This window comes from Rhodoblastus sphagnicola, from assembly GCF_002937075.1.
In the GTDB taxonomy this organism is placed as follows: Bacteria; Pseudomonadota; Alphaproteobacteria; order Rhizobiales; family Beijerinckiaceae; genus Rhodoblastus; species Rhodoblastus sphagnicola.
In genome coordinates this window covers 1-55,684 of the sequence record NZ_NHSJ01000096.1, presented here as the reverse complement: position 1 = coordinate 55,684, position 55,684 = coordinate 1, and the positions used below count along the sequence as shown (strand labels likewise).

At 62.4% G+C, this 55,684-nt stretch carries 56 protein-coding genes, 1 pseudogene and 1 other annotated feature (1 of these 58 cut by a window edge); of the genes and pseudogenes, 25 read left to right on the top strand and 32 right to left on the bottom strand.

Annotation, left to right across the window (positions count from 1 at the left end):
- Positions 1-9,665, top strand: the 3' portion of a protein-coding gene (locus CCR94_RS15880) for a filamentous haemagglutinin family protein (protein ID WP_104508826.1). 2,773 nt of this gene lie to the left of the window's left edge; 9,665 of the gene's 12,438 nt are visible here — the last part of the coding sequence; its start codon lies beyond the left edge, outside the window; its stop codon occupies positions 9,663-9,665.
- A gap of 90 nt (positions 9,666-9,755) precedes the next feature.
- On the opposite strand, the gene CCR94_RS15875 is transcribed toward CCR94_RS15880, so the two are convergent.
- Positions 9,756-10,984 (bottom strand): IS3 family transposase gene (locus CCR94_RS15875; protein ID WP_104508825.1). Its coding sequence is split into 2 segments (ribosomal slippage): positions 9,756-10,696 and positions 10,696-10,984, totalling 1,230 coding nucleotides; the frame shifts between segments, so codons are not numbered across the junction.
- Positions 10,587-10,703 (bottom strand) — a sequence feature (AL1L pseudoknot). Its footprint overlaps the gene before it by 117 nt.
- Positions 10,985-11,333: 349 nt before the next feature.
- On the opposite strand from CCR94_RS15875, the gene CCR94_RS15870 reads away from it, so the two are divergent.
- Together CCR94_RS15870 and CCR94_RS15865 are read left to right on the top strand one after the other, a co-directional pair.
- Positions 11,334-11,576, top strand: coding sequence for a hypothetical protein (locus CCR94_RS15870; protein ID WP_104508824.1), 243 nt, complete (start codon positions 11,334-11,336; stop codon positions 11,574-11,576).
- Between the two features lie 393 nt (positions 11,577-11,969).
- Complete coding sequence (locus CCR94_RS15865) at positions 11,970-12,734, top strand: Crp/Fnr family transcriptional regulator (protein WP_104508823.1); 765 nt, start codon at positions 11,970-11,972, stop codon at positions 12,732-12,734.
- Here CCR94_RS15865 and CCR94_RS15860 read toward each other — a convergent pair.
- Together CCR94_RS15860 and CCR94_RS15855 are read right to left on the bottom strand one after the other, a co-directional pair.
- Positions 12,731-14,005 (bottom strand): PAS domain-containing sensor histidine kinase, encoded by a 1,275-nt coding sequence (locus CCR94_RS15860; protein ID WP_104508822.1) that lies wholly within the window; start codon positions 14,003-14,005, stop codon positions 12,731-12,733. The genes CCR94_RS15865 and CCR94_RS15860 overlap by 4 nt on opposite strands.
- Positions 14,006-14,105: 100 nt before the next feature.
- On the bottom strand, positions 14,106-14,498 hold the full coding sequence (locus CCR94_RS15855; RefSeq protein WP_104508821.1) for a response regulator: 393 nt from the start codon (positions 14,496-14,498) through the stop codon (positions 14,106-14,108).
- A 337-nt stretch (positions 14,499-14,835) separates the two neighbouring features.
- On the opposite strand from CCR94_RS15855, the gene CCR94_RS15850 reads away from it, so the two are divergent.
- Positions 14,836-14,994 carry a DUF3309 family protein gene (locus CCR94_RS15850; RefSeq protein WP_104508820.1) on the top strand — a complete coding sequence of 53 codons (159 nt, stop codon included), beginning with the start codon at positions 14,836-14,838 and terminating at the stop codon, positions 14,992-14,994.
- 128 nt (positions 14,995-15,122) lie between these two features.
- Here CCR94_RS15850 and CCR94_RS24620 read toward each other — a convergent pair whose 3' ends face one another.
- The 5 genes from CCR94_RS24620 to CCR94_RS15830 all read right to left on the bottom strand — a co-directional run bounded on the left by CCR94_RS24620 (position 15,123) and on the right by CCR94_RS15830 (position 18,640).
- Complete coding sequence (locus tag CCR94_RS24620; protein ID WP_146090039.1) at positions 15,123-15,377, bottom strand: hypothetical protein; 255 nt, start codon at positions 15,375-15,377, stop codon at positions 15,123-15,125.
- 103 nt (positions 15,378-15,480) lie between these two features.
- Positions 15,481-15,672, bottom strand: coding sequence for a CsbD family protein (locus CCR94_RS15845; RefSeq protein WP_104508841.1), 192 nt, complete (start codon positions 15,670-15,672; stop codon positions 15,481-15,483).
- A gap of 45 nt (positions 15,673-15,717) precedes the next feature.
- A complete protein-coding gene (locus CCR94_RS15840; protein WP_158254788.1) occupies positions 15,718-16,125 on the bottom strand; it encodes a PRC-barrel domain-containing protein in 408 nt (135 codons plus the stop codon).
- 117 nt (positions 16,126-16,242) lie between these two features.
- A complete protein-coding gene (locus CCR94_RS15835; RefSeq protein WP_158254787.1) occupies positions 16,243-17,580 on the bottom strand; it encodes an HWE histidine kinase domain-containing protein in 1,338 nt (445 codons plus the stop codon).
- Between the two features lie 262 nt (positions 17,581-17,842).
- Entirely contained in the window at positions 17,843-18,640 is a 798-nt protein-coding gene (locus CCR94_RS15830; protein WP_104508817.1) for a response regulator, read from the bottom strand.
- A 305-nt stretch (positions 18,641-18,945) separates the two neighbouring features.
- Between CCR94_RS15830 and CCR94_RS15825 the strand changes: the two genes are divergently transcribed.
- From CCR94_RS15825 to CCR94_RS15810, 4 genes are all read left to right on the top strand, one after another.
- The gene (locus tag CCR94_RS15825) at positions 18,946-19,176 is read left to right on the top strand and encodes a NepR family anti-sigma factor (protein WP_104508816.1); all 231 of its coding nucleotides are present in this window, start codon (positions 18,946-18,948) and stop codon (positions 19,174-19,176) included.
- Complete coding sequence (locus tag CCR94_RS15820) at positions 19,173-19,733, top strand: sigma-70 family RNA polymerase sigma factor (RefSeq protein ID WP_104508815.1); 561 nt, start codon at positions 19,173-19,175, stop codon at positions 19,731-19,733. The genes CCR94_RS15825 and CCR94_RS15820 overlap by 4 nt, the downstream gene beginning before the upstream one ends.
- 3 nt (positions 19,734-19,736) lie before the next feature.
- Positions 19,737-20,078 (top strand): hypothetical protein, encoded by a 342-nt coding sequence (locus tag CCR94_RS24615; protein ID WP_146090038.1) that lies wholly within the window; start codon positions 19,737-19,739, stop codon positions 20,076-20,078.
- A 75-nt stretch (positions 20,079-20,153) separates the two neighbouring features.
- Positions 20,154-20,531, top strand: a complete 378-nt coding sequence (locus tag CCR94_RS15810; protein WP_146090037.1) for a hypothetical protein — start codon at positions 20,154-20,156, stop codon at positions 20,529-20,531.
- A 13-nt stretch (positions 20,532-20,544) separates the two neighbouring features.
- Here the strand turns inward: CCR94_RS15810 and CCR94_RS15805 are convergent, their stop codons facing one another.
- From CCR94_RS15805 to CCR94_RS15785, 5 genes are all read right to left on the bottom strand, one after another.
- Entirely contained in the window at positions 20,545-21,639 is a 1,095-nt protein-coding gene (locus CCR94_RS15805) for a sensor histidine kinase (RefSeq protein WP_104508812.1), read from the bottom strand.
- Positions 21,640-21,641: 2 nt separating this feature from the next.
- Positions 21,642-22,085, bottom strand: a complete 444-nt coding sequence (locus CCR94_RS15800; RefSeq protein ID WP_104508811.1) for a response regulator — start codon at positions 22,083-22,085, stop codon at positions 21,642-21,644.
- On the bottom strand, positions 22,078-23,583 hold the full coding sequence (locus CCR94_RS15795) for a sensor histidine kinase (RefSeq protein WP_158254786.1): 1,506 nt from the start codon (positions 23,581-23,583) through the stop codon (positions 22,078-22,080). The genes CCR94_RS15800 and CCR94_RS15795 overlap by 8 nt, the downstream gene beginning before the upstream one ends.
- 37 nt (positions 23,584-23,620) lie before the next feature.
- Complete coding sequence (locus CCR94_RS15790) at positions 23,621-25,477, bottom strand: ABC transporter ATP-binding protein/permease (protein ID WP_158254785.1); 1,857 nt, start codon at positions 25,475-25,477, stop codon at positions 23,621-23,623.
- A 78-nt stretch (positions 25,478-25,555) separates the two neighbouring features.
- Positions 25,556-25,723 (bottom strand): DUF1328 domain-containing protein, encoded by a 168-nt coding sequence (locus tag CCR94_RS15785; RefSeq protein WP_104508808.1) that lies wholly within the window; start codon positions 25,721-25,723, stop codon positions 25,556-25,558.
- A gap of 207 nt (positions 25,724-25,930) precedes the next feature.
- On the opposite strand from CCR94_RS15785, the gene CCR94_RS15780 reads away from it, so the two are divergent.
- The 4 genes and pseudogenes from CCR94_RS15780 to CCR94_RS15770 all read left to right on the top strand — a co-directional run.
- Positions 25,931-26,428, top strand: coding sequence for a Dps family protein (locus CCR94_RS15780; RefSeq protein ID WP_104508840.1), 498 nt, complete (start codon positions 25,931-25,933; stop codon positions 26,426-26,428).
- Positions 26,425-26,550: a hypothetical protein gene (locus CCR94_RS26350; RefSeq protein WP_275112818.1), complete on the top strand. Its 126-nt coding sequence runs from the start codon at positions 26,425-26,427 to the stop codon at positions 26,548-26,550. The genes CCR94_RS15780 and CCR94_RS26350 overlap by 4 nt, the downstream gene beginning before the upstream one ends.
- 220 nt (positions 26,551-26,770) lie before the next feature.
- On the top strand, positions 26,771-27,193 hold the full coding sequence (locus CCR94_RS15775; protein ID WP_104508807.1) for a DUF1236 domain-containing protein: 423 nt from the start codon (positions 26,771-26,773) through the stop codon (positions 27,191-27,193).
- A gap of 117 nt (positions 27,194-27,310) precedes the next feature.
- Positions 27,311-27,633 (top strand): annotated as a pseudogene (locus tag CCR94_RS15770) (DDE-type integrase/transposase/recombinase); the annotation flags it as partial.
- 70 nt (positions 27,634-27,703) lie between these two features.
- Here CCR94_RS15770 and CCR94_RS15765 read toward each other — a convergent pair.
- The 3 genes from CCR94_RS15765 to CCR94_RS15755 all read right to left on the bottom strand — a co-directional run bounded on the left by CCR94_RS15765 (position 27,704) and on the right by CCR94_RS15755 (position 30,675).
- Positions 27,704-28,078: a response regulator gene (locus CCR94_RS15765; protein WP_158254784.1), complete on the bottom strand. Its 375-nt coding sequence runs from the start codon at positions 28,076-28,078 to the stop codon at positions 27,704-27,706.
- A 35-nt stretch (positions 28,079-28,113) separates the two neighbouring features.
- On the bottom strand, positions 28,114-28,644 hold the full coding sequence (locus CCR94_RS15760) for a DUF4142 domain-containing protein (RefSeq protein ID WP_425332338.1): 531 nt from the start codon (positions 28,642-28,644) through the stop codon (positions 28,114-28,116).
- A gap of 252 nt (positions 28,645-28,896) precedes the next feature.
- Entirely contained in the window at positions 28,897-30,675 is a 1,779-nt protein-coding gene (locus CCR94_RS15755; RefSeq protein ID WP_146090036.1) for an outer membrane protein assembly factor BamB family protein, read from the bottom strand.
- A 23-nt stretch (positions 30,676-30,698) separates the two neighbouring features.
- Here CCR94_RS15755 and CCR94_RS24610 point away from each other — a divergent pair, with 23 nt between their 5' ends.
- Both CCR94_RS24610 and CCR94_RS15750 read left to right on the top strand, forming a co-directional pair.
- Complete coding sequence (locus CCR94_RS24610; protein ID WP_146090035.1) at positions 30,699-31,166, top strand: hypothetical protein; 468 nt, start codon at positions 30,699-30,701, stop codon at positions 31,164-31,166.
- Positions 31,167-31,306: 140 nt separating this feature from the next.
- Positions 31,307-32,095 carry a DsbA family oxidoreductase gene (locus CCR94_RS15750; RefSeq protein WP_206605845.1) on the top strand — a complete coding sequence of 263 codons (789 nt, stop codon included), beginning with the start codon at positions 31,307-31,309 and terminating at the stop codon, positions 32,093-32,095.
- A 122-nt stretch (positions 32,096-32,217) separates the two neighbouring features.
- Here CCR94_RS15750 and CCR94_RS15745 read toward each other — a convergent pair whose 3' ends face one another.
- From CCR94_RS15745 to CCR94_RS15725, 5 genes are all read right to left on the bottom strand, one after another.
- Positions 32,218-32,622, bottom strand: a complete 405-nt coding sequence (locus CCR94_RS15745) for a DoxX family protein (protein WP_104508803.1) — start codon at positions 32,620-32,622, stop codon at positions 32,218-32,220.
- Positions 32,623-32,656: 34 nt separating this feature from the next.
- Positions 32,657-33,763: a zinc-binding metallopeptidase family protein gene (locus CCR94_RS15740; RefSeq protein WP_104508802.1), complete on the bottom strand. Its 1,107-nt coding sequence runs from the start codon at positions 33,761-33,763 to the stop codon at positions 32,657-32,659.
- Positions 33,764-34,043: 280 nt separating this feature from the next.
- Positions 34,044-34,202, bottom strand: coding sequence for a CsbD family protein (locus tag CCR94_RS15735; protein WP_104508801.1), 159 nt, complete (start codon positions 34,200-34,202; stop codon positions 34,044-34,046).
- Between the two features lie 316 nt (positions 34,203-34,518).
- A complete protein-coding gene (locus CCR94_RS15730) occupies positions 34,519-35,928 on the bottom strand; it encodes a sensor histidine kinase (RefSeq protein ID WP_158254783.1) in 1,410 nt (469 codons plus the stop codon).
- Positions 35,929-36,073: 145 nt separating this feature from the next.
- Positions 36,074-36,871, bottom strand: coding sequence for a response regulator (locus tag CCR94_RS15725; protein ID WP_104508799.1), 798 nt, complete (start codon positions 36,869-36,871; stop codon positions 36,074-36,076).
- Positions 36,872-37,120: 249 nt separating this feature from the next.
- Here CCR94_RS15725 and CCR94_RS25520 point away from each other — a divergent pair, with 249 nt between their 5' ends.
- The 5 genes from CCR94_RS25520 (at position 37,121) to CCR94_RS15700 (ending at position 39,698) form a co-directional block, all read left to right on the top strand.
- Positions 37,121-37,351, top strand: a complete 231-nt coding sequence (locus CCR94_RS25520; protein ID WP_244594103.1) for a NepR family anti-sigma factor — start codon at positions 37,121-37,123, stop codon at positions 37,349-37,351.
- Between the two features lie 47 nt (positions 37,352-37,398).
- Positions 37,399-37,779 carry a sigma factor-like helix-turn-helix DNA-binding protein gene (locus tag CCR94_RS25515; RefSeq protein WP_244594100.1) on the top strand — a complete coding sequence of 127 codons (381 nt, stop codon included), beginning with the start codon at positions 37,399-37,401 and terminating at the stop codon, positions 37,777-37,779.
- Positions 37,780-37,955: 176 nt separating this feature from the next.
- The gene (locus CCR94_RS15710) at positions 37,956-38,273 is read left to right on the top strand and encodes a DUF883 family protein (protein ID WP_104508797.1); all 318 of its coding nucleotides are present in this window, start codon (positions 37,956-37,958) and stop codon (positions 38,271-38,273) included.
- Complete coding sequence (locus tag CCR94_RS15705) at positions 38,270-38,665, top strand: hypothetical protein (RefSeq protein ID WP_146090034.1); 396 nt, start codon at positions 38,270-38,272, stop codon at positions 38,663-38,665. The genes CCR94_RS15710 and CCR94_RS15705 overlap by 4 nt, the downstream gene beginning before the upstream one ends.
- Before the next feature lie 535 nt (positions 38,666-39,200).
- Positions 39,201-39,698, top strand: coding sequence for a Dps family protein (locus tag CCR94_RS15700; protein WP_104508837.1), 498 nt, complete (start codon positions 39,201-39,203; stop codon positions 39,696-39,698).
- A gap of 277 nt (positions 39,699-39,975) precedes the next feature.
- Here CCR94_RS15700 and CCR94_RS15695 read toward each other — a convergent pair whose 3' ends face one another.
- Positions 39,976-41,055, bottom strand: a complete 1,080-nt coding sequence (locus CCR94_RS15695) for an AI-2E family transporter (RefSeq protein ID WP_104508795.1) — start codon at positions 41,053-41,055, stop codon at positions 39,976-39,978.
- Positions 41,056-41,363: 308 nt separating this feature from the next.
- Between CCR94_RS15695 and CCR94_RS15690 the strand changes: the two genes are divergently transcribed.
- The 3 genes from CCR94_RS15690 to CCR94_RS15675 all read left to right on the top strand — a co-directional run bounded on the left by CCR94_RS15690 (position 41,364) and on the right by CCR94_RS15675 (position 44,642).
- Entirely contained in the window at positions 41,364-41,717 is a 354-nt protein-coding gene (locus CCR94_RS15690) for a low affinity iron permease family protein (protein ID WP_104508794.1), read from the top strand.
- Between the two features lie 357 nt (positions 41,718-42,074).
- A complete protein-coding gene (locus CCR94_RS15680) occupies positions 42,075-42,353 on the top strand; it encodes a hypothetical protein (RefSeq protein ID WP_146090033.1) in 279 nt (92 codons plus the stop codon).
- Positions 42,354-42,563: 210 nt separating this feature from the next.
- A complete protein-coding gene (locus CCR94_RS15675; RefSeq protein WP_104508791.1) occupies positions 42,564-44,642 on the top strand; it encodes a catalase in 2,079 nt (692 codons plus the stop codon).
- 119 nt (positions 44,643-44,761) lie between these two features.
- Here CCR94_RS15675 and CCR94_RS15670 read toward each other — a convergent pair whose 3' ends face one another.
- Both CCR94_RS15670 and CCR94_RS15665 read right to left on the bottom strand, forming a co-directional pair.
- On the bottom strand, positions 44,762-45,220 hold the full coding sequence (locus CCR94_RS15670; protein ID WP_244594099.1) for a ferritin-like domain-containing protein: 459 nt from the start codon (positions 45,218-45,220) through the stop codon (positions 44,762-44,764).
- A gap of 302 nt (positions 45,221-45,522) precedes the next feature.
- Positions 45,523-46,752, bottom strand: coding sequence for a sensor histidine kinase (locus tag CCR94_RS15665; protein ID WP_146090032.1), 1,230 nt, complete (start codon positions 46,750-46,752; stop codon positions 45,523-45,525).
- A gap of 58 nt (positions 46,753-46,810) precedes the next feature.
- Here CCR94_RS15665 and CCR94_RS24600 point away from each other — a divergent pair, with 58 nt between their 5' ends.
- Positions 46,811-46,993, top strand: coding sequence for a hypothetical protein (locus tag CCR94_RS24600; protein ID WP_146090031.1), 183 nt, complete (start codon positions 46,811-46,813; stop codon positions 46,991-46,993).
- A 367-nt stretch (positions 46,994-47,360) separates the two neighbouring features.
- Here the strand turns inward: CCR94_RS24600 and CCR94_RS15660 are convergent, their stop codons facing one another.
- On the bottom strand, positions 47,361-47,564 hold the full coding sequence (locus CCR94_RS15660) for a hypothetical protein (protein WP_104508788.1): 204 nt from the start codon (positions 47,562-47,564) through the stop codon (positions 47,361-47,363).
- Position 47,565: 1 nt separating this feature from the next.
- On the opposite strand from CCR94_RS15660, the gene fumC reads away from it, so the two are divergent.
- A complete protein-coding gene (fumC, locus tag CCR94_RS15655; protein WP_104508787.1) occupies positions 47,566-49,023 on the top strand; it encodes a class II fumarate hydratase in 1,458 nt (485 codons plus the stop codon).
- A 240-nt stretch (positions 49,024-49,263) separates the two neighbouring features.
- Here the strand turns inward: fumC and CCR94_RS15650 are convergent, their stop codons facing one another.
- The 7 genes from CCR94_RS15650 to CCR94_RS15620 all read right to left on the bottom strand — a co-directional run bounded on the left by CCR94_RS15650 (position 49,264) and on the right by CCR94_RS15620 (position 54,308).
- The gene (locus tag CCR94_RS15650; protein WP_104508786.1) at positions 49,264-49,422 is read right to left on the bottom strand and encodes a DUF3309 family protein; all 159 of its coding nucleotides are present in this window, start codon (positions 49,420-49,422) and stop codon (positions 49,264-49,266) included.
- Positions 49,423-49,572: 150 nt separating this feature from the next.
- Positions 49,573-49,806, bottom strand: a complete 234-nt coding sequence (locus CCR94_RS26680; RefSeq protein ID WP_206605844.1) for a multicopper oxidase domain-containing protein — start codon at positions 49,804-49,806, stop codon at positions 49,573-49,575.
- 107 nt (positions 49,807-49,913) lie between these two features.
- Positions 49,914-50,699 carry a 6-phosphogluconolactonase gene (gene pgl, locus CCR94_RS15640; RefSeq protein WP_104508784.1) on the bottom strand — a complete coding sequence of 262 codons (786 nt, stop codon included), beginning with the start codon at positions 50,697-50,699 and terminating at the stop codon, positions 49,914-49,916.
- On the bottom strand, positions 50,696-52,291 hold the full coding sequence (gene zwf, locus CCR94_RS15635; protein ID WP_425332339.1) for a glucose-6-phosphate dehydrogenase: 1,596 nt from the start codon (positions 52,289-52,291) through the stop codon (positions 50,696-50,698). The genes pgl and zwf overlap by 4 nt, the downstream gene beginning before the upstream one ends.
- A 40-nt stretch (positions 52,292-52,331) precedes the next feature.
- Positions 52,332-53,360 carry a phosphogluconate dehydrogenase (NAD(+)-dependent, decarboxylating) gene (gene gnd / locus CCR94_RS15630; RefSeq protein ID WP_104508783.1) on the bottom strand — a complete coding sequence of 343 codons (1,029 nt, stop codon included), beginning with the start codon at positions 53,358-53,360 and terminating at the stop codon, positions 52,332-52,334.
- Positions 53,361-53,394: 34 nt separating this feature from the next.
- Positions 53,395-54,084 carry a transketolase family protein gene (locus tag CCR94_RS15625; RefSeq protein ID WP_275112819.1) on the bottom strand — a complete coding sequence of 230 codons (690 nt, stop codon included), beginning with the start codon at positions 54,082-54,084 and terminating at the stop codon, positions 53,395-53,397.
- Positions 54,085-54,119: 35 nt separating this feature from the next.
- Positions 54,120-54,308 carry a hypothetical protein gene (locus CCR94_RS15620; RefSeq protein WP_104508781.1) on the bottom strand — a complete coding sequence of 63 codons (189 nt, stop codon included), beginning with the start codon at positions 54,306-54,308 and terminating at the stop codon, positions 54,120-54,122.
- A 235-nt stretch (positions 54,309-54,543) separates the two neighbouring features.
- Between CCR94_RS15620 and egtB the strand changes: the two genes are divergently transcribed.
- Positions 54,544-55,684, top strand: a 1,141-nt coding sequence (gene egtB / locus CCR94_RS15615) for an ergothioneine biosynthesis protein EgtB (protein WP_104508780.1), incomplete at its 3' end; no start/stop codon positions are given.

Sequence of the window (55,684 nt, the reverse complement as noted above, 5' to 3'; positions counted from 1 at the left end):
GCGCCGCCATCCTGTCGACCGGGAAAACGCGCGGCGGCAAGGGCGGCGACGTTACGCTCTTGGCCGATCAAGGGAATGTTCGGTCTGGCGGCCGGCTGACCCTTGACGGCGAGATCGCCGGGTTCGGCGTCTCAGGCGGCGGCAAGCTCAGGATCGAATCCGGCCGGGTGATCGCGATCGGAAGCAAGGCTCAGCAAAGCGACGGCGATGCGGGCCTCGTGCTGAATCTCGATGCGTCGCTGTTCCGCAGCGGCTTCGCCAGCTACAGCGTCAACGGCCACAAGGGCCTGGCGGTCGCCGATGGTGCGACGATCGACGTCACCATGCCGGTCTATCGTTACACCGCAGGCGCGTTCGCCGTGGCCACGGGAAGCGATCCGTCTGCGGGCCTCGAGCTTTGGACGCCGCCGCTGTATCTGGAGGATTCCGCCAAAGGCCGGCTGACCCAGCGCGGCGGGGCCAGCCTGTCGCTCTCCGCTGGCGTCCTATCGTCGGATCCGGCGGCGGTCGGTCTGGTCGTCGGCAAGGGCGCGGCACTCACCGTCGATCCCGGGCAGTCGATCGATATCTCCGGCGTCGGGCAGGTGACCGTCGACGGCACGCTGAACGCCTGGGGCGGTTCGATCCGCATCGGCGGCGGTGGCGGCATTTCTGACAGCAATTCGATCTGGATCGGCGAGACCGCCGTGCTCGATGTCGCAGGCCGCGCCTTCAGCGCCGTCGATGTGCGGGGCCGACGCTATGGCGCGGTGCTGGACGGCGGCAACATCACCATCGGCGGAACGGTCGATCTGTCGTCGGGGCAGCCGGGCGGTCCCCTGGCGTTCGTCGTCGTGCGCGACGGAGCGCTGCTCGACGCATCGGGCGCCGCGACGACGTTGGATCTGTTGAACGGCGGTCCGACCGAGGTGGCCAGCCGTGGCGGCGCGATCTCCTTCGCATCCTCCGACGGCTTGGATCTCCGCGGAACCTGGCGGGCTGCAGCCGGCGGCGCGGGTGCTGCCGGCGGCACGTTGACGGTCAGTCTGGGCACTCCGGAATATCGGGATGTGAACGCCAGTGGGTACCGCTCGCGCGATCTCATCGTGACCCAGACGGCGCCGATCAGCGCGCTGGCGGCCGACGCCACGCCGGCTTCGGCCAACGGCAGCCTGGTTTTTGGAAAGGCCGCGATCGGCGTCGACCAGATCGAGGCCGGCGGCTTCGGCAATCTCAATTTGCTCAGCTACGGCATCATCGCCTTCGATGGCGACGTGTCGCTGGCGATGCGCCAGAGCCTGCAGTTGTTCTCGACGTCGCTGGCGCTGGCGGAAACCTCAAAGGCCGACGCCCGCGTGACCCTCTCCGCGCCCTATATGCGCCTCTTGGGCGTGCCTGATATCCGGTCGGACGGCGGCGGCCATCTACCGGTCATCAATGGCGGCGCCCCATCGGCACGGCAGAGCGCCGCGCGGTTCAGCGCGACGTCGGGATTGCTGGATGTCCAGCGCTCCGTCACGTTCGGCGTCAGCGGCGCGGGACCGAGTTTCACGCTCGACCGGCGCGGGTTCGCGGATGTCGAGTTGCAGAGCAGCGGGGATATCCGCTTCCTGCACAGCGGTGGCCTGAATGCGACCGTGCTCCAGACCCGTGGCGATCTCGTCCTTGCCGCGCAGCAAATCTATCCCGCGACCGGCGCAAGCGCCATCGTCCGGGCCGGTTGGCTGGGAGGCGTCGGCGGAAATCGTTTTTATGATCCCGCCTACAGCCTCACCATTCGCGGCGCCGGCCAGGCGCCGGTGGCCCAACCCTATTCGGCGTTCGGAACCCTCTCGCTCGGGGCTTCCACGATCAACCAGCGCGGCGTGGTTCGCGCACCGCTCGGGACGATCGGCCTGGGCAATGAATCCGGAGCAAACACGATCAATCTCCTGCCCGGCAGCATCACCTCGACCAGCTCGAAGGGGCTGATCATGCCCTATGGCGGCACGGTCGATGGCATCGATTGGTACTATGCGGACAAGAAGATCGCGCTGGAAGGCGCTGTGTCCGCGACGCGCGGCGTCTCGCTCTTCGGCGTCAAGGTCGATGTCCAGAGTGGCGCGCTGATCGACTTGTCGGGCGGCGGCGATCTGACCGGGGCGGGCTTCGTCAGCGGCCGTGGCGGCTCGATCGATGTGCTGCGCAATCCGCTGATCAAGGCCAATCCGGTCTATGGGATCAGCACGTCCGGCAACGCCGTCTATGCCATCGTGCCGAACCAGGCGTCCGGCTATGCGCCGGTCGGTCCGGACGCCGGCGCCGGCAATCCGTTGGTCGGCCAGCAGATCACGCTCGACGGCAGCGTGCCCGGCCTGCCGGCCGGCACCTACACGCTGATGCCATCGACCTATGCGCTGTTGCCGGGCGCCTTCCGAGTCGAGATCGCGGCGACGCCAGAGTCGCGCGGTCTGACCGGCCGGGCGGCGATGGCCGATGGCTCTTACGTCGCCGCCGCGCGGCTCGGCGTCGCCAACACCAACATCCGCGACAGTCTTGCGCGGCAGGTGATCCTGACTCCGGCCAGGGTGACGCGAACCTATTCGCTCTACAACGAGACGAACTACGCCAGGTTTGCGCTGGCGGATGCGGCGCGTCTCGGCGTGCCACGCGCGATGTTGCCGCTCGACGGCCAGAATCTCTATCTCAACCTCGTATCCGGCGCGGGTGCGAACGCCTTCCGGTTCCACGGCGCGGTGGATTTCAGCGCCGGACAAGGCGGCTATACGGGTTCGGCGAGCCTGCTTGGAAACAATACAGGCAGCGGGATCGAGATCCTGGCGGCGGGCGCTGCGGCAACCGAGGGCTTCACGGGCGTCTCGGTCTACGCCGACGACCTGAACGCGCTGTCCGCGCGCCGGCTGACCATCGGCGCCAAGCCGACCGTCACCTATGGCCAGAAGGGCAACTACGTCGAGTTCCTGAACACCGACCAGTCATTCAGCATCACGCTGCGCGAGGGCGCGATGCTGCGGGCGGCGGAGGTTTTCCTGGTCACGGGCTGGAAGCGATTTACTGGTGAAGTCGGCGCGATCACGATCGAGGCCGGCGCCGGCATCAACACATTGGGCATGGGGGACACCCCGTTCGATTCGACGAACGGCTTCATCTACACGCCATCGTCCAACGGCCATGGTGGCTCGATGCTCGCCGTGTCCAATGGCCGGTTGGACATATTGCCGGCGGGTTCCTCCATCACATCGCAAGGTGCGATCCTGATCGGCGCCTGCGGCGCGACCGGCAATTGCAATGCGCCGACCACGCTCTACTCCGAAGGCACGATCGGGTTCGCCACGACCAACCGTTTTGAACTGGGCGACAATGTGCGGTTCGGCGCCCGCAACCTCGCGCTCGGTGTCGGCGCGGTCAATGTCGGGACGCGCGAGGCGCTCGCCGCTGCTGCCGCGACGAACGTGCTGCCCTCGGGGCTCACGCTCAACCAGACGGTGCTCGACCGGTTGCTCAAGGGCGACACCTCGACCGGCGCTCCGGCGCTCGAAAGCCTGATCCTGACCGCGCGTGAGGCGGTCAACTTCTTCGGCACGGTGAAGCTCGACACCTATGACGCTTCGGGCAAGTCCCGCATCGCCAATCTGGTGTTCGGCACGCCCGCCATCTACGGGGCAGGTGGCTCCGGCGACGTCGCGACGATCCGCACCGAAAACCTGGTCTGGAGCGGCGGCACCGGCGGTCCGGGCGCGGTCATCACCGGCGGCGCCGGAACCGGCAGCGGCTCGCTCGTCATCGACGCCGAACGGATCACCTTCGGCTACGGCCCCAAGACTCAGGTCAGCGGCGTGGACGATGCTGGACGGCTGACGCTCGGCTTCGCCAGCGTCAATCTCAACGCCAGCGATCGGATCACCGCCAATCACAAGGGAAGTCTCGCGGTTTACCAGAGCCAGGGCGCCTATGTGACCGGTGCAGGCTACAGCTACAGCGGCGGCGCTCTCAACATCTCGACCCCGCTGCTGACCGGCGAGGCCGGCTCGATCAACCGCATCACGGTGGGGGGCGCGATCTCCGTCACCGCGCCATCCGGCGCGATGGCCGGGACCGTGCTCGGAGCGGAGGCGTTGGGCGCCGAACTCGCACTCGACGGCGCGAGCGTGTCGATTGCCACGGCGGTGACGCTGCCGAGCGGACGGCTGACGGTGAGCGCCACCGGCGACATCGTGCTTTCCGACGCGGCGCGGATCGACATGGCGGGCCGCGAGATCACGTTCTCCGACGTCAAGAAATACAGCTGGGGCGGCGAGGTCATTCTCGAGAGCCGCAACGGCGACATCCGCCAGGCGGCAGGTTCGACCATCGACATTTCGGCCAAATACAATCACGCTGGCCGGCTGACGGCGTCGGCGCTCGGCGCGGGCGCCGGGACGGTGGATCTGCAGGGTGCGATCCTCGGCGCGACCAGCGGCCAATACGTTGCCGGCGGCACGATCGTGCCTTATCGCGGTGGCTTCATCGACGTGCGCGCACAGCGGCTCGGCGGCAGCGGCACGCTCAGCGACCAATTCGCCGCGCTCAACGCGCGGCTCAATGCGGGCGAGGTGTTCGGCGGGCGCAGCTTCCAGCTCAAGCAAGGCGATCTCGTGATCGGCGACGGCCTGCGCGCGGGTGACGTCAACCTCTCGCTCGATGGCGGCCACCTCACCGTTACCGGGACGATCGACGCCAGCGGCGCGGAGGTCGGATCGATCCGGCTCGCGGCCAATGGCGGCTTGACGCTGACCGGCAGCGCGGTGCTCGATGCCCATGGCGAGCGGCTGCGCGTCGATAGTTATGGCAAGATCATCGACAGCCCGAACCGGGCCATCGTCCAACTCAGCTCCGGGAGTGGAGTGTTGACGCTCGCATCGGGCGTGCGGATCGATCTGCGGCACGGCGCCAAGGCAACCGTCGGCGCCGCGCCCGGTCAGTATGACGGCGTCCTGCGCGGTACGCTGGAATTGAACGCGCCGCGTCTCGGCGCCGACGACATCGCCATCGACGCTTCCGGTGCGCTGACCATTCAGGGCGCGCGCTCGATCGCGGTCAATGCGGTGCGGGTCTATTCCGGCGCCGAGGCGCCGGTCGGCACGGAGACCACGGCGAGCGGCCGGCCTTATCAATTCATCGATCAGGACTGGCTGAATCACCGCCACACCGAAAGCAGCGACTTCATCAACGCAGCGCTCGGCAATGCGACTTTGATGAACGGCAAGCTGGCGGGACTGAACAACGCCGCCTATCGCGACGCCTTCCACCTGCGGCCGCTGGTCGAGGTGCGGACCGAGGGCGATCTGGTGGTCAAGGGCGACCTCGACCTGTCGGGCCATCGTTATGACGGGGTCAATCCGAACTTCCCGCACACGTCGGTCTATGGATCGGGCGAGGTCGGCGTGCTCACTCTGCGCGCCGGCGGCAATCTCGACATCTATGGCAGCATCAACGACGGATTTGCGCCGCCGCCCGCCACACCGGACGACGACGGCTGGATCCTGCGGCCCGGTGCGGTGCCGTTCGGCGGCGACGTGACCGTGCCCAACGGCAGTGTGACGCTCGCCGACGGCACCATCTTTGCACCCGGCCGCACGCTCAATTACGATCTGCCGGTCAAGGCGCTGACCGTGCCGACGGGCACGCGACTGCCGGCCGCGGCGGTGCTGAACGGCGCCGTCCTCCTGCCGGCCAACACCATTCTGGCCGGCGACGTGTACGCGGCGGACGGCAGCCTGCTCTACGCCGCGGGCGCACGTCTCGCGCAGGCCGTCACGCTCCCGGCCGGTACACGGCTCGGTGCGGGTTTCGTCGTGCCTGCCGACCTGTCGCTGAAGGCGATGGTCTGGCCCAAGGGTGTCGCACTGCCATACGCCGTGACGCTCGACGGCGACCTGACGCTGCCGATGGGCGGCCTGATCCCGTCGCAAACCGTAGTCAAGCTGCCCAACGGCGCACTTTCCGTTCGATTGCGGCCCGCCGACGCGAACGGCCGTCAGGGCGCCAACTGGGCGGTGGCCAGCATGTTGCCGGCCGGCTCGCAAAGCTGGTCGATGCGCCTGGTGGCCGGTGCGGATCTCGGCGCCGCCGATAGCCGCATGCTGCGGCCGCGCGACGCGACCGGCAATCTGACGCTGGCCGATACCCATTTCTCGGTGTTCGACAAGTACCAGAAGACCATCACTCCGGGCACGCCGGCGCGACCCGGCGGCGCATGGTATTGGAGCGACCAGGGAGCGGCTGATTGGGGTACGCAAGCCGGAACCCGAATTCCGGATGATTATGGTCCTGACTCTATGTGCGCCGACGGTCCCTACGAATGCGTCCACTACAATTATACCGTCACTGCGCTGGCCGTCGCAGATTTGGGTCTCGATACTGACTGGGCGTCATGGGGGCTCTCAGGTCCGCTGAAAGCGGGCGATCCTGTGCCCGCCTTTTTTGAATCTACCCTCCTCGGCTCTCCAGGTTACCTCGTCTCGCTCGGTGAGCCGATCCCGGCCACCCCGGACAAGGTGGTCATCGGCGATCTCCTCGGCTATATTCCGTTCAATCCGATCTTCAGCGTGGTTCGCACCGGCACCGGCGATCTCGACCTCGTTGCCGGCGGCAATCTGGCCCAGCGTTCGCCCTATGGCGTCTATACCGCGGGAACACAGTCGCAGGGCGTTGGCGCGGCGTTCGATCAGCCACGGGCACTGATCCGCGATGGCAAGGTGCTGGGCAAGGAGGGCGCGGACTATGAAAGCCTCGTCAGTGGCGATGGCCGGCTTTCGCATGCCTGGTATCCGACGGGAGGCGGCAATCTGTTGTTGCGCGCCGGCGGCAATCTCACTGGCGATCTCTGGACAGGAATTGGCATTTCGGAAGAAACGCGCGGTGGTTCGAAGCCGAACGCGGATCCCACCAGCTGGCTGTGGCGCCAGGGCCGTGCGCCGGGCAGCGACGCGGGCGCGGCCTGGTGGATCAACTTCGGCAGCTATGTCAGAAGCGATGACTATCCGACCTTTGAATACGACAGGCTTCCCTATCTGGTGGGGTTCACTGGCTTTGGCACGCTCGGCGGCGGCGATCTGAAGGTCGATGTCGGCGGCAACGCTGGCGCCATCGACAGGATCGTCGAGGACAACCCGCGTCCTTTCCGCAGCCAGGGACTGGTGCTCGCGGTCGGATCGACCGGCCGGGTCAACGCCCAGGGCGATCTGGTGTTGACGGGTGGCGGCGATCTCGATGTGCGTATCGGCGGCAGCCTCAATCCCAACCTGCTGGCGACCGCCACCGATCTCGATCCCTCTGGATCGGCACAGCTTCTGAATGGCCTGATCGCCAATTTGCGCGGCAACAGCTCTGTCAGCGCAGCGAGCATCGGGAATATCCGTTTGCAATACGGAGTCAGCGCAACCAGAGAGGTGCGCCCCTACGATCCCTACACGGTGACGCAGGCCGGCATGTTCGGCGGGCCGACCCTGCTGCCGGGCGATGCGACCTTTGCCCTGACCTCGCGCGCCGACCTGGTGGTCGGCGGCGTCATCGATGCCACCCGCCGCGAGACCATCGATACGGATCCGAACACGCCCTCAGTCTGGTTCAGCCTGTGGAGCGATCGGACGGCGATCGATCTGTTCGCCGCCGGCGGCAATCTGACGCCGGGCAATGCAAAGATGCCGCTCAACAGATTCGGTATCAACGATGTGTCTTACCCGTCGATCCTGCGCGCCGTCGCGCCGTCCGGCAGCATCTTTGCGGCCCCGTATAATGCCGGGACGCTGCTCCTCGCGCCGTCGCCGAACGGCCAGCTCGAATGGCTGGCGGGCCAGTCGATCTATGGCGGCGTCGTGTCCCGATCCAGCGCCGATCCGGCAATACTCACGACGCCGTTCCGGCCCGCGACGCTGGCGAGCCTCGATCCGCAGGCGTTCAGGGACGGTAATAATCTGTTCGCCTTCGGGGCGAATACCGCCTCGGGTCAATATGCTCTCGATCCCGCGCGCTTCTATGCGCTGGGCGGCGACATCGTCGGCCTGATGACCGGCGAGTTGCAGACCGGTTTCTATGGCGAGCTCGCGGGGAAGACCTTTTACAGCGCGGGCGGCGCGGTCTGGATGAAGGCCGGGCGCGACATCGTCAACAGCGGCCACAATCTCGGCGAGTCTGGAGTCGCTGTCACTGGTTCCAGCAACACGGGCCAGACGAAGAGCAACCTGATTGTTCATACCGCCGAATCCGATGTATCGATCATCTCGGCCGGCCGCGACATCATCTATTCCAGCTTCAACATCGCAGGTCCCGGCACGCTGGAGATCAGCGCCGGGCGCAACATCCGGATGGAGGACCGCGCCAGCGTCACCTCGCTCGGCGCCTACAGTCCCGGCGACAGCCGCCCCGGCGCCAGCATCCTCCTGCAGGCCGGCGTCGGCGCTTCGGGGCCGGACTATGCGAAGCTCGCGGCGCTCTATCTCGATCCCGCCAATCTCGCGGTGACAGGCGTGCCGCTCGCCGACCAGAACGGCAAGGTCGCCAGAACTTACGAGAAGGAGTTGGCGGACTGGCTGAAGGAACGTCACGGTTTTGCTGGCGCGGTCGAGCAGGCTCTGGCCTATTTCAACACCCTGAAGCCGGAGCAGCGGGGCGTCTTCCTGCGAACGGTCTATTTCGCAGAGCTGCGGGAAGGCGGCCGCGAGTACAACGACCCGAACAGCAGTCGCTTCCACAACTACATCCGCGGCCGTGAGGCGATCGCCACGCTGTTCCCGGAGGGCGAAGCGGAGACGCGCAGCGGCGACATCATCATGTTCGGCGGCGCTGGCGTGAAGACGCTGTTCGGCGGCGATATCCAGATGCTGACGCCGGGCGGCAAGCAGGTGATCGGCGTCGAGGGCGCGGCGCCGCCGCCTCCGACCGCCGGCATCGTCACCCAGGGCTCGGGCAACATCCAGATGTATTCCAAGGGCTCGATCCTGCTCGGGCTGTCGCGCATCATGACGACGTTTGGCGGTGACATCCTCGCCTGGTCCGCGGAAGGCGATATCAACGCCGGACGCGGCGCCAAGACCACCATTGTCTATACGCCGCCGAAGCGCGTCTACGACGACTACGGCAATGTCAAGCTGTCGCCGCAGGCGCCCTCATCGGGCGCCGGCATCGCGACCTTGAACCCGATCCCCGAGGTGAAGGCCGGCGACATCGACCTGATCGCGCCGCTCGGCAAGGTGGATGCGGGTGAGGCCGGCATCCGCGTCTCCGGCGACATCAACATCGCCGCCATGCAGATCCTCAACGCCGCCAACATCCAGGCGCAGGGCAAGTCCACGGGCATTCCAACCGTGCAGGCGCCGAACATCAGCGCCGGCCTGACAGCGTCGAACGCGACCGCGGCGACGCAGCAGACGGCGCTGCCGAAACAGGGCAGCGGCAACGACCGGCCTTCAGTCATCATCGTTGAAGTGCTGGGCTACGGGGGTGGGACTGGAGAAGAGCAGCCTGACAGCGAACAGCGGCGCAGCCGCGGCAGACAAAGCAGCACTAACTACGACCCGAACAACGTGGTCCGTCTTCTTGGTAACGGCGCCTTCACCGCTGAGGACACCAAGCCCTTGACGACAGCGGAGCGCGACACGCTCGCCAATCAGATCGTCAATCCTAACCGCGGTGAGGCTGCCCCATGAAGGGACCCGTTTGGGAGCCCGTGTCATTGAGGTTGCCGTCGCGGCCTCAATTGAACCGCGCCGGGTTTTCCGGAGGCCGTTTTGGTCAAATCAGGCCGCGATGGCGGTCTGATTTCGTGAGGCGTAATAGCGCGCCTCGGCCTCGGCTGGCGGGATGTTTCCGATCGGCTCCAGCAGCCGGCGGTGATTGAACCAGTCGACCCATTCGAGCGGCGCGAACTCGACGGCTTCAAGACGCCGCCAAGGGCCGCGTCGATGAATGACCTCGGCCTTGTAAAACCCGTTGATGGTTTCGGCGAGTGCATTGTCGTAGGAATCGCCGACGCTGCCCACCGACGGCTCGATGCCGGCCTCGGCCAGCCGTTCCGTGTATTTTATCGACAGGTATTGGCTGCCGCGATCGCTGTGGTGGACGAGGCCGCCGCCATGAGTTGGTCGGCGTTCGTGCAGGGCCTGCTCAAGCGCGTCGAGCACGAAGGTCGCATGGGCCGTCCGGCTTGCCCGCCAGCCGACAATCCGGCGGGCGTAGGTGTCGATGACGAAGGCGACATAGACCATGCCGCCCCAGGTCGAGACATAGGTGAAGTCGAACACCCAGAGCCTGTTGGGCGCGGGCGCCTTGAACTGCCGGTTGACCCGGTCCAGCGGGCACGGCGCCGCCTTGTCTTGAATCGTCGTGCGCACAAGCTTGCCGAGGATGACGCCATGCAGACCCATGGCGCGCATAAGCCGCGCCACGGTGCAGCGGGCGACCGCCACGCCTTCACGGTTCAATTGCAGCCAAACTTTCCGCACGCCATAGACCTCGAAGTTTTCGGAGAACACCCGCCGGATCGCCACCTTCAGAGCCAGGTCGCATCGGGCTCGTTGGGAAAGCTTTGTGGGATCAATGCGCTTGGCGAGATGGGCGTGATAAGTTGAAGGGGCGATCGGCAAGACCTTGCAGATCGGCTCGACCCCATGGGCTTGCCGATGATCGTCGATGAAAGCGATCATCACTTCGGTCGGCGGTCGATCTCCGCCAGCACAAAATACGCCGAGGCCTTGCGCAGGATCTCGTTGGCCTGCCGAAGTTCGCGGTTCTCGCGCTCAAGCGACTTCAGCTTCTCGGCGACCTCGGTCGGAACGCCGACCCGCTTGCCGCTTTCGACTTCCGCCTTGCCGACCCATTCCCGCAGGGGGTGCGGCGAGCAGCCGATCTTGGCGGCAATCGATGACATCGCCGCCCAGCGCGAGGCGTGGTCGCCCTCGTGTTCCAAAACCATCCGAACCGCGCGGGCGCGAACCTCAGGTGAAAATCTATTGGTCGTATTGCTCATGAAGGCTCCATCCTACTTGGGAGTTGGAGCCTCCGGCAAACCCGGCGCGGTTCACTCCGCCAACGAATGGCGCCTGCTCACGTTGGAAGTTTCGTGGTGGGCTCCAGGAAGAGTCATACTTCTACCGCCACCCCGGCAGAGCCGCGGGATCTCCCTGATTTTTAGCTTTGGAACATTGGCGCTGCTTCGCAGTTGTCCTGATGTAGCTGCACGGCGATGAGGCCAAAGGCTCAAGAAAATAGCTGGCGCTAACATTCTGTCGGATCAGGAAAATCCCCCGAAGCGTTTCGTACACGCGCTTGCGCGCGAAAGCGGTCGCATATCCGAATTATGGAGAAATGATAATACCATGTCGAAGAAGATCATGATCGCCGTTATGGCGATGAGCTTGTCGCTCGCGAGCGGCGCCGCCTATGCTGGCAATCTCGTTGATGGGGCGCTCGGCGCCGGCGCCGGCGCGCTTGTGGGTGGACCCGTTGGCGCCGTCGCTGGCGGCGCCATTGGCTATACAGCGGGACCCGCCATTGATTGCGGCATCCATGGCGGCTGCCGCCACCGCCGCCATCATGGTCACTATCGGCGCCATCGCTGAGCGAACGGGTGGCGTGCGTCAATAATTTCGAACCTGAACTCGTCATGACTGACTTAACGCCGCCCCGGGGCAAACTCCGCAATTTTCACCCGCAGCTTGAGTGAGTCGGGCGTCGAGGGCCACTTGCATTTGATGCGGGACCTTTTTTTCAGGGCTCCGAGCCAAAAGCTCGGCGCCCTTTGCTCGTATTGGGGCGATTTTGTCATTCGTCACGCTGTTGCGCCTTGTCGGGACTGATCGCGGATCCTTTGATGGATCGAGGTCAATTTTCGCCCCGATGTTCGAGGCGAGCGGGGGAATCGCTTCGGGCCGACGACGAAGATTTTGGCCAGCGCGGGGAGGAGCCTTTGCCTCTCCAACGCGCTGTCTCGACGGCTGAAATTGGAGAAATACGTGTTTTCCTATAGCGCGCAACGCCCGACGGGCAACAACCTTCTTGACTATCTAGTCAAGGCTGATCGCGACAGTCTCGGCGTCAAGCTTGAAGGCTGGCAGGCGCGCACGGGGCAGATCATTTACGAGCCCGGCTCGAATGTCGATCACGCCTATTTTCCCATCGGCTCGACCATGGCGTCCTTTCGCATCGCCTTCGACGACGGATCCGAAATCGAAACCGGACTGATCGGCCGCGAGGGCGCGTTGGGCGGCATTGTCAGCCACGGGCATTTGCCCGCTTTCGCCCGCAGCGTGGCGCAAGTGGGTGGAGACTTCGCGCGCATTTCCCTGGTCGAACTGGAAAAGATCAAGGAGAGCAACAAGCGGGTGCGTGAATTGTTCAACCGCTATGCGGATTGCATGCTGGCGCAGATTTTCCAGACCACCGCCTGCAACGCCGCGCATAGCGTCGAGCAACGCGCGGCCAAGTGGCTGCTCGCCGCCGCCAATCGCACGGGATCCAGCGACTTGACTCTGACACAGGATCAATTGGCGGGGCTGCTAGGCGTTGGCCGCACCTATGTCAGCCGCGTCATCGGCAAGCTGCGCCGCCAGGGCGTAATCTCCAACGGGCGCACGCGGATTCGCATCGACGACATGACCGGGTTGCAAAGCTCGTCCTGCGCCTGCAACGCCTGCGTCGAACGTCATTTCGACGAGGTTTTGCGCGGGGTCTATCCCGAGGGGCCGGCGCGCGAGGACAAGACGATTGAAACGCTTTAGGCCGACGCATTTTCAATCGTTGTGGGGACGGCTTGGACCGTCGGCTGCGGTGCGGCCGCCGCCATCATGTCGCCAGCGGCGCCGGCGCGGGGCAGGTGCAAGGAAATGCGCGCGCCCATGCCTGACGCGCTGTTGATTTCGATCATGCCACGGCAGGCCTTGGCCAGTTCAAAGGCTGAGTGTACGCCAAGGCCCGTGCCCTTGCCCTTCGCCTTCGTGGTGAAAAAAGGTTCTCCAAGCCGCGCCAGAACCTCTGGAGTAATGCCTGGGCCATTGTCTGTCACGGCGATTTCGACATAATCGCCGGCAGGCAAGCCGCGCAGCCGCTCCACCGAAGGGCGGTTGCGCGCGGAGACTTCCACGCGTCCCTCGCCGTCCAGCGCGTCGCGCGCATTGCCCAGCAGATTGAAAATGACCGATTGCAATTCGCCCGGCGAGACCAGAATGGGCCAGAGTCCGTCCTCGCAGTTGAGCTCCAGCTGCACGCCATGGCCGATGAAATGGCGCATCAAATCGGCGTCGCCTTTGATCGCCATGGCCACCTCGAGCACTTCCGGTTCGCTCGGCCCGGTGCGAGAAAAATCGAGCAATTGCCGCACCAGACGCGCGCCTTTGCTCACCGCCTGGTCAACGGGATTGAGAATGTCCAAAGTTCTCTCGTCCGCGGCCACGCGCCGGATCAGCCGCGCCGCGCCGGACATGGAGGACAGGACATTGTTGATGTCATGGACGACGGAGCCGACAAACTGGCCGAGCAGGCGCAGCTTTTCGGCGTGACCGATTTGCGCCCGGACGGCTTGCAATCGCAGGCTTTCGGACTCAAGGCGCGCGACCATCGGCGGCGGCGCTTCTTCCTTGTCCTTTATCGTATCGCGCGGGCTTTTTTCAGACATTTGGGCGTGGGTCGCGTCACGCAAGGCGGCGAAAATCCACACCACCTCGCCTCGCGCGTTGAAGATCGGCAGCACTGTGACGTCCCACCAGCGCGCATCGCCTTTGGCGGTCGGGCAAAAGGCCGAAAAGGACGAAGCAAGACCGTTGCGCGCACGATGCAAGGCGTCGAGAAACGTCGGCTGTGTTTCTTCCGGCCAGAAGATCGTCGAGGGCTGATCGCGAACGGTCGAAAAGTCTTCGATTTCCATCAGCTTCAGCCCGCAGGGGTTCATCTCCAGCAGGCGCCCGTCGGCGTCCATGAGCTTGAGACAATCCGTTGACACGGTCAGCAAGGCGCGGACCAAATTCGCGCTGGTTTGGTGGCAGTCGTCAGTCATGTTGTTTCGTCGCACATTCCGAATTGTTCGCCCCGGCGCCAATCGAATGGATTGTGTCCGCGAGCATCAACAAAAGGCAAAACTGAAATGAGTTCTTTATTCAGTTTAAGGACTGTCGTGGATGCATTTCAGATCCCAGGGATTCAACGAGGGCGAAAATATCTTTCGGATCAAAGGGTTTCTGCACGATGGCGCTGGACGTGAACTCAAGCGCCGCCTCTTCATTGCCTGGAGATCCCGTTAAGAACGCAAAGGGTATGTCGCGCCGCTGCAACTCGCGCGCGAGCGGCAGTGACGATTCGCCAGCGAGATCGAAGTCCAGCATGGCGAAATCTGGTGTGGCGCGCTTCAGCAGAGCCAAGGCCTCTTCCAGCGCCCTGCACGGACCAAGCACGCACAGGCCGCGTTCCCTCAGAAGCAATTCCAGATCGGCTGCGATCAGGATTTCATCTTCAACGACCAGAATGGACAACTCAGCGGAATTCTCGATCATACGATCTGTTCCCTGCGCTTCGAAGGAGAATTTGAGGCAAGATCACGCTAGTCAGTTTTCGACGCTGCGTCCGTTCAAAAGTGCACACAAGCGCGCCGGCCATTGAAATATTCTTCATTCCGCGCCGCGCTGCGCTACACGAACCTGTCGCGGCGAATTTATCGCGGCAAGCTGGAACCGAACGGGTCAAGCGCCATTGTCTTATTGAAAGCGCATACCGCAGGAGCTGCCGTCAAGTTCAAAAAATAGCAGTGGAAACAGGCTCTTCCGGATATCGCATTCACATCGTCCGGCTCGTGCGGGGCCGAGGCGCAAGCTCTTTGAAAATGAGATACGCATGTCGATTGGAACCATTCTTCTCGTTATCCTCATCCTGATGCTGGTTGGCGTTCTGCCGAACTGGGGCCATAGCGCCAATTGGGGTTACGCGCCCAGCGGCAGCCTCGGCCTGATCGTTTTGATCGTCGTGGTTCTGCTGCTCATGGGGCGGATTTAAGCCTTCCATTCGGGCGCGATCCGGCTTCCGCGCCTGTCGAAAAGGGGACGCGCAAGCGTCCCCTTCTTTTATCGCGTTCACAAAAAAAAAGCGGCCCGAAGGCCGCTTTCGACAAGCTCGCGCCTGCATCACCACTGGCGATGGTGAGGCCCCCGGGCACGGCGATGGCGTCCGTCCCAGCCACGATGATGCGGGGGCGCTTTGCGCCAGTGGGACGGCCGCCTCTCGTCGCGCGCGACGGCGCCCGCCGGCTTGGCGACGTCCGGCGCGCTCTCGACCATCGGTCTTTGCGGGGCGGGATCGGCGGAAGCCGGCGAAAGGGAGAGTCCGAACTGCGCGGTCGCGGCAAGCAGACCCGCGCAGAGGAAATGAGAAAACTTCATGAAATCATCCACGAATCTATGGAGTTGAAAGGCGACGCGCCACCGCGCTCGCCAAGAAAGCCAGCGCCGCGGACCTGGGGCCGCGGCGCCGGGCAGGCGCCGGTCAGGCGTTGTCGACGACCTTTTTCACCGCGTCCTTGGCCTTGCCGGCGGCCTTCTGGAGTTCGCCCTTGGCTTCCTGCGCCACGCCTTCGGCTTGAAGCCCCTTGTCATCCACAGCCTTGCCGAGAGCTTGCTTGCCCTTGCCGGCGATTTCATTGGCGACGCCGGCGATCTTGTCAGTGGTGCTGGACATGGTTTTCATCCTTCGATCTTGGGGTTCGGTTGGTGTTGCAAAAAATCAGGACTTCTTCAGGAACAGATAGTCCGGGGCGGATTTGAGCCCGTCCTTGGTGACGTCGGCCGTGATCTTCTTCACCGAATTGTCGGTGTCGTAAGAAATGGTCAGCGCTTTGAAGTTGAGGGCGACGTCCTTTTTGGCGACGCCGAGGAAGCCGCCAACGCCGATCACCGCGCCTTCGATCTTGCCGTCCTTGTTCATGACCAGATATTGAATGTCGCCGACCTTTTCATCGCGGGGCGAATAGACGGTCGCGCCGACGATCGTGCTCGCGAGAACGTCACTCGCGCCCTGGCTAGTCAGCACATTGGTTTCGCCCGCCGTTAGCTTCGGCTCAGCGAAGACGGCGGTCGAAAGGGCAGCGACCGACAATAGCGCGCAAGCGCCAAGGATAGCCTTGGTGTTCATCATGATCTCCTTGAGGGGGAGCGCCGATCGTCTTTGCGCTTGCCGTGAAGCTTGAAGATCGCCGTTCCTTTCAAAACAACGCAGGCGTCATTATGTTGTTCCCCGTGGGCGCGTTTTTTACTTTGCGCCGCCCTGCGCTCTATTCGCGATGGCGCCCTGCGCGCCAGCGTTAGCGACAAAATTCGACCGCGGCAGCGTCAGCGTCCATGTCAGGCCATTTTCATGAAAGTGCATGGCGCTGCGGCCCTTGGTGGCGCGGGGCAGCAGACCATGGACATAGGTCTTGCCGAAGCCGATGGTTTGCGCTGGCGCGGAGGGACGGCCCGTTTCCTCCCAGACCATTTTGACGCCAAGGTCTGGATCGTCTTCGGACGTCGCCCAGCAAATTCTTACGCCGCCGCCGGGCGCGAGCAATCCGCCATGTTCAATGGCGTTGCTTTGCATTTCATAAAGGGCCAGGGCGAGGTTTTGCGCGCATTCCGGGGCCAGGTCGGGGCCGTCACCCTCCAGCGTGAGCAAGTTCAAGGTTTCCGGGCTGACCGCCTTCCAGACGCCCCAGACCAGCCTTCGTATCGCCACGCCACGCCACTCGGAGTCCACCAGCAGCTCATGGGCGACGGCAAGGGCGCGAATGCGGCCGTTGAAACGCGCGACAAAGGTGGAAACATCCTTGGAGGAGCGACCGGATTGGCGCGCGATGCCCATGATGACCGCGAGCAAATTCTTGGTGCGGTGGGTGACTTCGCGCAGCAGTCCTCGCAACTCGTCCTGCTGGCGACGATAGGATGTCGTTTCGATCGACGTGACGAGAACGCCGATGACGGCGCCATCGCGCAAGACGGGCTCGATATTTTCATGAAAATGGCGGGTGACGCCCCCGATCGCGATGCTGAATTCCAGACTGTCAGGCGTCTCGTTCGCCATGACGCCGCGCTTGGCGCTCCCAAGCGGGGCGTCGACATGTTCCGGTAGAACATCCTTCTGAAACCGGCCGAGCAAGTCCGCGGCCGCCATGCCCTTGGGCGCATTGTGCACCCAGATGTAACGGAGATCGCGGTCCTGCTGGACCATGGAGATCTCGGAGTTGCGCAAAGCCAGTTTGAAACGTTGATTGGCTTCATCCAGCGCCAGTGTGCGTTCGCGCACAGCGCGCTCCAATTCGGCCTGGGTCGCGGCGAGTCGCGCAACCTCCGCCGCTCGCAGTTCGGCCGCGCCGCTCAGGGCCTTGTTCGCTTCCATCAATTCGCCGGGCGAGGGTTCGGCGAGCAGGGCCGGCAGCCCACTCCAGACAACGAGCGACGCGGTCAATGCGAAAAACAAGGTCGCCAAACTCCCGTAGCCGAGCCATTCTTCATCGGGAAAATAGAGGGCGGCCGTATCGGTGAAACGTGAGGCGCTGAAAGCAAACAGGCCGGCGATGGCGATGATGGCGACCTGCCGGGATTGGCCCGCCAATCCGCGACGCCGCAAGACGTAAGAGAGAAAGGCCAGGGCTGCGGAGAGGCAAGCCAAACCTATCGCAATGTCCGAAACGAACCGCATCGCCCCGACTTTCTAACGAAACAATTCCAACGCGCATGATCGCCGCCAGCCCATGGCTGTCTTGCGCGGCATCATGTCGTCAGGCAACGGGCGGGATTGCGCAGTGGTCCCGGATCGCGGGGTGGGCTTGTCTGGCGCCAAATCCGAATGATCCATTCGGATTTGGCATTCCGTCTCATGAAGCGCTGACGGCCTCCGTCTCGGCCTTTGCGTCGAAGAACAGGGCCTGGCTGATCACCGCGCGCACCATGTCTTCCTCGAACGGCTTGGCGATCAGGAAAGTCGGCTCCGGACGCGCGCCGGTTAACAGGCTTTCCGGATAGGCGGTGATGAAGATCACGGGAACCTCGAAGGATTCGAGAATGTCATGCACAGCCGCCAGGCCGGAACTGCCATCGGCCAGACGAATATCGGCAAGCACCAGCCCAGGCCTCAGACGGCGGGCCATTTCCACCGCCTCGCCCCGGGTTCGAGCGTTGCCGAGGCATTCATGGCCGAGATCCTTGACCAGAGTCTCAAGATCCATAGCGATGATTGGCTCGTCCTCAATGATCAGCACAGAAGTCGCGACCTGCGCGCTGATCTCACGGCCTGCGGTTTCCAACAGTTTGGAGAAATGCGCCAGATCCATGCCGAGCGCTTTAGCGGCCTGGTCGGCCGAAAAACCTTCCACCGCCGTCAGCAGGAATGCCTGCCGCGGCAGGGGCGTGATCTGTTCGAGGCGGCGCTCGGCCCCTGAACTTGAAAGCGCGTCAGCCCGTCCAATTATCGGCATGGCGTTCCAGATACGCGAAAAAGCCTTGTAAACCGCCGTGCGCGCGTCAAGCCTGGAATCGAAAAGCGTGGGATCTTCGATCAGGGCTTCGAGCATGGCGACCACATAGGCGTCGCCGCTGGACTGGCTGCCGCTCATGGCGCGGGCATAGCGGCGCAGAAAGGGAAGTTGCGGGGCGACAAGCGCCGAAAGCGTCATGACAAGAATTCTCCAGCGCGATAAGCCATTCCTCAAGACGAGGACGTCTCAAGGGTAACTTGGCGGGGGCGGTCGAGTTCCCAAGAAAAATGTTTTTTGGAACATAGTGATGACGCCGGCGTTGCCTCCACAAGAGGGCTATGCTGGACAGCCCGCCTTCCTTCTTGCCCTCCACCAGTAATCCTGGTTCCGCTCGGCGGAACAGGGGGGGGGCCGCTAGCGCCGCGCGAGGCGGCGCCGACGCCATCGGTTCGTTTCAAGGGCCGCTGCCAATCTCGCAACCGCATGAAAGACTGGCGAAAAATATGGAAAGAACGCAGGAGCCCGCCGCTCAAAAGCCGCCGCTCGAAGAAAAACTGCAATTGCACCTGGGCGACAAGCTGAAGATGCTTTTTGCCGAAACGGCGCGCAGTCCCATGCCGGATCGTTTCGCCAGCTTGCTCGACCAATTGGAAAGCGTCGGCCTCAAGGGCGTTCAACCGCGCAACGGGCCGAAGCATGATGGCGCCGATGACTCCAGCGAGGCGTGCAAATGACTCCGACGGCGGAATTCAAAACGGCTTTGCTCGCCCAGGTGGCGCAATTGCGCTTTTTCGCGCTGTCGCTCACCAATATGCCCGATCGCGCCGACGATCTGGTGCAGGAGACCTTGATCAAGGCCTGGGCGGCGTCGAATCGTTTCCAAGAAGGAACCTCGATCCGGGCCTGGTTGTTCACCATCATGCGCAACACCTTCTATTCCGATTATCGCAAGGCGCGGCGCGAGGTTCAGGATACGGATGGCGAAGAAGCCGCCAAGCTGATGAGCTACCCTGAGCAGGGTGGTTGCCTTGATCTCCAAGATCTGAAAATCGCGCTTGCGCAACTTTCCGAAGACCACCGCGAGGCCATTCTGCTGGTGGGCGCCTCGGGCGTCTCCTATGAGGAGGCCGCCGCCATTTGCGATTGCGCCGTCGGCACCATCAAGAGCCGCGTCAATCGCGCCCGCCAAAAATTGATGGAACTGATGGGCATTGACGCGCCCGAAGAGATCGGCGGCGAATTCCTCGCGGCAGGCGATCCCTTGCGCGTCGCCATGGCCCAGACGGGCTGACAAATGATCGGCCATCAGTTTGAACAAGGCGTCGGGGCCGGCATTGGTTCTCTGAACGCCGAAAAGAGTCAAGCCGATTGGAGGCGGGATCATATGGCAAAATGGCGAGAGCCAATGTCGGACAATTTCAAGGCGGAACAGGAACAATTTGCGGCGACGATCAACGACGCCGTGAAAGCCATCAAGGCCTCGCTCGAAGACGTTTCCAAGGCAGCGGCGGACAACAGCGGCTTCAGCGGTGAAAAAGGCGGGCGCCGATGCCGCCAGCCAGTTCACGGATCGGTCTGGGGGCGCCCAGGATTATGTCGGGCGCGGCGCTCTCAATCTGGCCAAATCCGTTTCTGAAAACCCGCTCGCCGCTTTGGCCATTGTCGCCGGCGCCGGATATCTGCTCGGCCGCGCCTCGCGCGGAGGGCGCGGATGAGCCCGACCTCGCCGTCATCATCGGCTGAATTGCATGTGGCGCAAAGCATGGTTTTGTGCGTGGCCTGTGGTCTGGCCTCCGCGATGTTCGCGGCGACCGGCCTGATCTTCTGCGCAATCTCGGCCTATCTCAGCCTGTCGCCCCATCTGGAGCCGCATTGGGCGGCATTCGTTCTGGCGGCCCTGCTCGGTCTCATCGGCCGGATCATCGTCTGGAATTCGGTTCAACGTTTGACGGCCTGGGTGAAATCAAGCGCGCCGATCGCTCTGGCTCCCCATATTCTCGGCTTTGCCGTCCGTCACGCCAAGCTTATCGGCCTCGTCTCGGCGGCTGGCGCGGCGTTTTTCGCCGCACGCTCGAAAAGAGCAAGCTGACGGACTCGTTCCGTCATGCTATGAGCGCTGAACCTGTTGGACGAAACTCAATATCGTCAAAAGAAAAAGTCACGCCGATGGATGTGCCGCGCGCAACATCGTGCTTCGTGATGTCGCCGCGCAAATTCAGAGCCATCGCCTTGAGAATTTTCGATCCCAGCCCCGTCCCCTTCGCCCGGGCCGCTTCGTCATAGCCGGCGCCGTCGTCTTCCACCCGCAATTCGGCGCGCGCCGAATCCACCTGTCGCAGCAGCACGCGGACTTCTCCCGCCGTTCTTGGCGGATAGGCGTATTTATAGGCGTTGGTGGCCAATTCGCCGACAATGACGCCAATCGGAATGGCCCTGTCGGTGGAAACGGTGATGGGGTCCGCCGCCAGATTGATGGCGACGGGATGATCCTGATCGCGCAATGTATCCTGCAATTCCTCGGTCAGGTATTTCAGATAATCGTCCAGCGCCACCATGCCGATCTTCCGATGCATGTAGAGCCGGCGATGGACGCCGGCGATGGCCATCAGGCGCGACTGCGTTTCCTGTAGCGCGTTGACCGCCGAGGGATCGGTCAGCGTGGAGGCCTGCATGCGCACCATGCCGACCACCAGGCTGAGACTGTTGGAAATTCGGTGACTGACCTCTTGCAACAGGGCCTCGGCGCGATCCCGCGCCTCGCGCACGACGCGCTCCTGCTCCTCGCGTTGTTTCTTGAGCCGCCAGCGCTCGTAAACCTGCTCGATGGCGGCGATCAGCAATTCGAAAAATTCCGGGCCGGCGTCCTTGATCACATATTCGTCAGCGCCGGCGCGCAGGGCGGCCACCGCCGTGCGCGCGTCGGAATCGCCGGTGACATAGACGACGGGCGCGCGCGATCCGCGCGGCCCGAGGCGCGCGAGAACATCAAATCCGGTCTCGCCAATCAGCGAATGATCCAGCGAGATGACATCTATGCCGCCCTGAGCGATGCGCTCCAGCGCGCCATCGCCGCTCGCGGCTGTTTCCACCTCATGGCCGCGTCTGGTCAGCCCTTTCCGCACCAGAAAAGCGAAGGCGTCGTCGTCATCGACGAACAGGATTTTGAGACCGCTGCGGAATTCGGCGCCATAGGGCATGATCAGATCGTCTCCGGCGCTTGGATTGCCGCCGGATACAGCCCAAGCTGCTGGATGGCGTTGGCGAAACTGTCGTAATTGGGCGGTTTGATCATATAGACGCTGGCGCCGAGATCATAGCATTTCTCGATGTCCCGTTTGTCGTTCGAGGTGGTCAGAACGATCACCGGCAAGCGCCTGGCGCGCTCATCGGCCTTGAGCCGGGCGAGAATGTCCAAGCCGGTCATGTCGGGCAGATTGAGGTCGAGCAGAATCAGCCGCGCGCGCGGCGAACGCGGCCGGGTCGCGCCGCCGCCAAGGAGGAAATCAAGCGCCGCCGCGCCGGTGGCGAAGCGGAGAATTTCATGGCGCCCGCCCGCGCGGCGGATGTTCTTTTCGATCAGTCGCGCGTGACCGTCGTCGTCCTCGATCATCACGATCATCACGGGCGGGTTGGGATCACGCATTCACATAGCCTTCCGCCATGGCGCGACGCAGGTCCGCAGGCAGCGTGACTGTAAATGTGCAGCCAGATTCGCCATCCGATGTCACGGCGATTTCACCCCCCAGCCGCCGCACGAGGCTGCGCACATGGGCGAGGCCGATTCCATCGCCCGCGCGATCCTGCTTGCCCGCGCGGCGGAACAATTCAAAGATCCGTTCATGATCGCCTGGGGCGACGCCCCGGCCATTGTCCTCGACCTCAATCACCACCTGCGGCCCCGCGCGCCTGCCGCGCACGAGAAGACGCCCGGAACGCTCCGGCGCGAGATATTTTGCGGCATTGTCGAGGAGATTGCCAATGATCTGTTCGAGCGCCTGCTGGTCGCCGATCATCCGCGGCAAACGCCCTTCGATGGCGACGCGCGCGCCGGCGTCATTGAGCCGGTGCTGGAGGGATGCGACGCAACGCTCGGTCAGAGCCGCAAGATCGATGTCCTGCGGCAGCAGTGGCAGCCGGCCAAGGCGCGACAGGCTGAGAATGGCGTTGATCAAATTGTCCATGCGTGTTGTCGAGGCGTCGATGAATTTGAGCGCTTCGGGAATATCCTCCTTCACCGCTAGCCGCGCCTGCGCGATCACGGGGCCGTCGCCAGCGGGCGACGGCAAGTCCAGCGCCGGCGCGATGCTCTTGACGCTTGCGGCCAGCTCCTTGGCGAAGCCGATGATGTTGACCAGCGGCGCGCGCAAATCGTGGCTGACAATATAGGCGTAGCGCTGGATTTCCTCATTGGCGGTCTGGAGACTGCGCGTGCGCTCGGCGACTCGCCGTTCCAGCGCGTCATTTATGGTGGCGAGTTTGTCTTGCGCGCCGGCGAGGTCGGCGGAATAGGAATAGACTTGCGCCACGCCGACGAGGGACAGCAGCACCACGCTGAACACGCCTATCGTGGTCAGGGTCGTCAGGCGCGCGGCGTTGGCCTGCGCGTCGGCGACGCGTTCCGCGCGCAGGTTGGCGAGCTGGCGCAATTTGTCCGACACGATGTCGCGCGCCTGGCTCATCAGGTCGCGACCGACATTGCCGCGCACCACTGCGCGCGCCTGATCCATCTCGCCTGCGGCGCCCATGGCGACGGTCTGGTCGAGTTCGGTCAATTTGGCTTCGATGACCTCGCGCAATTGCGCCAGCGCCGGCGCCGAGCCGACCATGTCGAGCTGCTTCATCTGCTCTTCGGCGTGATCCAGTTCGGCGCCGGCGCGCTGGCGATAGGTGAGGAACGGTTGCAAGTAGGAGGCGTCGTGAGTCAGAAGAAATCCGCGTTGGCTCGATTCCGCTTCGAGCAGAATGTTGAAGGCGCGGCTCAGGCGCAATTCGGAGAAGCTGACATCGAAGGCCGATTGCGACAGCGCGCCGCTGCGTTCCGAAAAGACATAGGCGCCATAAACGATCGCGATCAGAATCAGAGACGCCGCCGTCGCGATCAGCGTCGAAATGCTGAGTATTTCCTTGCGATTACGACGCATTTTTTCGATTTCCCTGGCGCCTCGTTGCGCGCGCCGGTCAGAGGGTTCGGGCCGAACGCGGGTCGGCGATGTCATGCGCCAGGCCAATATCCTCAAGCCAACGCCACTTGGGCGCATAGCGCGGCATTCGCTGGCGATCCGACACAAGCTTCACGCCATCGCCCACGCGGCGCAAGGACATGGTTCGATTGTGGAATGCGGCGAGGCTCGGGCGATGCGCCACGCTGATCGCGGAAGCCCGCGGCAGCGCCTCCATGAACGTGATCATCACGCGCGATTGGCTTTCTTCATCGAGCGCCGAAGTGGCTTCGTCCATCACCACCAGATCCGGCTTGCTGAGGAGCACGCGGGCGAAAGCGATGCGCTGGCGTTCGCCGCCGGAAAGTATGCGGTCCCAGCGGTCTTCCTCGTCGAGACGCTCGACGAACTGTTCGAGCCCGACCGCACGCAGCGCATCGCTCGCCTCCCGCACGGTGATCTCGTCCGCCGCGCGCGGATAGGCGACGGCCGCGCGCAGGGTTCCCAAAGGCAGGTAGGGCGATTGCGGCAGGAACATCACGCTCCAGGCGCGCGGAATGATGATCTCGCCTTGCCCCCAGGGCCACAGCCCGGCGATGGCGCGGATCAGCGTGCTCTTGCCCGCGCCGGATTCGCCGGACACCATCACCCGGTCGCCGCGATGGATGATATTTTCGGCTTCGTGAATCACCACGGCGCCGTCGTCGCGACGCACTATCACATTCTCGAGGCGCAGCGTGTCGCCGTCGTCGCGCGTGACCTTGATGCTTCCGCCCTCGGCGCCGCCAAGACCGGCGTCGAGGCAATCCATATTGCCGACCATCTCCATGACTCGATTGGCGGAGGCGCGCCATTCGGCCAGGCGAATGAAATTGTCCATGATCCAGTTCAGCGCCATCTGTACTTGCACGAAGGCCGCGGCGACCTGAATCAAATCACCAAGAGACATGCCGTCGGCGATGAATTTGCTCGCGCCAAACACCAGGGGAACCAGAGGCAGGATCACCACATTGGCGTTAACCAGGCCGATCAGGCTGGACTGCGCCGCAATGATGCGCCACCAGCGCGCGATCAAAGAGTCGCTCGCGCCCAGCAGAGTCCGGCGCTCTTCGTCATCGCCGCAAATCAGCGCTATGCTTTCCGCGCTTTCGCGCACGCGGGTCAGTTCATAACGCAGGCTGGCCTCGGATTGGTTTTTTTCCTGGACCGCCGCGATCAAAGGTCGCCCCACGAAATAGGAAAGACTCGACATGGCCGCTGCATAGAGCAGCGCCACGATCACAAAGCCGAACGGCAAGTTCAGCGTGAGGCCGCCGACTTCATAATGCAGCGCGCCGCCGACCAGAGCGAGAACGCCGAGAAAGGCGCCAGCGGACAAAACGGCGTGGAGAAAACCGATAGACAGATCAATCACCGGCTCCAGCGCCAGCCGCGCATCCTCGGTCATGCGCGCTTCGGGATTGTCGCATTCGCCGCTGGCGACGGTCAGTTTGTAATAGGTGCGGTCGCTCATCCAGCGACGGATCAACCGGTCGGCGACCCAACGCCGCCATTCCACCTGCAAGCCCATGCGCGCCGCATTCTGCGCGACGCCCACCAGCGCCACCGCAGCAAGCAGGGCGATCAATTTGATGATCGAGGCGTAGATGTCCTGGATATGATGCTGCTGGAGCGCATCAAAGAAATGCTTCTGCCAAACGTTGACAGCGTAAACCAGGGTTACGGACGTCGCCACGAGGATCATGATCAAACTGGTGAAGGCCCAGGCCTTCACCCGCGTCGCTCCGCTCCAGAAACCCCAGGTGAAACGCCAGAAACTTGGAAGCTCCATGGTCTTGACATTTGTTTGATCGCCCGCCGCGCCAATGTCCGCCATCGTGCTGCTCCTCTCATTCCAATCGCGTTCCAGGCCCCCACCGGACCGTTCTGGTCCGGGGCGCTTTCGCATCGCCGATCAGGCGTGGCCGCCGAGAACCTGAATCACGGCGGAAATCACGAACAGGATCAGGAAAACGCCAAATAGCGCGCGGGCGATCCCCGCTGATGTCGCGGCCAAGCCGCCGAAGCCCAGAGCGCCGGAGACCAGCGCGACGACAAGAAAGACAAGAGTTAAGTAGAGCATAGGTGTTCTCCGCGCTGCTCACGATTTGAACGAGACAGTGAAGCAACAACAGGGAGGCGGAGAGGTTCCCAAAATACTCACCGGGAGCGGAAAAATAATTATCCAGCGTTAAGGGAACATGGTTTCCTTGTCTTCGTTGCCTGTTCAGACCCGGCGGCGAATTCCCTTTCGCGCGATACGCCGAACCTCCCCGAAATGGAGTTGATCATGAAGCATGCCGCCGCCGTTATCGCGACCAAGCCGCATGTCGAATCCCCGAAGTCGGGCATTGACCATGCGACGCGCAAGGACATTTCAGGCGCCCTCGGCGATATTCTGAGCAGCGCCTATAGCCTGCTGGTCAAGACCCATGTTCATCACTGGAACATCGTCGGCCCGCTGTTCCAGCAGCTGCACACCATGCTCGAAGAGCAATATGAGACGCTGTTCAAGTCGACGGATCTCTACGCCGAACGCATTCGCGCGCTGGGTTTCCCGGCGCCGATTCCGCACGTCTCGGTGGAGCAGGAGGCGCGGACGATGAGCGCCGAACAGATTGTCGACGATCTCCTGGGAGACCACGAGACTTGCGTGCGCGCGATGCGCGACACCGCGATCGAGGCGGAAGGCATGGGCGACATTGTCACCCATGACCTGCTGGTCGCGCAGATGGCTTGGCATGAAAAGACGTTGTGGATGCTCCGCGCCGTCGTCGCCAAGGCGTGACCGACCAAACAGGCGTTCTCATTGAACTCCGGGAGGGACTGACCATGGGGCGTGGAATTTTGCTTTGGCTGATGGGCGTGCCGATCCCCGTGATCATTCTCATCGGCTTTCTCTATCGCTGAAACACCAAGGGTGGGCGGCGTCGCCAGAGCGCTGTCCCTGGCGCCGCCCATCGCCTATGAACGCGTTGCGAAAAACGGCGGAACAATCCATCGCGGGAGCCGTTATCTCTTCGTATATCGGCTCTGAATCGGGCTGAGCCTTTCCTTCAAGCCTGTTCCGCAAGCACACGTTCGTTTTGTCGAACGGACGCGGTTTCGCATCCTCACCTGGAACTGACCCATGCCCATCAAGCCAATCCGTATTGCCGCTCTTATTGCCGCCTTCGCGGCGCTCGGCCTTTCTTCTGTTCAAGCGCAAGGTGTTGTTCCTGGCGCGGAGCGCGGCGCGCGCGAAGGCTCCCGTGATGCCGGCGCGGTCGGCGCGGTTGTGGGCGGCGCCGTGGGCGCCGTCGTCGGCGGCGTCAACGGTCTTCTTGGCGCCGACGACCGTCCGCGTTTTCGCAAATATGCGCTCGAGCAGAACCGCCCCGCTTATCATTATGGGCGCCAGGTGGTTGTCGGCGCCGTGCTGCCGGAGGGCGGGGTCGTATATTACGAGGCGCCAGAGGAATATCACCTGAGCCGTTACCGCTATACGGTGATCGACGGCACGCCGGTGCTGGTCGACCCTCAGACGCACACCATCGTCGAGGTCATCGAGTGATTTTCAAATGCCGGCCCCAACGGGCCGGCATTCGCTTTTCGCGCGCTTTCATATCGCGCCTTTAGCCATTTTCCCGGAGTTGCACTCGTCGCTGTCGTCGCAGCCGACACCATCGACATCGGGTGGGGCTGGTATTATCTGTCGACGGTGCTGGACGATTATTCCCGCTACATCCGTGGCGCGGAAGTTATGCGCCACGATGAAGGCGGAGGATGTCACCGCGACGCTGGATCTGGCGTTGGCCGCCGCCGGCCTGGACAAGGTCGCCGTGCGCCACAAGCCTCGCCTCCTGTCGGACAATGGCGCAATATCTGGAGACGCAGGGCATAGCTCACGTGCGCGGCGCGCCCTATCATCCGCAGACGCAAGGCAAAATCGAGCGCTGGCATCAGACGCTGAAGAACCGCATCCTGCTTGAAAACTATTATCTGCCAGGAGAGGCGCGCAGTTATGGACTATGTGCGAGGATCGTTACCGTGAAGGCGGCGGCGCCAAATTTCGTCGAAATTGTTATTGAGACGACATGTACAAGTCCTGGGCGCCGGTTGCTCGAAAATGCAGCAACGATATATTTTCGCGCGTCAATGCGGCGCGAACGGCGTCGAGCAGCGCATCGAAATTGACCGGGTGTGTCAAGAATTCGAAACCTACAAGACCCATCGACTCCAACACGATATGCGTATTGCCGCGCTCGCCGAAGATGATGACGCCTGCGGAGATTTTCATCAGCTGAAAATAGGTCAGAAGTTCCACCCCGCCCAGCGCCGGCATGTCCACATTCGAGACGATGCAACTGTTTTGTCTCCGCCAGCTCGACGCAAGGAAATCTAGAGCGGAAACGTAGCTGACAATTGAATAGCCTTCTTTTTCGAAGAGCGGGCGCATCGGCATTTCTCCCGACGCGCCCGCAGAGCGTTAGTTTAGTTGGAGGCGGACCCGTTAAGTTCCTGCGCCATCTTCAGATGGCGCTGGAGAGCGGGAGCGGTCTGTTCCGCCCATTGCTTCAGGTCGGGGTTGTCTCCACTCTTGGCGTAGCGCTCGAAAAGCGCCAACGTGCTCTTGTGGCCGCTGTACTGGTCGTCACGATATTTCTTGTCGAAGTCGGCGCCCTTGAGGCTCTTTAATTTGTCGAGCATCGACTGTTGCGACGAACTGACCCCATCGGGGATCGTGACCTTGATGTTTTTCGACTGCACCAGGGCCTTCAGTTGCGAGCCCACTTTCTGGTGATCCGTGATCATCTGCTCCGCGAAGGTCTTTGACACCTGGTCGCCGCGATCCAGCGCGAGCTTGCTCGACTGGATCTCAAACTCTCCAGAGTTCGCGGCTTCGGTGACGAAGTCCTGCGTTGCCGGCGCGATGCCTAACGCCGAGTTTATGCCGAGCTTTTCACTCGTGCTCGGCGATTGCGCCATCGCAACGCCACCCATGACAGCGAATACGGCGATCATAGAAACTAATCTCATCTCATTGGCTCCCTAATGTTAACCTATTATAAACGTATAAAAACGCTCGAAGTTCCATATATAAATAGATGTTATATTTTTATAATATTGTCTTATTATTTTGATATGAATGAACATGAGCGATAAATATAAAACGTATTGATTGATAACAATATTATTTGTGTTTTCCTCTCACCTAAGACCCCACCAGCACGCAAGACTTCGTTGGCTTGAGGGGGGCTGTGAGCCCGATCGGGCTCAAGGCGTATCAGCCAATCCGAGGATGGAGACTTTTGCCGTGGTGATTTCCGTTGGCCACAGCACTTCGATCAATCCAGTGGCGACGGCCACCCGTTGCGCGGCGCCCGCTTTGTAAGTGATGACGCCCCCGCCCACTGCGCCGCCGATTTTACGGCCCCATAACAGATGGCCGTCATCGGCGTCGAGCGCATAAAAATTGCCGCCCATGTCGCCGAAAAAGACGACGCCGCCCGCCGTCGGCGTCATGCCGCTCTGGATCGGATAATTGGTCTTGGCGCGCCAGCGCCATTGCCCGCTGTCGGCGTCGACGGCGGTGACCCAGCCTGCCCAATCGAACACCGGATCCTGCTTGCCCCACGTATTGAAGGGATTAAGCGAAGCCTCGCCAGACCAGGGCTTTCCAACCGGCGTCGCCTCCAACTTCTGCTTCGTCTGCAAAGTCACGGTCGAACACCATTCCACTTCGCCGACCATGACGAGATTGTTTTGGGGGTCGTAAGCTGGCCCATTCCATTCCGCGCCGCCGACGGTTCCGGGACAAAAATGCACCGGAACGCCAACCGTGAATTTCGCGTCGGCGTTATCGATCCTGGTCATGGGGTTGCGATAAAGCAGCTTGTTGTCGGCCAGATCGAAGCCATAGAGGTGGCCGTCTTTCGGCGCGACAAGCATCATCTTCTTGCCCCCGGCCGATTGTATCAGCGCCGGCGCCGTCGACATGTCCCAATCGTGCCAGTCCTTTGGGACGATTATGAAGTGGGTTTTGTAATCGCCCGTTTTGGCGTCGAGCACGACGACCGAACCTGAATAGAGATTTTCGCCCTCGCGCATGCCCGTCGCGAAATCCGGCGCGGGATTGCCGCCCGGCACGTAAAGCAGGCCCTTTTCAGGATCGAGCGAATAGGATGTCCATGTCGCGCCGCCGGTTATCGGCGATCCGTTCGGCGTCTTCCAGGTCGAGGCGTCAAGCGGTGAGCGCGCCTGCGGCCCACGCGCGATGTCGCCGGGCGTTTTCGGCACAAGATAGAATTCCCAGACAATTTTGCCGGTCTTGGCGTCGAGAGCATACATGCGGCCCTTGACGCCTTTGACGTCGCCGCCGGCATTGCCGATGAAGACGAGGCCATTCCAGGCGATCGGCGCAGCCGGCGCGCTTTCGCCTTTTTTCGGATCGGCGATACTGGTTTCCCAAAGGCGTTTGCCGGTGTCGAAATCATAGGCCAGTATGCGCCCGTCCTGCGCGCCACGAAACAATATGCCGTCGAGGAAGGCCGGCCCGCGGCTGACGCCCTGCGCCGAGGCGGGCGTATACTCTTCGTGCACGCGCCAATTCTGGCGGCAATCGTTCGGATTGATTGAAAAAATATCATATTCGGTGGTGAAGACGAGCGCGCCCCGCACTTCGAGCAATCCGGAATTGAAGCCGGTGTATTGGCCCGTGTCGAAGGTGCATAACACCTTCAGATTTTTGGCGTTCGCCGATGTAATCTCGTCCAGCGCGGAAAAGCGCTCGGAGGTCAGCGTCTTGTTGTAGCTCGGCCAATCGGCGTCGCCTTGGCCATGCAAGGCGATCGGCTTCGCCGGCGACGGACGATTGCCGACAGCGGCGGCCGTTTCAATCGCGATGGTTCCCTTGGGCGCGTTCATGTAGCGGAAATAATTGACGCCCATCGCCACAATGGGAATCGCCTGATCGAAATGGGTGTAGATCACGGCAGCGGCGATGGCGCCCAGCGACAGCGCCGATCCACCGATCCATTTCAGCTTGTTGTTCATGAACGCCTCATCATGGGCAATGGTTGCGCGCAATCCCGCGAGACGTTCTTTTCAATCCGGAGGCGCCGGATACCGATGGGCGTTCGTCCGCATGTTCAACCGCCCCCTCGCCGAACCTGCGCAAAGCGAGAGATGGCAACGTAAGCAAGACGTGGCGGCGGGAGCAGGATCGGAAACTACTCAAAGCGCGCATCGCATCGACGGCGGAGGCATCGGCGCGTATCGCGATCCCCCGTGGTGAAGCGCCGCATTGCCAATACGTTCTTGTTGGCTGGGTAGTTTCCCACGCCGAGGGCGCGCTTTTTGCGCTCCGAACAATGGCCGATTCCAACGCATCCCTCTGGATGGCGTTGCAGTGCTTGAGTCGCGGTCGGGATTTGCCTTCTCTTGCGCGGCGCGCGGCGGATGGCGTCGAAATTGATCGGAAACGCCAGTTTTTACCGCTGTTTACCAACCTGCGCGCCGCCGCATTGTTCCACAAGCATTGGTGAGATGTCGGCGATCAAAGCCGCGCGGGCGCGCATGCGCGCTCGGCTGCCGCTTGCATAGGCGTGACGAGGTATCGGGCGTGACGAGGTATCGGGCGCGATCGCGGTGGCGTTCCGCGTCGAGGCGGCGGAACCAAGAGAACTTGCAGCGCATTGATGAATTCAACGGGCTTGACCCACGCTGCGCCGCCGCGCGCATTGCGGCCACAACCGCGCCGCCGCTGCTCAAATCTATTCCTCAAACCCACAGGCTCGCCATGCGCCCGCTTCCCATCCTCTATTTTTCCGACATTCTTTGCATTTGGGCTTATTTTTCGGAATTGCGCCTCGATCAGGCGCGCCACGACTTTGGCGCGCAAATCCAGGTTCAATACCGCTTCTTTCAGGTGTTCGGCGATGTTCCCGGAAAGATGGCCACAAGCTGGCGCGACAAGGGCGGCTATGACGGTTTTGCCGACCACGTCCAGACGATCGCCGCGCGATTTCCCGAAACCCCGATTCATCCGCGTCTGTGGCGCGACAGCCCGCCGGCCTCCTCCAATCCCGCGCATGTATTTCTGAAAGCGGTGCAGATCTGCGAGCAGGAGCAAAGCTGCGCGCCGGGCGCCTTCGAGCGCGCGATCCGAAAAGTTCGCGACGCCTTCTTTGTCGAGGGGCGCAATGTCGCGCGCCGCGAGGTTTTGCTCGACATCGGCGCCAGTCTGGACGCGCCCGTCGATCCTATCTGCCGCCTGATCGACGACGGCCGCGCCCATGCGGCGCTGGCCGCGGATGACCGGGAAGCGGCAAAGCTGGGCGTGAAGGGCAGCCCAACCATGAGTCTGAATGAGGGAAGACAGACGCTTTCCGGCAATATCGGATATCGGATCGTTGAAGCCAATATCCAGGAATTGCTGCGCGAGCCGAATCTGGATCTTGCAAGCTGGTGCTGAACCATGAATGTGATCGGCGCCGCTTCGGGATGGCCCCGCCCCTCGCCGGCATAGGGTTGACTGTTCGGCGACGCCAGCGGCGACATTTGGGGCGTCGGCCATTTGCGCTATTGCGGCTTGCGCTATTGCGGCATGGACGCGCCGGAGCGGAACGGCGTCGGCGGCGGGATCGCCGCCCAATAGATCAGCCCGAGCAGGACGAGTTGCGCGGGCAGACGCCAGAACAACAGGGTCGACGAAAATTGCGGAAACAGATCGGCGCGCCACCACATGTAGATATTGGCGGGCGTGACCAGAATGGTCAGCACAAACAGACCCAGACCGGACGCACGGCGCAGCGAGGGAATCATCAGCCCGACCGCGCCGAGCAGTTCGAAAACGCCGCTGATGAAAACCGCCTCGCGATGCAGCGGCAGCGAGGGCGGCATGATCGCCAGAAAAAAACTCGGCGCAAACAAATGGCCGAGCCCGCTGGTGAAAAACAGCAGCGCGACCGCTGTCCTTGCAAGCGTGCGAAGGGTTGTCATGAACGTTGCTTTCCGATTTGCTCAGCCTGCTGTGTCAGGCCGCCGCGCGTGTCGTTTGCCGCGCGCGCTGTTCGCCGATCAGCCTGTGAATGAAGCTCAATTTACCCACCATGGCCTGAGACAGCACGAAGGGATAGACGTCGCCCTGGCCAAGCGAGCGGGACAGACTGTTCACGGCGACGGAAATCGGCGTCCAGGCGTCCAGTATCCGTTCGATCCTGTCTGCGCGATAGGCGTCGAAATCCACCGCGGCCTCCAGATGATCGTTGGCGACATGGCGCGGCTTCAGCGATATGCCGAAAGAACACGCGGTTTCCAGCGTATCGACAATATGCATGTAATGCGCCCAGGTCTCGGCGAAATCCTCCCAGGGGTGCGCGGTCGCATAGGCGCTGATGAAAGACTCGCGCCAGCCGCGCGGCGCGCCATTAGCGTAATAGGCCTGAAGCGCCTGGTCGTAATCGCCGCGCTCGTCGCCGAACAGGGCGCGGAATTCCGCGAGCGGGCCGCCGTCGCGCACCAGAAGATCCCAATAATAATGGCCGATTTCGTGACGAAAATGGCCGAGCGGCGTGCGGTAGGGCTCTCCCATGGCGACGCGGCGCTGTTCGCGCACGTCGTCGTCGGCTTCAGCGATATTGAGTGTGATGCGGCCGAAATCATGGCCGGTTAAAACCGTCTTCACGCCCTGATCGCTATGCACGTCGCCGATGAGGTCGAACACCAGCGGTTCGCGCGCGTCTTCGCCGATGATCGGCGTGGGCAATCCCCACAGCAGCAGCGAATAGAACAGCTGGCGCTTGGCCTGTTCCAGCCGCGCCCAGCGCTCGCGATTGCCCGCGACGGTCAAATCCGGCGCCATGTCGTTGTGCCGGCAGGATCGGCAGAGGCTGTGGCCGTCGCTCTCGTGAACCAGCCAGTTGCAGACGCCTTGCGCCGCATTGGCGCAGAAGTGGTAGCGCTGCTCCGGCGCGCCCACAGCCGCAAGCAGCGCAGGCGACGCCTCGTTCACCTGCGCGGGCTCCAGGGCGGTCATCGTCCCCCGTTCCGGCGCATAACCCAGTTGACGGCGGCAGGCGACGCAGACCGAGTTTTCAAAATGCACGGTATTGCGGCAGCCTTGGCATTCGAACAGTTTCATCGCTTTGTTCCTGGCGATTTGGGCAAAAAGAAACCCGGCGCGACCGGGTCTTCGAAAGGAGACGGCAAAGACCGGGGAGGTAGGCCTTCGCTCAATCAATGTCTCGCGGGGCGGATGGTTCCCTTCCGTCCCAGGCGATTTTTCTTGGCGTATGAGGTCATTGCCGCAATTGTCCAATGGTGTGTCGGCCGAGTCTTGTCCGGACGGCGGGGGCAAAAACGTGCGGCGCCCCGGTCATTCAGCCGAGGCGCCGCATATTCCTTAAATTGCGCCTTGTCGGTTACGCCTTGTCGATGACGTTTCTCACGCCGTCCTTGGCTTCCTGCACGACGCCTTCGGCATGGGGCTTCTTGTTGTCAGTGGCCTTGCCGATGGCCTGCTTGCCCTTGCCGACGATTTCATTGCCGACGCCGGAGACATTGGCGACGGTGCTGGACATGGTGTCATCCTTTCCGGGTTCATTTGGTCTTGGGGAAAATCAGGACTGCTTCATGTCAATAGAGTCCGGGCGAATAACGGTCTGTCCTCGGACGCTTCCACAGGGCGCAAGCAGCCGCGTGGCTTTCACAATGATGATGATCTCCCCAAGCCAAGCGCAGATACTTTGTTGCAGCTCTTATTTTAGCGCGTATGTCGTCGCTCTTATGGGAATAAATTTCACGGAATTGGCTTGCTCCGCCCTGAGGCGGGTTTTTGTTTTGGCGGCAGACGTCAATGCTGTGCGCTCCGCTCAGGGCGAATGCGGGCGGACCCTATCATGCGGTTTCCGCCAGATCGCGTCGCAATCCGCAAACGCCTGAGACGAAATTCACCGGCGGCAATGTCAAGGTCCAGTTCAAACCCCGGTCGTGCGATTCGATCGTGCTACTTCCCTTGGTGGCGCGGGGCAGCAAGACCTGCACGAAGGTCTTTCCAAAACCATCGCCCCGGTTGTCATTGGCCGAAGCTTGTGGACTGTTTTCCTCCCACGTCAGTTTCACGAAAGGACCGGCCTGGTTTTTTTCCTCGGCCCAGGCTATTTTCACGCTGCCGCCGGGGGCCAGAAGTCCGCCGTGCTCAATGGCGTTGCTCTGCATTTCATAGATCGCAAGCGCGAGATTTTGCGCGCTCTCCGGCGCCAGCCAGTAATTCTCCCCGGTCAGCGCCATGCGTTGCTGGGCTTCCGGGCTCGTCGATTTCCAGACTCCGGCGATCAGCTCGCGCAACCCAACGCCCCGCCATTGCGACGCCACCAGCAATTCATGCGTCACCGCCAGCGCGCGGATGCGACCGTTGAAATGCGCGACAAAGGTTGCGATGTCGGTGGACGAACGCCCGGATTGCCGGGCTATGCCCATGATCACCGCCAGCAGGTTCTTGGTGCGATGGGTCAGTTCGCGCAACAGCGCCCGCAGTTCCTCCTGCCGGCGATGGTAGGCGGTGGTTTCGATCGAGGTCGTGAGCACGCCGACGACTTCGCCATCGCGCCACAACGCTTCGATGTTTTCGTGGAAATAGCGGGTGTCGCCGTCGATCTCCATCTCGAGATCCAGACTGTTCGCCGCCTTGCTGGCCATGACGCCGCGCTTGGCGGCGGTCAGAACCATGTCGGCCCGCGCCGGAAGCACGTCTTGTTGCAGGCGACCGAGCAGGACTGCGGCGGGCAGGCCTTTGGGGGCGTTATGCACCCAGAGATATCGCAGGTCCGTATCCTGCTGGGACATGGAAATGTCAGAATTTTTCAACGCATTTTCGAAGCGCTGCTTGGCTTCGTCGAGCGCCTGCGTGCGTTCGGCGACGGCGCGCTCCAAATCGGCCTTGGCGGCGGCGAGGCGGGCCAATTCCTCGGCGCGACGCGCTGTCGCCCCGCTGAGCGCCCTGTTGGCTTCCAGCAATTCGCCGGGCGAGGGCTCCGCCAGCAGAGCGGGCAGCAACCCCCAGATGGCCAGAGAGGCGGTCAGCGCCACACCGAGCGCGGCGGCCTGAATAAAATCCAGCCACGCCACGCCGCGCCAGAACAGGGTGAGGACATCGACAAGGTGAGACGCCCCGAACGCGAGAAAGCCAATAATGGCGATCCGGCTTGTTTGCCGGGCAAGTTCCTCGACGCTGCTGCGCTTGTGGATATAGTAACTCAGGGCAAGCGCTGCAGACAGGCAAGCCAACCCGACTGCAATATCCGACACAAACCGCATTTCCTGCCGTCTCATCCACAAGGGGTTTCAAAACGCGGGATCCCTCAACCGTCTGTTGTTGTCGGGGAACCTGCATTCAACCAACCGGAAAAGGATAAAGACGTTCCGCCTTGCTTCAAATAGCCAAGGGAATGGGTCAGGCGGCGCTGGCTTCGCTCCTTTCAGCCTTGGTGTTGAAGAACAAGGCCTGGCTGATCACGGCGCGCACCACGTCTTCCTCGAAAGGCTTGGCAATGAGGAAGGTCGGTTCCGGGCGCTCGCCGGTCAGCAGGCTTTCAGGATAGGCGGTGATGAAAATCACCGGCACTTGGAAGCTCCTGAGAATGTCGTGGACGGCGTCGAGCCCCGAACTGCCGTCGGCCAGCCTGACGTCGGCGAGAACGAGGCCGGGCTTCAGGCGATTGGCCATTTCCACGGCTTCGCCGCGTGTGCGGGCGTTGCCGGCGACCTTGTGGCCCAGTTCCCTGACCAGATTTTCCAAATCCATGGCGATGATCGGCTCGTCCTCGATGACCAGCACCGATGTGGCGACCTGCGCGCTGATTTCGCGGCTGGCGTTTTCGACCAGCCTGGAGAATTTGGCGAGGTCCATATCCAGAATTCTCGCCCCCTGTTCCGCCGAGAAACCCTCCACGGCGGTGAGCAGGAAGGCCTGGCGCGGCAGCGGCGTGATGTCTTCCAACCGGCGCTCCGCGCCCGTGCTGGACGAGGACGCGGTCTCGCCATTCAGCGGCATGGCGTTCCAGATCCGGGAAAACAGCTTGTAGACGGCCGTGCGCGCATTGAGTCGCTGGTCGAACAGGGACGGGTCTTCGATCAGAGCTTCGAGCATGGCGACGACATAGGCGTCGCCGCTGGTCTGACTCCCGCTCACGGCGCGTGAATAGCGACGCAGGAAAGGCAGTTGCGGGGCGACAATCTCGGAAAGCGTCATGTTTGAGAAACTCCGGTGCGCAGAACCATTCCTCGCCGCCAGGAACTCGGCCGCCAGGAACTCGGCTGCGAGGAACGCGGCATGAAAACGTGTGATGAGGTTTCAGGTTCCCAAGCCGGATTATTTTCGGAACAGGGCAAAGCCGGCCGCGTTGCTTGATGGAAAGGCAAGCTCGCAGGAGCCGCTCCCAAAAAACCGCTCCCAAGCCGGAGTTTTGCCGCGACCGCATCATGAAATGACGTGAAAATCATGGAAAGCAAGCAGGAACCACCCGCAAGCCCACCCCCGCTTAACGAAAAACTGCGACTTCATCTTGGCGACAGACTGAAGCTGCTGTTTGCCGAAACCGAGATGACCGCAATTCCCGACCGTTTCGCCAGCCTGCTCGACCAGTTGGAACAGGCGGGAGTCGAAGGCGTTGACGCGCCAGGGGCGGTCAGGGGTCAACGCACGCACGACGCCAGCGAGGTCCAACCCTGACTCCCACCGGCGAATTCAAGACCGCCCTGCTTGCGGAAGTGAAACAGGTGCTCTTTTTTGCCTTGTCGCTCACCAACATGCCAGACCGCGCCGACGATCTGGCGCAGGACACCGATGGCGAACAGGCGTCCAGGATGATGAGTCATCCCGAACAGGGCGGCCGACTCGACCTCGAAGATCTGAAGATTGCGCTTGCCCGGCTTTCGGAGGAGCAGCGTGAAGCCATCCTGCTGGTGGGCGCCTCCGGCGTGTCTTATGAGGAGGCGGCGGTCATCTGCGATTGCGCCATAGGCGCGATCAAGAGCAGGGTCAGCCGCGCCCGCCAGAGGCTGATGGAGCTGATGGGAATCGATGCGCCGGAAGACATCGGCGGCGAATTCTTCGCCGCCGCCTATCCCGTGCGGGCGGTCATGACCCAGCCGCTTTAACCTGCTGTTTTTAAATATTTTCATTACCACAAACCTGCATCCGCTACGATGCGGGAACGCGGGCGAAAGCGGGAAGGCGGTGGGACAAATCGCCGGGGCCCGCATTGGCTCTTCGAAAATGCGCGCAAATTCAATCCTGAACGGGACTGAAAAATGCGACAGACTGGAGAAACGCAATGTCGGAAGATTTCAAGACCGAAAAGGAACTGTTCGCCGCGCTCATCGATGATGCGGTGAAAACCATCAAGGCGTCGATCGACGACTTTTCCAAGGTCGCCGCGGAAGGTCGCGACACCGCCGCCTCGGCGGCGAAAAAAGCCGCGGCCGACGCCACGGGTCAGTTGAACGATCTGTCGGATGGCGCGCAGGATTATATGGGGCGCGGCGCCGCCCATATGGCGAGGTCGGTCGCCACCAATCCGTTCGCGGCCCTGGCCATCGCCGCCGGCGCCGGATTCCTGTTTGGTCTGGCCACGCGCGGGGACCGCCGATGAGCGGATCGACGCTGTCGTCCAGCGATCCCCGCTTTGCAAGAAGCATGGCCTTGGGGCTGGCCTGCGCAACGGTCTCGGCGCTGCTCGCCGGGGCCGGCGTGATCTTTTGCGCCCTTGCCGCCTATCTGAGCCTCATTCCCTATCTCGATCCGCGCGGCGCGGCGCTCGCCATCGGCGGGGCCGGTCTGTTGCTGGCTTTGGCGGTCGGACTGATCGGACAAATGATCGCGCGGAAATTGGCCGAGCGCTTGGTCGCCTGGGTGAAGTCCAGCGCCGTCGTCGTGCTGGCGCCGCATGTCCTCGGCTTCGCCGCCCGGCACGCCAAGCTGTTCGGCCTCGCGTCGGCGGCTGGCGCGGCCTATTTCGCGGCAAGGTCGAACAGAGCGGATTGATTGAAGACAGAGGTCATGATCGGACGCGTCTGTTTCGACCTTGATGGGCGCGTGGGTCGCTTTGCGTTGGCGGGACTGGCCGCGCCGACGAGACCCGTCGCGATCGCTTTGAAAACAACATAACCGCCGCTGCAATCAGGCAAATTTGCGGTCGATCCCCTCGCGTTTGCTCATCCGCGCCTCGACCTGATCGCGCGCTGGCGGAACGTGACGAAGCACTCCCGATGGGCGGCGTCAGGGGTCAGCAGGAAACTGCGCGGACGGGAGTCCACTTCCGGCAAAATGTTGAACGCGTTGATCTCCTGAAGAGGGCTCCTTCGCCGCGCATCGAAGCGCTTCCGTCAAGCGTTCGTCCGACTCGGACAGCGCGCCGGCGCCAGGACGGCGCGGAGGTTCCGGGATCATGGCCGCGACGACAGAAACTATTCTCAGCGCCACCCCGGAACCTGTGTCCTGCGGCGCCGTTGCCTTGGCGGAACCGGATGTCGTTTCAACAGGACAGGCGGCGCCGACCCCTCTCGATCTGGAGTTTAACATGAACAAGACAGCTACGGTTCTTGCGTCAAAGCCGCACGCCGAAACGCCGAAGTCCGGCCTCGAAACGTCCACCCGCAAAGAGATTTCCGACGCGCTCGGAGATATTTTAAGCGCGGCCTACAGCTTGCTGTTGAAGACCCATGTCCATCACTGGAATGTCGTCGGGCCCTTGTTTCATCCGCTGCATATCATGCTCGAGGACCAATACAAGGCGCTGTTCGAGGCGGTCGACGTCTATGCCGAACGCATTCGCGCCCTCGGCTTTCTGACGCCGATTCCCAAGGTCGCCATCAAGCCCGACGCGCAGGCGATGAGCGGCGAGGCGATCGTGTTCGATTTGATCGCCGACCACGAAGCCTGTGTGCGCGACATGCGCGAGATCGCGATCAAGGCCGAGGACAAGAAAGACATCGTCACCCACGACATGCTGGTGGCGCGGATGGACTGGCATGAAAAGACCATCTGGATGTTGCGGGCGATCGTCACCAAGGCGTGATCCCGACGGCGCGATCTTTCACCGGAAGCAGGAGGACATTACACATGGGACGCGGAATTTTGCTCTGGCTGCTGGGCGTGCCAATTCCAGTGATCATCGTCATCGCCTTGCTCTATCACCACTGAAATCGAGGGGCGCGTCCGCGCCCCTTTTTCGTCGCGCGCAAGGCGCGCCGCATCGCGCAATCGAACGCCCGCCGGAATTCCGGCGGGCGTCTTGTCTTGGGCGGGGCTCTGGACGACGTTCGCTTGCGGGTCCGCCTTCCTTCGCCAGGACATCAGGGCAGATAGCCCTCGGGCTCCCGGAACAACCCGAGCAGGGTCTGGGCCGAAAGCAGCAAAGGCGCCGCGAGAATGGCCCCCACTGGCCCCCACATCCAGCTCCAGAAGACAATGGACAGGAAAATCAAGAACGGATTGACCTCGTAACGGCGTCCGAGCAGCGTCGGAATGACGAAAGTTTCGCTGGCGATATGGATCACGAGATAGGCGGTGGCCGGGGCGAGCGCCAGCAGGGAATGGGGATAGGCCAGAAAGCCGCTGGCGGCCAGCGACAAGGAAATCAAGCCGACGCCGAAATAGGGAATATAGGCCGCGGCGAAACTCATGGCGCCCCAGAGCAGCGGATTGGTAAGACCGCTTGCCCAGGCGACGATCGCGGTCAGCGCGCCCACGGCGGCGTAGATCAGCGTCGTCGTGCCGAAATATAGCGACAGCGCGTTTTCCACCGCAGCGATGGCGCGGATCGCCGTGAGACGGCTGGCGCGCTCCGGCATGGCCATGACCAGTTGCCGCCGCAGCGCTGTCCGTCCCGAGACGAAAAACGCCAGACTGGCGAAGAAGATCAGGAGCTGGCCGAGCGCCGGCGTCAGCCCGCCAACGAAGGACGCCAGCCATTCGCTCTCGCCCCCGATCGGCAGCGACGCGGCCGCGCCCGGCGTATGCAGCAACGCGTTGCGGAGATTGGACAGCGGTTGCAGCGCCGGGGAAATCAGAGTCGTCAACGCTTCGGCCATTTGCGGGGCGCGCGCGACCAGCGCCGAGAAGGGCTCGATCAGCGCGTTGATCATGAGCGCGCCCGTCGCCAGCGCGAAGCCGATCACGCAAAATCCGGCCACGACGGACGACAGGCCCAGCCGCATCAGCCGATCACTGACGCGCGCAAGCACGGTCTCGACGACAAGGGCGGAAATGATCGGCGTCACGATGCTGGCCGCGATTTGCAGGACGGCGAGCAGCGCGAAAACGAACAGCCCGATGGCCGCATAGCAGCCGAGGCGCAGGATCAATTCAGGTTCGCTTTGCGTCGCCGGCGGCGACGACGTTTTCGGCGTGACGATCGACGAGGGCATGTTCATTTGCGTCGCGAGCCTCCGGGACGCCGGTCTGGCTGAGCCAAACGCGCGACGTCCGCTCAGCCAACAGCAAGGGCGGAGTCTTGTTCCAATGAGAGATCGGGTGACTGCGCCATGAGCCTTGGAACAATTCTACTCGCCAACATCAGGCCGCTGGGAAGTGACGACCAGGGCCGGGAACGAAAGTTGGCCGCAGCAATTCACTCAATGCAAATCATTCGGCTTGAAAGGATGAGCGGATGCTGTGACCCTTGCCAACCACGCCACACGGCCCTTCGACAGCGACGCCTCGGGGCGATTGGTTCAGGCGGATGGCCGTCAAAACCGCTGACTTCACGGGGCATCCCTTCACCTTCGGCTTGTCGCTCGGCGTGGTCGCGACATGGGCCGCGACCGGCCCCGTGTTCCATTGCAGCGACACCTGGCGACTCGTGATCAACACGGGAACCGCCATCATCACCTTTCTCATGGTGTTTTTGATCCAGGCCACGCAAAATCGCGGCGCCACGGCCATTCAGCTCAAGCTGGATGAATTGATCCGCGCCAATGCAAAGGCCAACAATCGAACCATCGTGGCGGAAGACCTCTGCGATGAAGCCATATCGGACATGAAATCGCAAATTCGCTCGGCGGGCGAAAGCAAGGATCAGGCGGGCGTCGCCTGAGCCGGCGAGCTTGGCCAGATCATCCCATTGGCCCGTGGAAAGGATCGACGGCGGATCGGTTGAAGCCGTTCTATGGCGGGGAACCAAGACAGGGCCGGGGGATTTCATGAAATCGATCATATGAAATTCGGCATTGTCGCGGTTTGGCGGCGACCCAAGGTCGCCGCCGCAACACGGTCTGGCGCGCGACCATGGTGTCGCGAATGGGCTTGCTGCCCGAGGACGATTTTTGGTCTCCCTCTTGCCCCCCTCCCCTCGAAATTTTCAGCGAAAGCGCGGCCTGCGCGCTCGCCACTGGCAAGGACGGCGCACTCGCCGCAATCTTCGCGCTCTTTGATCGCCGATGAGTCTGGCGTTGTGTCTGGCGATGACAAGGCTCTGGCGCGGATCCACATTCTCTCCCTGCCCTTTCCGCTCAAGCAAAGACCTTTCATTCAGGGACTTTGCGAAAGCGCCGCCATGGGCGAGGACGTCGCCGCGTCCATCGCCGCCGCCGTGCAGACGCCAGCCGAACATCGCGATGACGACTGGAGCGAGTCGTTTCGCGCGCTGGCGGAGACAAGGCCGGTCTTTTGCGGGCTCGACGTCGTCGAGCTTCCCGATGGCGTTCAAGCCGCCGACGCTGCGAGGATGTGACCGTCGCTGCGCGACATTTCGCGAGACCGTCAAATGCCGAACCACGAGAAATCCTGACGCAGCAGGAACCTCTGCAAAGCCCGCGAATTGTTCAGGCGCAGCCCAGCCTGGCGGATCGGACGCGCGTCGCTTTGGGCGTCGGTCCTGTGACCAGGCGGGGCGCGCTCACCTGACGGGATGGAATTCCGGCTGCGATCAGAGGCTTTGCAAATGTCCAAATCCAAGAGTTCCGAAAGCCGGCCCGCAGGCGGGGAAACGCATCAGGTGGCGTCGGCCGATGTCGCGTCGCTGACGACCGACCAGGGCATCCAGATCAGCGACGATCAAAACAGCCTGAAGGCCGGGGAGCGCGGTCCGACGCTGCTGGAAGATTTCGTGCTGCGCGAAAAAATCTTTCATTTTGATCATGAGCGCATTCCTGAACGCATCGTTCATGCGCGCGGCTCCGGCGCCCATGGTTTTTTCGAACTGCTCAAGCCGATCCCGCAGGTGAGCAAGGCCGATCTCTTTCAGCGCAAGGGCGAAAAGGTCCCGGTTTTCGCGCGGATATCGACGGTGGCCGGCGGCGCCGGATCGGTGGACACCCCGCGCGATGTGCGCGGCTTCGCGGTAAAATTCTACACGCAACAGGGAAACTGGGATCTCGTCGGCAATAATATTCCGGTGTTCTTCATTCAGGACGCCATCAAATTTCCGGACTTGATTCATGCGGTAAAAATGGAGTCGGATCGCGGCTATCCGCAGGCGGGATCGGCCCATGACACGTTCTGGGATTTCGCCTCGCTGAGCCCGGAGACGACCCATATGTTGATGTGGGCGATGTCGGATCGCGCCATCCCCCGCTCCTTGCGCATGGTCGAAGGCTTTGGCGTGCACACCTATCGCCTGGTCAATGCGCAGGGCAAGGACAGCTTCGTCAAATTCCACTTCAAGCCCAAACTCGGCTTACAATCCACCGTATGGGACGAGGCCGTCAAGCTGCAAAGCGCCGACAATGATTTTCACCGGCGCGACCTTCATGACGCGATCGCCAGCGGCCATTTTCCGGAATGGGAATTCGGCGTGCAGGTGTTCGACGAAGCTTTGGCGGCGACGCTGCCCTACGACGTGCTGGATGCGACCAAACTGATCCCGGAGGAACTCGTCCCAGTGGACATCATCGGCCGGATGGTGCTCGATCGCAATCCCGATAATTTCTTCGCCGAAACCGAGCAGGCGGCGTTCTGCCCCGCCAATATCGTTCCGGGGATCGACTTTTCGGACGATCCCTTGCTGCAGGGTCGCCTTTTCAGCTATCTCGACACGCAAAAATCCCGACTGGGCACGGCGAATTTTCACCAGCTGCCGATCAATGCGCCCAAATGTCCATTCGCCAATTTCCAGCGTGACGGGCATATGCAAATGCAGGTTCCCAAGGGCCGGGCCAATTACGAGCCTAACAGCCTCGCCGAACATGGCGAGAACGGCGGTCCGCGCGAAAATCCGGACACCGGCTTTGCCACGGCCCCCGCAATGACTCCAGGCGAAGCCGCCGGGTCGAAGGTGAGGCGGCGCGGCGAACTTTTCGCGGACCATTACAGTCAGGCGCGCATGTTCTGGTTGTCGCAGACGTCATCGGAACAGGCGCATATCGCCTCTTCCTTCGTGTTTGAATTGTCGAAGGGGACGCTGGAAAAGCCTCCGGTCCGCCTGCTGGCGAACCTGCTTAATGTCGATGAGGATCTCGCCGCGCGCGTGGCGAAAGGTTTGGGACTCAAACTGCCACACGCCTCCACGCCCGCGCGGCCTTTGGTGGAGCTGCCGCCCTCGGACGCCCTGAGCATTCACAAGCAGATGAAGCCGACGCTGCAAGGCCGAAAAATCGGCATTCTCGTCGCCGATGGCAGCGACGCCGAAGCGATTCAGGAACTGAAATCGGCGGTCGAAAATGCCGGCGGCGCGGTCGCGCTCGTCGCGGAGCGCATGAATGGCGTCGCACTCTCCGACGGTTCGATCGCGCCAATCGCCGGACAGCTAGCCGGCACGCCATCCGCTCTGTTCGACGCCATCGCGCTGGTTGTCGACAAGGCCGGCGCCGCGCGATTGAGCAAACAGGGCGCCGCGATCCAATGGGTGATGGACGCCTTTGCCCACCTCAAGGCCATAGGCGCCGGCGCCGAAGCCAGACCGCTGCTCGACAAGGCCGGCGTGTCGCCCGATGAAGGCGTCACGGGACTGGACCGCGCCTTTGTCGCCGCCGCGACCAAGCGATACTGGGACCGTGAACCTTCCTTGCGCGATCTCGCATGAGGAAGTTCTCGGGGGCGCTGTCGTTCCCGAGGCGCCCGGGTGATCGGTCCAGGGGAGATCGCTAAATTGAGATCGGGGGGCAGCGCCCCCCGATCTCAGTGTTTCCATCCATAAGAGTGTCAGGACGCCGTTTCAACTGCGGCCTTCCGGGTTTCCATCAAGGCGATCTTTTGTTGGATGTTGTCGCGCTGCGCGGCCAGCGCGGCAGCGATCGGCGACGCCGACGCAGCGGCCAGCGCCTCGTCATATTTTTCGACATTGCGTTTTTCGCCGTCGATCAAGCCCGGCAGGACGCTGTCGTCCAGTCCATTGAAAAGCGAACGCAAGTTGATGATCGTGCGGTGAACTGTGCTCAGGAACGAACCGCTGCCGTCCGGCCTTTCGCCCTGCCGGCTCAACTCGCCGGCGAGCTCTTCGATGTTGTTGTGGTGGAGAGCGATCATGTCGCGGAAAAGCGGCGTCAACCCTTTTCCTTCGGCGTCATCCAGCGCTTCTTCGTAGCCATTGCGGGCGTCGATTTCGCTGGTGTGAAGCCTCTTCAAATGATCCAGAATGTTAGTGTCCAAGTCGTTCTCCATTGGTGCGAGCCTGAAGAAGGCCATCGTCTGATCGGATGATCGGCGTCGGCGATCTTCTCCTCAATAACGAATGGCGAGGTTGCTGGTTCCGATCAGCGAACGGTGGATCTATCTTGCGCGGTCACGGAAGCAATGCAATGGGACCTCTGACGTTGACCGCGTCATCGAACCATTCCGCTCCCGGCTTCGGCCTTGGCTGTTTGAGACAATGCTTGCGCCGTCAAAGTTGATGGCCGTCATCAACGACAAAACCGCGTCACGAGCGGCGCCGCGGACCCGCTCGAGAGGAGGCGACCGCGGCGCTATACCGCCGTGGGCATGCGCAAAGTGAAGGAGGTCGTTCCATTTTCCGACGAGACGCTGATCGTTCCGCCATGCGCCTTGGCGATTTCGGAACAGATATAGAGGCCCAGACCGAGGCCTTCGCGGCTGCCGCGAACCGTGCCGCGGAAAAACGGCTGAAACAGCCTCTCGACGTCGGCTGGCTCAATCGTCGGTCCGGAGTTGGTCACGGCGAGCTCAAACTGGCCCTGTCTCGCGAAGGCCTGCACCTGAATTGGCGCAGCTGGCGCGCCATAGACGAAAGCGTTGCCGAGCAGGTTCGAAAGCAGCTGGCCCATGCGTTGGCGATCGCATTGAACGGGCTCTCGAAAATCAATTTCGGTCGCGATGTCTCGCTCCGGGTGCATCGTTCTGAATTCTTCGATGACTTGCAGGAGAACGGGGTCCAACGGCTTTTCACTGTCGCGCGTAGTGACGAACCCGCCGCCCAAACGGCCACGCGCAAAATCGAGTATGTTCTCGATCAGCTCGGACATGCGCGAAATGCTGCGCTCGATATGGCCGGCGATCTCAACGGCTCTTTCAGGCTGACGCGCCAAAAGCCGCGTGCCGGAGGCGACCGAGGCCAGGGGATTTCTGAGATCGTGCCCGAGCACCGCGATGAACTGCTCCCGCAGTTCGGCGGTCTCCCGATCACGCGCAAGTTTTTCCTCCTGCGCCAACATGCGTTCGGTGATGTCGCGAGCGGTGCCGATCACCCGCTGGCATCGGCCGCTCTCGTCGAACACGCCGCGGCCCTTGGCGGCGACCCAGCGGATAACGCCGTCCTCCTTGCCGATCGTGCGATATTCCACGTCATAGAGCGCGCGGCGCGTGGGATCGGCGGCGGCGGCATAGAAGGCGGCGACACGCTCGCGATCGTCCGGGTGCAGCCCGTCGTAGAAATCGTCCATGGTCACCGGAGCATCGGCGGAAACGCCAAACATTGCGTGGACGTGCGGCGACCAGGACAATTGGCCATGGCCCTCCTCCACATCCCACCATCCAATGTCGGCGGCATCGGTCGCCAGCCGCAGCCGTTCTTCCGCCAACACCAGTTCGGCGGTGGACAATACGCCACCGCTGGCCTCCAGCTTGGCCAATAACGTCTTCATGTCGCGCAATCCATTCAGAGACGAGGCCGCGTGTCGAAAGCAGAGCGCCTTTGGTGGATCTTGTCTGTTGCCCAACCACCGGAGCGCCGCAACCAATCTGGAATTCGCGAGCGAGTTTATCAAGTCACTATCACGGCTAAGGACCGCCGTCGGGATGAACAAGCCCAACGACGACAAATATATTCATAGAAATCAATTAATTGGTGCGTTTGCGGCGAATGCTCGCGGGAGGATAGCCCGCTATATGAATCCCTTGGATCTTAAACTCGGCGCGACCATAGGCGAGGCGGGCGGCCTGTTGAACTGCGTGCGGCTGCTGTCCGTGCGCCGGCGATGACGTCATCGACGCGCTCAGCCAGATGAACTCAAGTCTGTCGCGGGCTGCCGAATCGCCGTTTCATCAATCATGCCGCGTGACACATCCATCCCTAACCTCAAGGATCACATAGCCAAATCGATTCAATCATTTCTCAGCAACGCCTAAGTAGATTCCGATCATGCCGCTTGCGGACGAAATCCGCCAAAGTGGAGCCATATCAACTGGGACGCGCGGCGGTCGCCTTGCCATGAACCAAGCAAATCCTTGGGTTGACTCATGCGTTTCCGAACATGGGGGCGCTTCCTTCAACCACCCGCCTTCTTGCGTATTTCTGGTCGCGTAGCGCGACCATCAGGCGCTCGCCGCGCTGGCGGGGAAGAACATCTCACATTCCGAACGGCTCGGCGAACAGGATATCGCGTCGGCGGGCGATCGCCGGCATATCCGACGAAATTCCGCCCGCCATCGCTTCTTGAAGTCCAAAAAAGCCGCAACGGAACGCACGGCGGGTCGCTTCGTTCTTGAAGAGACCCGTCAGTTCGCGGACGAAGCCTTTTCTGTCCGGCTCGGCTCTTGAAAGGTCAAACATTATGCCCGATCCAGTCCATCCAGCCATGCAGAAGATCCCCATTGGCATTGACGCCATCGGCATGCGTCGTGAAACAGATTCAATGGGCGCCGTCGACGTGCCGGCCAATCGCTATTGGGGCGCACAGACCCAGCGCAGCCTCGCCCATTTCGCCATTGGCGACGATTTGATGCCAAAGGCCCTCCATCACGCCTATGGCTATGTCAAGAAAGCCGCCGCTTTGGTCAATGGCGCGTCAGGACATCTCGCGCATTGGAAGGCCAAAGCGATTTGCCGCGCGGCCGACGAGGCGATCGCTGGAAAACTCGATGATCATTTTCCACTTTACGTCTGGCAGAGCGGCTCCGGCACGCAAACAAACATGAACCTCAACGAGGTGCTTTCGAACCGCGCCATTCAGCTGCTCGGCGGCGAGATCGGCTCCAAGATGCCGGTTCATCCCAATGACGACGTCAATATGGGCCAATCCTCCAACGATACATTCCCGACCGCCATGCATATCGCGGCCATTCTGGAGCTGGAAAATCGCTTGCTGCCTCGGGCCGAGGCGCTGGCCGACGCCATTGAGGCCAAGGCGGAAGAATGGATAGACGTCGTGAAAATCGGCCGCACCCATTTGCAGGACGCCGTGCCGCTCACCGTGGGCCAGGAATGGTCGGGTTATGCGCGGCAGATTCGCGACGCTTTGGCCGGCGTCCGCCGCGCTGAAGGGGCGCTGTTCGAGTTGGCGGTCGGCGGCGCAGCTGTCGGCACCGGGCTCAATGCGCCGCCAAATTTCGGCGCGGATATGGCGGCGAAAATCGCCGAGCTGACAGAACGTCCCTTTGTCACCGCGCCGAATAAATTCGCCGCCCAGGCGTCATTGGACGCAATGGTTTGCGCCATGGCCTCCCTGCGCGGCCTGGCCGTCGCCCTGATGAAAATCGCCAATGACATGCGCTGGCTCGCTTCCGGGCCGCGCTGCGGTCTGGGCGAATTGATCCTGCCGGAAAACGAGCCTGGCTCATCGATCATGCCGGGCAAGATCAATCCGACTCAGTCGGAGGCCATGGTCATGGTTTGCATCCAAGTGATCGGGGAGGACACCGCCACGGCTTTTGCAGGAAGTCAGGGCAATTTCGAACTCAATACGACACGTCCGATCGTCATCAACAACTTTCTCCATTCGGCCCGCATTCTGGGAGACGCCAGCGAAAAGATGCGCGTTTATCAGATCGAGGGCGCGGTCCTCAATCACGCCGCCATAAAGGCTTTCCTCGCGCGTTCGCTTATGCTGGCGACAGCGCTGACGCCGCTCCTTGGCTATGACAAGGCCGCGATCATTGTGCATAAAGCCGCCTCGGAGAACCTGTCGCTGAAAGAGGCCGCTCTTGCTTCGGGCTTTATCAGTGAAAAGCTCTATGACGAAACCGTCGATCCGCAAAAAATGGTCGGACCTGTCGGCGCGCTTTCCGTGTGAGCCACGTCAAAAGCGGCCTGTTCGGTTGAATGCTCCCTTTTATCAAAGGGTGTCGCTGAGCGAAGGGCCGATGCGCCCGACAGGGTCATCGGTGGCGCAGCAATATACCGCGGAGCGGCCTCGAATATCCGCGCGGCGCAAAGCTCCTGAACGGGATTTGCCCCTCTCCAGAATCTTGTCGCGGAAACCGCTCAATACTGGACGTTTTGGGCAGTGTCGCGTGGACCCGACGGGACAGGTTCAGTGAATGCCGCCAACGAGCCAGAGTATGACGAGTACGACCAGAACCGTACCGAGCACACCCCCGAGTCCTGCGCCTCCGTAGCGGTTATGGGCGTAATAGCCGCCTCCGCCGCCGAACAACAAGATCAAAATGATGATAATCGCAAGCGTGCTCATCAGACGCCCCTTCGTTGGTCCTGGGTAACGTCGCCGCTGCCCTTCAACGTGCAACTCTTTCGCGGCGGGCTGGAGTAACTCCGACGCGGGCAAGGTCATCGCATTGGCCAAAAGCTAACGCAGGGCGCTCTGACGCGGCAGAATCGGAATCTACCCATTGCAGGCGCCTTGATGCGCGCGCCGGTCGGAGTCCGCTCCATTGTCGTTGCCCAAGCCACGGAGGCGATCAAATCGGGTTCGCCCGCGTCCTGTCGGGACGGGGCCGGCAAAGCCCTCGTCCATATGATCCTGATGGCGGCGATGGAAGAAGGTGGGGCCGGGATTATTGGCGACAAAGTCGATCTCGGCTTGCGAAAAGCGCGGCAGGCTGGTCGTGTCTTTCATCAGCCCGGACATGGCCTTGTCACCACCCCTGGTCACCTCGAAAGTCTGCCGGCGTATCGCGGCGGATGCTCATCGCCGCTGTAATTACCCCTTGCGCGCGCCCCGAGTCAGCTTATGCCAGCGCATTCCGCGTCGACAAATTGCCAGAGGTTGCCGACGGGGTGGAGAAGCGCGGCTGGCAAGGCGCGGTCGCCGCGACGCAGGCGCGCAAAAACGGCGCTTTTTTCCTTCCCGGTCACCAGAAACACCACCAGACGGCTGCTTTCCAGCGCCGGATAGGTCAGCGTGATCCGCGCGAGGTTTTTGGCGTCGGCGACCGCGGCGACCCAAGAGTGCTGCTCCCCGAGCACGGCGGCGCCGGGAAACAGCGAGGCCGTATGTCCATCGGCGCCCAGGCCGAGCAGCGTCACGTCGAACAGCGGTCGCTCCGGGGCGAGAGCTTCCGCGCCGTAATAATCCATGAGTTCGTGTTGGTAGGCCGCGGCGGCGGTCTCTGGGCTGGCGCCTTGCGTGGGAACGGGATGGATGTTGCCTGCCGGAATTGGAACGCGCGAAAGCAAAGCCTCGCGCGCCATGCGAAAATTGCTCTGCGCATCATTGTGCGGGACGAACCGTTCATCGCCCCAAAACAGATGCGTTCGCGCCCACGGAAAAGCCTCTTGATACGGCGGCGCCGCCAATCTCTCGTAAAGCGCGCGTGGGGTGGAGCCGCCGGAGAGCGCGACGGTGAAGGCGCCGGCTTTCTCGGTCGCCACGCCCAACAGCCATTCCGCCGCCCCTTCCGCCAAGGCGCCTCGATCGCGGAAAATTCGCAGCTTCCGGTCGGAAACGGCCGCCGCCTCAGGCTCTGCGGCGGAGATGCCTGTCGCAGGATCTCGAGTCCGCGCGGTCATGCGGGCTCTCCAGAGCCAGCGTCGTCGATCGGCAGCCAGGACCGTCCGTCCCGCGCCAGCAGCGTGGCGGCTTCGCCAGGGCCGGCGCCGCCCGAAGCGTAGGCGGGCATTTCCGCCGCCCCGCCATTGGCGTCTTCCTCGGCCCAGCCGTCGAGCGCCGGCTGCACGATGCGCCAAGTCTGCTCGACCATGTCGGCGCGCATGAACAAGGTCTGGTCGCCGATCATCACATCGTAAATCAGCGTCTCGTAACCGACGTTGGCTTCTTTCGGGAACCAGTCTTCATAGCGAAAATCCATTTTGACGGAGGCGAGATCCATCGCCGGACCCGGCCGCTTGATTTCAAATTGCAGGGAGATGGCTTCGTCCGGCGCGATGCGCAGCAGCAGCCAATTGGGTCGCAATGCGACGACGGGCGTATCCTGGAAGGGCTTATAGGGCGCCGGCTTGAAGCGAATGGCGATTTCGGTCACGCGCCGCGACAGATGCTTGCCGGTGCGCAGGTAGAACGGCACGCCAGCCCAGCGCCAATTGTCGACCTCCAGCCGCATTGCGACATAGGTTTCGACGTTTGAGTCCGGCGCGACATTCGCCTCCCGCCGATAGGCCCTTGCCTCCTTGCCCAGCACCTCGCCGGCGCCATATTGGCCGCGCACCGCGCAGGCAGGCTTGACCTCAGGGATAGCGGCCAGCACTTCGGCCTTTTTCGCGAGGATGTTCGCCGCGTCAAAGCTGACGGGCGGCTCCATCGCCACCATCGAGAGCAGCGTCAACAGATGATTGGGCAACATGTCGCGCAGCGCGCCGGTCGCTTCGTAGAATCGACCCCTCGTCTCCACGCCGACCGTCTCCGCCGCAGTAATCTGCACGTGATCGATACGGTCGCGATTCCAGATCGGTTCGAACAGCCCGTTGCCGAAGCGAAACGCCATGATGCTCTGGACCGTGTCCTTGCCGAGAAAATGATCGATCCTGAAAATCTGGTCTTCGTTCAGGATGCGCCCCAGCCGCGTGTTCAAATCGCGCGCCGAGTCCAGGCTGTGCCCGAAGGGCTTTTCGATCACCACACGCCGCCAGAATTTCGGCCCTTCGTCGGCCTCCCTTGGCGGATTGATCAGCTTCGCCTCGCAAAGGTGCTTGACGACCGTGCAGAACAATTGCGCCGCGATCGCCAGATAGAAGATCGCATTGCCTTGCGTCCCGTTGTCGCTTGCCGCCTGGTCGAGGACGCCGCGCAGCGTCTCGTACAATTCCGGTTTTGACAAATCGCCGGGAACATAGACCATTCTGTCGGCGAGCCGCCGCCATGCGGCCGCATCAACGCCGTCGGGACCGGCTTCGGCTTTGGCGGCGCCGACGAATTTTTGCAGCGACTGATAAAGTTCGTTGCGCCAGGCTTCGGTCGTCGTCTCCGCCCGCGCGACGCCGATCAGCGTGAAGGACTCCGGCAGCGTGTCGGTTCGGGAAAGATTGTAGAGCGCGGGGATCACCAGCCGTTGCGTCAGGTCGCCGGTGGCGCCGAAAAGCACCATGGAACAAGGGTCGGCGGGCCTTGGCGCGCGGCGCGGTGGCGACGACATCATCTTCGCCATCATTTGCGCGGTTTGGGTCTGGTCGATGGCGGCCATGGATCTATCCCGCAGGCTGGCGTGGGGTCGCGCCTTTTGGCGCGGGATCGACCGGCTCCTGACCCTCGACGTGGCCGCCAAAGCCGAACCGCATGGCCGAGAGCAACTTCTCGGCGAAACCATGGGTTTGGCGCGAGCGGAACCGCGCATAAAGCGCGGCGGAGAGCACGGTCGCTGGAACGGATTCCTCGATCGCCGCCTCCACGGTCCAGCGGCCCTCGCCGGAATCCTGGACGTAGCCGGAAAAACTATCGAGATCCGCGTCTTTCGCCAGCGCCGCCGCGCCAAGGTCGAGCAGCCACGAGGAAACGACGCTGCCGCGACGCCAGACTTCGGCGATGTCAGGCAGATTCAAAGCGAAGCGTTCGTCCTCGGGAAGGTCGTGCGCATTCTTGTTGCGCAGGATCTCGAACCCTTCCGCATAGGCCTGCATCAACCCGTATTCGATGCCGTTATGCACCATCTTCACGAAATGCCCGGCGCCCGACGGTCCCGCGTGAATATAGCCGCGCTCGGCGCGCGGATCGTCCTGTTTGCGGCCGGGCGTGCGCGGGATGTCGCCGCATCCGGGCGCCAGGGCCGCAAAGATCGGGTCGAGGAAATCCACCGCTTCCTTTGGGCCGCCGATCATCATGCAATAGCCGCGCTCGCTGCCCCAGACGCCTCCGGAGGTGCCGCAATCGACATAACGAATATCTTTCTCGGCCAGCTTCTTGGCGCGGGCGATGTCGTCCTTGTAGAACGAATTGCCGCCATCAATCAGAATATCGCCCGGTTCCAGCAAGCCGGCGAGCTCCGTCACCGTTTGTCCGGTCGCCGAACCGGCAGGCAGCATCACCCAGATCGCGCGCGGCGCGTCAGCGAGCTTTTTCACCAGTTCGGCAAGCGAGCCGGATTCGGTCGCCCCGTCCTTGGCCAGCGCCTCGCGCGCCCCAGGGGAAACGTCATAAACGACGACTTGATGCCCCGCTTTCATGAGGCGACGGGCCATGTTTCCGCCCATCCGCCCAAGTCCGATCATGCCAATGCGCATTCGCTGCCCTCCTCACGCCAGCGCGGCTTTCCTTTCACGCCGGCGCGGCCTGGATCTCCCGCGCCAGTTCGGCCGCGCCCCCAACCAGCCAGGGAAATTTTGCGGCGATGGCGTTCAGCGCCTTGCCCCAGGAATCCCGGGTGGCGAGCCCGTTGGGGTCGGGGGCTGAGCTTGGCGGATCGCTGTCCCAGCCCTCTGGCGTTTCGCCGCTTTGCATTAGGTCGAGGCGCGAAGCCAGATCGGGATATGCTTCGCGATAGCCCAGCATGCGCTCAAGCCAGTCGCGGCGCAGTTCGCCGCCACGGCGATCGACGACGTCGTGAAAATATTCGCGCACGCCATCCGGCAAGAGGAAACTTTCATCTTCCGGCCAGCCATAGGCGCGGAACCGCATGCCCACATCGTCGCCGAACGCCAGTTGGGTGCGGCCCTCGATGTTCACCTGATTGTCGTCGGAGATCCAGCAGAGATTGCTCAGGCGCAGATGGCCGGCGAGCGAGGCCGCCTCGTTGCTGACGCCTTCCATCATGTCGCCGTCGCTGCAAAAAGCGTAGACATCGTAATCGACGATCTCCAAACCGGGACGGTTGAAATTCTCCTCCGCCCGGCGCTCAGCCACCGACATTCCGCAGCCCTGGCCGAGCGGGCCGGTGGTCGCTTCGACGCCGGGGGCGATGGAATGTTCAAGATGACCGGGACGCCGGCTATAGAGCCATGCCGTGATGGTCTGGCATGGCCATTTCAGCGTCGCGTCGCAGCCTATTTGTCACCGCGCCGCTTGGACTCCGGGTCTTTGGGACGCCGCATGGTGAAGGACGGGGGATCGCTGGCCGGAAAGGATTCCCACGAGGCCTCGGCGACCTCGTCCAAATGTTCGGGCGTCTTTTCCGACTCGGCGCGAACCGGGTTCTTTTCGTGCGAGCTGCGCGGATCTTTCGATTGGGCCATGTCGCCTCCCTCGCGGTCAGCCTTCGCGCCGAAAACCCGACGCCGGACCGTGCATAACTGAAATGGTCACTGGCGCCGCGGAAGCAAGCTGAGCCGCTGGGAAAACGGCCGAGGAGGCGCGGATCCAAGCTGAGGAGCCGGAACTTATGCGGCGTGAGGCGATTAACCGGCTGCCACGAAAGCCTTGAACGACGGGAGCGGGCGGCGCGTGTCTTCAAGACAATCGGGAATTCTGATGAAGTTTCACGCCGTTCGCGCCATGAGTCGCAGGCTTGCGGCGCCGCTCTCCGACGCCGACGCCACAGTTCAATCCATGCCCGACGCGAGTCCGGCGAAGTGGCATCTGGCGCACACGAGCTGGTTCTTCGAGGCGATGGTGCTTGAGCCCTTCGCGCCCTCCTACACGCCATTCGATGCGGGCTACGCCTTCCTGTTCAATTCCTATTATGAGGCCCTGGGCGCTCGCCATTCACGGCAGCGGCGCGGCATGATCACGCGGCCCGCTCTTGAAGCCATTTGCGACTATCGCGATCATGTCGATCGCGCCATCGACCGGCTGTGCCGAGATGAGCCTTCCGAACGCATCGATGCGCTGATCGAACTCGGCTGCCATCATGAGCAGCAACATCAGGAACTGCTCCTCACCGACATACTCCATCTGTTCGCGCAAAACCCGTTGCACCCCGCCTATAAGGACTATGCGCCTGATGAGGGCGATGGCGAAAGCGCGCCGCTCGGCTTCGTGCGATTTGCCGCCGGCATTGGCGAAATCGGCGCGGGCGACGAGGGCTTCGCCTTCGACTGTGAGCGCCCGCGTCATCGTGTGATCGTCTCGCCCTATCGCCTCGCGGACCGCCTGGCCACCAATGCCGAATGGATGGAATTCATCAGCGATGGCGGCTACCTGCAACCGCTCTTGTGGATGTCCGAGGGCTGGGCGAAATGCTGCGGCGAACAGTGGACCGGGCCGCTATATTGGGAGGAGCGGGACGGCGAACATTGGACGATGACGCTGTCGGGCTGGCGGCGCGTCGATCCCGCCGCGCCTGTCGTCCATGTCAGCTATTTCGAGGCCGACGCCTTCGCGCGCTGGTCGCGCCGGCGGCTGCCGATAGAGGCCGAATGGGAGCTGGCGTCGCAGTCGCGGCCTGTCAGCGGCAATCTTCTGGAGTCTGGACGATTGGCGCCCGCGCCGGCGGGGCGCGGAGGATTGCGGCAGATGTTCGGCGACGTCTGGGAATGGACCAGCAGCGCCTTCTCACCTTATCCGCGCTTCCGTCCAGCCCAAGGCGCCGCCGGCGAATACAACGGGAAATTCATGTGCGGGCAATTCGTGCTGCGCGGCGGCTCGTGCGCGACGCCTGAGAGCCATATCC

What these genes read in the sequence shown, in the direction of transcription:
- CCR94_RS15870 (WP_104508824.1), top strand. Translation starts at nt 11,334, where the DNA reads ATGTCGAAGAAGATCATGATCGCCGTTATGGCGATGAGCTTGTCGCTC.
- CCR94_RS15860 (WP_104508822.1), bottom strand. Translation starts at nt 14,005, where the DNA reads ATGACTGACGACTGCCACCAAACCAGCGCGAATTTGGTCCGCGCCTTG.
- CCR94_RS15855 (WP_104508821.1), bottom strand. Translation starts at nt 14,498, where the DNA reads ATGATCGAGAATTCCGCTGAGTTGTCCATTCTGGTCGTTGAAGATGAA.
- CCR94_RS15850 (WP_104508820.1), top strand. Translation starts at nt 14,836, where the DNA reads ATGTCGATTGGAACCATTCTTCTCGTTATCCTCATCCTGATGCTGGTT.
- CCR94_RS24620 (WP_146090039.1), bottom strand. Translation starts at nt 15,377, where the DNA reads ATGAAGTTTTCTCATTTCCTCTGCGCGGGTCTGCTTGCCGCGACCGCG.
- CCR94_RS15845 (WP_104508841.1), bottom strand. Translation starts at nt 15,672, where the DNA reads ATGTCCAGCACCACTGACAAGATCGCCGGCGTCGCCAATGAAATCGCC.
- CCR94_RS15840 (WP_158254788.1), bottom strand. Translation starts at nt 16,125, where the DNA reads ATGAACACCAAGGCTATCCTTGGCGCTTGCGCGCTATTGTCGGTCGCT.
- CCR94_RS15830 (WP_104508817.1), bottom strand. Translation starts at nt 18,640, where the DNA reads ATGACGCTTTCGGCGCTTGTCGCCCCGCAACTTCCCTTTCTGCGCCGC.
- CCR94_RS15825 (WP_104508816.1), top strand. Translation starts at nt 18,946, where the DNA reads ATGGAAAGAACGCAGGAGCCCGCCGCTCAAAAGCCGCCGCTCGAAGAA.
- CCR94_RS15820 (WP_104508815.1), top strand. Translation starts at nt 19,173, where the DNA reads ATGACTCCGACGGCGGAATTCAAAACGGCTTTGCTCGCCCAGGTGGCG.
- CCR94_RS24615 (WP_146090038.1), top strand. Translation starts at nt 19,737, where the DNA reads ATGATCGGCCATCAGTTTGAACAAGGCGTCGGGGCCGGCATTGGTTCT.
- CCR94_RS15810 (WP_146090037.1), top strand. Translation starts at nt 20,154, where the DNA reads ATGAGCCCGACCTCGCCGTCATCATCGGCTGAATTGCATGTGGCGCAA.
- CCR94_RS15805 (WP_104508812.1), bottom strand. Translation starts at nt 21,639, where the DNA reads ATGCCCTATGGCGCCGAATTCCGCAGCGGTCTCAAAATCCTGTTCGTC.
- CCR94_RS15800 (WP_104508811.1), bottom strand. Translation starts at nt 22,085, where the DNA reads ATGCGTGATCCCAACCCGCCCGTGATGATCGTGATGATCGAGGACGAC.
- CCR94_RS15795 (WP_158254786.1), bottom strand. Translation starts at nt 23,583, where the DNA reads ATGCGTCGTAATCGCAAGGAAATACTCAGCATTTCGACGCTGATCGCG.
- CCR94_RS15790 (WP_158254785.1), bottom strand. Translation starts at nt 25,477, where the DNA reads ATGGCGGACATTGGCGCGGCGGGCGATCAAACAAATGTCAAGACCATG.
- CCR94_RS15785 (WP_104508808.1), bottom strand. Translation starts at nt 25,723, where the DNA reads ATGCTCTACTTAACTCTTGTCTTTCTTGTCGTCGCGCTGGTCTCCGGC.
- CCR94_RS15780 (WP_104508840.1), top strand. Translation starts at nt 25,931, where the DNA reads ATGAAGCATGCCGCCGCCGTTATCGCGACCAAGCCGCATGTCGAATCC.
- CCR94_RS15775 (WP_104508807.1), top strand. Translation starts at nt 26,771, where the DNA reads ATGCCCATCAAGCCAATCCGTATTGCCGCTCTTATTGCCGCCTTCGCG.
- CCR94_RS15765 (WP_158254784.1), bottom strand. Translation starts at nt 28,078, where the DNA reads ATGCGCCCGCTCTTCGAAAAAGAAGGCTATTCAATTGTCAGCTACGTT.
- CCR94_RS15760 (WP_425332338.1), bottom strand. Translation starts at nt 28,644, where the DNA reads ATGATCGCCGTATTCGCTGTCATGGGTGGCGTTGCGATGGCGCAATCG.
- CCR94_RS15755 (WP_146090036.1), bottom strand. Translation starts at nt 30,675, where the DNA reads ATGAACAACAAGCTGAAATGGATCGGTGGATCGGCGCTGTCGCTGGGC.
- CCR94_RS15745 (WP_104508803.1), bottom strand. Translation starts at nt 32,622, where the DNA reads ATGACAACCCTTCGCACGCTTGCAAGGACAGCGGTCGCGCTGCTGTTT.
- CCR94_RS15740 (WP_104508802.1), bottom strand. Translation starts at nt 33,763, where the DNA reads ATGAAACTGTTCGAATGCCAAGGCTGCCGCAATACCGTGCATTTTGAA.
- CCR94_RS15735 (WP_104508801.1), bottom strand. Translation starts at nt 34,202, where the DNA reads ATGTCCAGCACCGTCGCCAATGTCTCCGGCGTCGGCAATGAAATCGTC.
- CCR94_RS15725 (WP_104508799.1), bottom strand. Translation starts at nt 36,871, where the DNA reads ATGACGCTTTCCGAGATTGTCGCCCCGCAACTGCCTTTCCTGCGTCGC.
- CCR94_RS25520 (WP_244594103.1), top strand. Translation starts at nt 37,121, where the DNA reads ATGGAAAGCAAGCAGGAACCACCCGCAAGCCCACCCCCGCTTAACGAA.
- CCR94_RS15710 (WP_104508797.1), top strand. Translation starts at nt 37,956, where the DNA reads ATGTCGGAAGATTTCAAGACCGAAAAGGAACTGTTCGCCGCGCTCATC.
- CCR94_RS15705 (WP_146090034.1), top strand. Translation starts at nt 38,270, where the DNA reads ATGAGCGGATCGACGCTGTCGTCCAGCGATCCCCGCTTTGCAAGAAGC.
- CCR94_RS15700 (WP_104508837.1), top strand. Translation starts at nt 39,201, where the DNA reads ATGAACAAGACAGCTACGGTTCTTGCGTCAAAGCCGCACGCCGAAACG.
- CCR94_RS15695 (WP_104508795.1), bottom strand. Translation starts at nt 41,055, where the DNA reads ATGAACATGCCCTCGTCGATCGTCACGCCGAAAACGTCGTCGCCGCCG.
- CCR94_RS15690 (WP_104508794.1), top strand. Translation starts at nt 41,364, where the DNA reads ATGGCCGTCAAAACCGCTGACTTCACGGGGCATCCCTTCACCTTCGGC.
- CCR94_RS15675 (WP_104508791.1), top strand. Translation starts at nt 42,564, where the DNA reads ATGTCCAAATCCAAGAGTTCCGAAAGCCGGCCCGCAGGCGGGGAAACG.
- CCR94_RS15670 (WP_244594099.1), bottom strand. Translation starts at nt 45,220, where the DNA reads ATGGAGAACGACTTGGACACTAACATTCTGGATCATTTGAAGAGGCTT.
- CCR94_RS24600 (WP_146090031.1), top strand. Translation starts at nt 46,811, where the DNA reads ATGAACAAGCCCAACGACGACAAATATATTCATAGAAATCAATTAATT.
- CCR94_RS15660 (WP_104508788.1), bottom strand. Translation starts at nt 47,564, where the DNA reads ATGTTTGACCTTTCAAGAGCCGAGCCGGACAGAAAAGGCTTCGTCCGC.
- fumC (WP_104508787.1), top strand. Translation starts at nt 47,566, where the DNA reads ATGCCCGATCCAGTCCATCCAGCCATGCAGAAGATCCCCATTGGCATT.
- CCR94_RS15650 (WP_104508786.1), bottom strand. Translation starts at nt 49,422, where the DNA reads ATGAGCACGCTTGCGATTATCATCATTTTGATCTTGTTGTTCGGCGGC.
- CCR94_RS26680 (WP_206605844.1), bottom strand. Translation starts at nt 49,806, where the DNA reads ATGAAAGACACGACCAGCCTGCCGCGCTTTTCGCAAGCCGAGATCGAC.
- pgl (WP_104508784.1), bottom strand. Translation starts at nt 50,699, where the DNA reads ATGACCGCGCGGACTCGAGATCCTGCGACAGGCATCTCCGCCGCAGAG.
- zwf (WP_425332339.1), bottom strand. Translation starts at nt 52,291, where the DNA reads ATGGCGAAGATGATGTCGTCGCCACCGCGCCGCGCGCCAAGGCCCGCC.
- gnd (WP_104508783.1), bottom strand. Translation starts at nt 53,360, where the DNA reads ATGCGCATTGGCATGATCGGACTTGGGCGGATGGGCGGAAACATGGCC.
- CCR94_RS15620 (WP_104508781.1), bottom strand. Translation starts at nt 54,308, where the DNA reads ATGGCCCAATCGAAAGATCCGCGCAGCTCGCACGAAAAGAACCCGGTT.